This is a genomic window from Paenibacillus sp. PAMC 26794 (genome assembly GCF_000316035.1).
Lineage (GTDB): Bacteria > Bacillota > Bacilli > Paenibacillales > Paenibacillaceae > Paenibacillus.
This window is the reverse complement of sequence record NZ_ANHX01000058.1, coordinates 1-40,870: the sequence shown is the minus strand read 5'-3', so window position 1 is coordinate 40,870 and position 40,870 is coordinate 1. Positions and strand designations below refer to the sequence as shown.

The following is a 40,870-nucleotide window of genomic DNA, read 5'->3' as shown; positions in this document are numbered from 1 at the left end:
AATAACATTTGAAATAAGATTTTGTGCTCCTACAGCAGTTGGAGTTATAGTAACTGTATTAGATGAAACAGTAGGGAAAGATCTTGTAGTTAAATTGTTGGGAACGATTGTTGAACTAACAGATACAACTGTTTTCGTAGGAGCGGGACTTGCAAAAATAGTAGCCGGCCCAGATAAGGCGCCTACAAGCATTGCTGCGGCTAAAGTAGAAGTAATTGTTTTTTTGAATTTCAAGATTGTACCCTCCATTTTATTAAAAATATGGATTATAATCCCTTTATTTCAGTGCTATCCTATTTATAGTACAATAAAAAAACAAATGTCTACACTAAAGACAAAAAAAGTCATTTAAATACAATATAATACATTTTCATTGTTAAGAGTTTGTGTAGTATAGAAATGGCTTTCATTTTTCCCTAACTTTCTTATTTAATTGGAATTGAGCATTGTGCAAAACTCATCTCTATATTGTTGCATAAATATATCTTGTCAGATGACCAATGGATGTGTGAATATGAAAATAACTTACAATAAAACCACTAACCTATAGCATGACAGCACCCTTCGCAAGCCAAAGGAGCGCTTAGGATGAACAAAATTAAGAACGCTTTCACAACGCTACCGATTCATCACAAAACGATTCTCCTCATCGGATTGTTGATGTTAATCAGCTTTACGTTTTATGCATCCGTACTCCGATATGTGTTCAGTATCTATGACCGTCAGATCTATGAGAAATCCTCGCAGGTCCTCAATATGTCTTCAGTAGGCATTGAGAATCAACTACGTGAAGTTTCCAATCTCTCCTTCAAGGTGATGTCAGACGAGCCGCTTCAACAATATTTGCTTCAACTTGAAAAGGCCGAGACGGGATATGAGAGAAATGGTCTGCGCAAGAAAATTACCAACCGATTGGTTGCTTATGCGGGTTCTGAGAAATACGTCTATTCCATGCTATTTATCGATAATGATAATAACGTCATGGCTGCAGGGAACCGGGAAGGGATTTCGGAGTCGAAGCAAAGGGAACTGGTATCGCTGGGAGATCAATATACAGGCTCCAATGTCTGGCACACCAGCGGGGATAAACAAGCCAGGCTTTTATCTGTACGACAGGTGAAATCTTTTACTGGGGGCGCATTTACACTGGATAAGCTCGGAACTCTAATTATCCGAGTGCGTCTGGACCGAATCGTACAGGATCAGATGCAGGAACCCGCAGAGGACTCACAGTTATTGATTTCGGATGGAAAAGAAGTAATCTATCCAACCGAATCTTCGGTAAGTGAAGCTGAGATTGAATCGGAACTGAAGCGTACCCAACCCTATGGAATTGCCATGTTTGAGCAGGGCAGACACTTTGTAGCTCGTGCCAATTCTTCCTACACAGACTGGACGTACCTGTACACCACACCTTTTGACCAGATGTTTAAAAAAATTCAGTTTGTTAAACAGTTAGTCACGGTTATTTTTATCATGATTTTTCTGGCGGCACTCATAATTGGAGCAAAGTTCTCCCGCAGTATTACCCATCCGATTGCGCAGCTGATCAAAAAGATGCGTAATATCGAAAAAGGTGATCTGGATAAGCTGGAGGAGGCAGCCCTTGGCAATGTTCCGATATCTCCACAGAATGAGGTTGGGCTGCTGCATCGGACATTCAAGATGATGCTTCAGCGGATTCGTGAATTAATTGATGAGAATTATGCGAAGCAACTGGTGATTCGTGAGACTGAGCTGAAAGCGCTTCAAGCACAGATTAATCCTCATTTCCTATACAACACGCTTGAATCCATTAACTGGATGGCTAAAGTACAGAAACAACGTCAGATCTCGGAAATGGTTGAGGCGCTTGGATTCCTGCTGCGCAGCTCTGTGAATATGTCCGAGAAGTGGATCACGCTGGAAAGAGAGCTGGACATTGTCCGCAGTTACGTCACAATTCAGCGCACGCGTTTTGAGGAAAGACTGGATTTCGACATGGAAATTGCCCCGGAGGTAGGAACGGCACGGATACCGAAGTTAACATTACAGCCGTTGGTGGAGAACGCCATACATTATGCACTCGAACCAAGCATTGACCCCTGTCGGATTCGAATCCGGGCGAGAGCAGATGGAGATAAGGTGATTATTGAAGTCGAGGACGACGGTCCGGGGATGACACCGGAATTCCTGGAACAACTACACGAAGGACGTATTCAGACAAGAGGACAGGGCATTGGGTTATCTAACATCCAGGAACGAATCAGACTGACCTTCGGCGATGAAGGTGGAATGGTGATGAGCAGCAAGCCCGGATCAGGAACTGTAGTATCGATCAGCATACCTTGGATCAGAGAGGACGATGACGATGTACAAAGTGATGCTTGTAGATGATGAACGTGTCATTCTGGAGGGGATTTCCCAAGTGGTCGATTGGGCCGCGGCAGGTACGGAATTGGTGGATACGGCGAGGAACGGGATCGAAGCATTGGATAAAATTGGGCAGTCGAGACCCGATATTATTATTACGGATATTTCCATGCCGGGTCTGGATGGTCTCGGACTCATAGAGAAGGCATCCGAAGCATACCCGGGAGTACGTTTCATTATGTTATCCGGCTACAAGGAGTTCGAATATGCCCGCAGAGCGATGCAATACGGTGTGAAGCATTATTTGCTCAAACCCTGCAATGAGAATCAGATCCATGATGCGTTAACTGAACTGTTACAGGAACATCAGGATGCCCAGGTGAAGGAGCATGTTGCCGGTGAGATGAAACAGCGATTGCAGCGTGTTCTTCCACATGTGAAGGAGCAATTTCTGCTGGAGTTCATGACCAACCGCACCTATGGGCCGGTTGATCTGGAGTATTATCAGGAGCTGTTTGATCTGGAGCTTGAAGAGAACGCAGTTCGGTTACTGCTGTTCCGAATTGTAGATGAACATGATTACAGTCACTTATTTGCCATCAAAAATATCGCCAGCGATCTGCTCCCACATGTCCTGTTAAGCACAACCATTGAAGGCAAACTCCTCATCCTGCTCGCGGATTCAGTTGATCCGGCCGGACTTAAAGAAAGTATTGAAGAGGTTCGGGCTGCATTCACCAGACTATATAAATTGGAAGTGACCGCTGCGCTGAGTGAAGCAGATCGAATGATTCAGTCCCGGCGGTTGTTTCGTGAGGCATTGCAGTATCTGAACCATCGCTTCTTTATCGGTGAAGGCAAGCTGATTACGAAGAATGATCTGGTACTGGCCGGAGAATGCGACGGATTGCATGTAGAACAGGATGCTGAGCAACTGTGTCAGTTGATCAAATCGGGAAATACCGAAGAAACAGCGGTAGAGGTGGAGCGTCTGTTTGATCTATTATCGCGTCAGCAGCTGGAAATTGAAGTGACTCGCTCTTACGTAGTGCAGCTATACTCGGCGATGGTTCATGTCTGTCCACCTGAGGAGGCAACGGAATTCACCCAGCGTATGGCAGAACTGCCGCATATCGATACGTTATCTGGTTTGAAGTCTTTTGTTGCAAGCAGTGCAGCCCGATTAACTTCCGGTTATTACAAAAATCATATCAGTCGCCAGTCTTCTGCCGTGGAGAAGATGATGGATATCGTGGATCGTCATTATGGAGAGGCGGATCTCTCTCTCAACGGAGTCGCCCATCAGATGTTGTATATGAATCCGGATTACCTAGGCAAGATTTTCAAAAAAGTCACAGGCGAGAATTTCTCCAACTACGTGAATCGCCTGCGCATTGAACGTGCATGTGACCATATTCGCAGAGGCGGGGATGTGAAAGTATTCGAGCTTGCTGAATTGTTCGGATTCGGGGGCAACTCGCAATATTTCAGTCAGGTGTTCAAAAGGTGGACCGGTATGACACCTACGGAATTCCGCAGGATCGGCATATAACAATGGACTACCAATCATGTGTTTCATGTCTGGGGAGGACGAACAGCGCCGAGAGGGTGACTGTTGTCCTCCTCTGTTTTTTGAACCAACAAGACGGTTTTGTGTATTCAACTCTGGTCGTACATTTGCGAAAATGACATTAACAAGTTTGTGAAAGCGTTATCAGAAATAAAAGGATAACTCGTTCACACAACCATATCAACATAAAAGGGGAGATTGGCATGGTGAAAAAGGCAATATTCCTGATGATGGCTGCATTGCTCGTTTTTACAGCGGCATGTAGCTCAGGTGGAGGAACTGAAGGAGCATCTGGAGATGACTCGGTTACCCTGCGGATCGCTTGGTGGGGTTCGGATGCACGGCATGAATATACACAGAAGGTCATCGACCTGTACAAATCGAAAAACCCGAATGTCAAAATCGATGTGGAATATGCTTCATTTGATGACTACTGGAAAAAGCTCGCGCCACAAGCAGCTGCAAATCAGTTGCCTGACATCGTTCAGATGGATATTTCCTACATCAGCCAATATGCACAGAATGGTCAGCTTGAGGATCTAGCACCTTATCTGGGCAACCAGATCAAAGTGGACGATGTGTCCGAGAATGTTATTAGCACAGGTGTAATTAACGGTAAACAATACGGTGTACCTGCCGGTGTTAACGTTCTGGGCTTCCAATATGATCCGGCGTTGCTTAAAAAGGCAGGCGTAGATGCAATCCCTGACAATATGATTTGGGAATCGTACGAAGCACTGGGTAAACAAGCCGCAGATAAAGGTCTGTATTTGGATGGAGGAGTAGCTCCGGATATTTTCTTCCACTACTTCCTGCGTACCAAAGGACTGTCGCTTTACAATGCGGAAGGTACAGGTCTTGGATATGATGATGACCAATTGTTTGTTGAGTTCTTCGGGCTTATGCGCCGCATGATCGAGCAGGGCGCAGCACCTACACCGGATGTAGCCAACCAAACCAAGGGCATTATTGAGGAGTCAGATCTCGTGAAGGAAAAAGGAATTGGCGTATGGCAATGGTCCAACCAGTTCGTAGCCTTGCAACAGGTAGCGAACCGTCCACTCGAGATCGCTCCAATGCCAGGACCGGATATGGAAAAAGGACTATATATGCAACCAAGTATGTACTGGGGTGTAACTTCCAACTCCAAAGTGAAGGAAGAAGCGGCTAAATTCATTGATTTCTGGGTGAATGACGTGGAAGCCAACAAACTGATCAAAGGTGAGCGTGGTGTGCCGATCTCAGGAGCAATCAAAGAAGCTATCGCACCTGAGCTGAGTGACGCAACGAAACAGGTTTTTGAATTCGTAGCAGCAATGGAGCCAAAAGCTTCACCAATGAGTTCTCCGCCACCGGTTGGTTCGCCTGAAGTAATCTCTGCCCTGTCAGATGTGGTTGAAGAGTTGAACTTTGGAAAAATTACACCTGAACAGGCAGCAGAAACATTCCGCAAGAACGCCGAATCTGTACTAGCGAACAATAAATAACAGTTGAATGATAGCTTGCTCGTCCCACTACAGGGATGGTCGGGAAAGGGGCTACTCGCGAATGCGAGGGCCTTTCCCCGTCCAGATAACCCGAAGCCAGGATGAGGGAGCAAGCTGATCCATGAAGGAGGTTCGTTCCATTGAGGCAGTATTCGTCGTTACGTAGAAACTTAACTGGATATGCGTTCATAAGCCCGTTTATTATTGGATTCCTGGGCTTCACACTCATCCCCATGTTTGTGTCCTTATATATGTCTTTCACGAGTTATAACTTATTCACTTCTCCGCGGTGGATTGGGCTTGATAACTACACCAAAATGTTTTTTGATGATCCGAAATATTGGAACTCGGTCAAAGTGACGTTTCTGTATGTATTCATTGGGGTACCGTTAAGGTTGGTCTTTGCCCTCTTCGTAGCGATGGTCCTGAACACTGGCTCTCGTATGATTGGAACGTACCGGACGCTGTATTACCTGCCATCCATTATCGGTGGTAGTGTGGCCGTATCCATTATGTGGCGTAACCTCTTCAGTAATGAGGGTGTTATCAACAGTGCTCTAACGGCAATCGGGATCGGGCCTATAAGCTGGTTTGGTGACCCGAATGCATCCTTGGTTATGCTCATCTCACTGTCTGTGTGGCAGTTTGGTTCGTCCATGCTGATCTTCCTGGCTGGTCTCAAAAATATCCCTACTGAGATGTACGAGGCAGCAGGTGTGGATGGCGCGAACCCTATACGGAAATTTTTCAGCATCACCTTGCCACTACTTAGCCCGATCGTCCTGTTCAATATGATTATGCAGACGATTGGTGCATTCATGACGTTTGTACCTGCCTATATTATCTCCAAAGGCGAAGGTGGTCCAATGGACGGTACGATGCTGTACTCCCTGTATCTGTTCCGTCAGGCGTTTATGTTTAACAACATGGGTTATGCTTCGGCAATGGCCTGGATCATGCTCATCATGATCGGTATACTCACGGTAGCCGTGTTCCTGACATCCAAGTACTGGGTGTTCTACGAATCTGAAGGAGGGAAGTAACGATGGTTTGGAGAAATGTGAAATGGCCCATTTATCACCTGTTCGTTGCAGCTCTTGCCCTCCTGATGCTCTATCCCGTTCTATGGATGCTATTCAGTTCATTCAAGGAAAGTCGTACGATATTCGTCACAGCGGATACCCTGTTTCCTGCGGAGTGGATCTGGAGCAACTATGTGGATGGTTGGAAAGGAACCGCTGGAAGACCGTTTATGGATTACATCACCAACTCACTTGTAATCGTGGTTATTTCCACTATCGGTGCCGTAATATCGTCATCGCTGATCGCTTTTGGTTTTGCCAGACTTAACTTCAAGGGACGCACGTTCTGGTTCTCCTTGATGATGTTAACGCTGATGTTGCCACATGACGTGGTATTGGTTCCTCAATACATTATCTTCACGAAGCTGGGCTGGTTGAATACCATTCTGCCAATCGTTGTCCCTACATTCTTCGGAATGCCATTCTTCATTTTCCTGATGGTACAGTTCATTCGAACGATTCCGAAGGAGCTGGATGAGGCTGCAACCATCGATGGATGTAACAAGTTCAGATTGTATATTCAGATTATTATGCCACTGATCAAGTCTTCTCTGGCGACTGCAGCCATCTTCTCCTTCTACTGGAGATGGGAGGATCTGCTCGGTCCGGTATTGTACTTGAACTCGCCTGATAAATACACCGTGTCGATGGCGCTGAAAATGTTCCTCGATAGCGAATCTGCCTCCAACTGGGGTGCAATGTTCGCCATGTCCATCGTCAGTCTGGTTCCGGTTGTAGCTGTGTTCTTCATATTCCAGAAACAAATTGTTCAAGGGATGAGCACCAGCGGATTAAAAGGATAAGCCAGATTACTGTATCTTCGTATCTTCGCCCGAATGAACGTTTACGAAAGTTAACCAAGGAGGTTATCGCTTTTGAATAAAGCTCAGGGTAGTCAGGCCGTTGCCATGGAGGCAGCGGCACAAGGCCAGGCAGTGTCCGTGACTAGCTGGAAGTTTAACTTTGGACCAGACTCGGGAAGGGCAGATGAGACAGGGGATTATCTGAAAGTAACTGCAACAACCGCATATGAGGAACGCGGAGGATACGGATTCGAGGCAGGATCTCTGGTGTATGAGAAACAACGCATTAGTGACGAGGATGTGTCGGATCCCACGAAACAACATCATAACAATCCGGGGCAGACAACCATGTCTGCCCGATTGCGTTCAGGCTTCTGTATTCCTCTCAAAGCATCGTTTATCGTGGATGTTCCCGACGGAACCTACCAAGTATTACTTGTTGCAGGGGATGAATTGGCTGAGACAGTGACCCGCGTGAAAGCTGGTGAAGGCAGGCTTGTACTGCCAACCATTCGCACACTTCCCGGACAATGCGCAGAGGTTAGATTCTCGGTTGTTGTTCGCGGCGGCAGACTTCGTCTGTCATTTTCCGGTCCTGCACCGAGAATTAATGCGTTAGAGATTACCCTTGCGAATCAGACCATGACCGTATTTCTTGCCGGGGATTCAACCGTAACAGATCAGCCGGAAAGTGGATATCCGTATTGCGGTTGGGGCCAGCTGTTGCCTGCACAGTTCAAACATGATGTGGCAGTAGATAATCACGCCCAGTCAGGCCGAAGTTCCCGCAGTTTTATTAATGAAGGCAGATTAAGCGCCATTCTGGAGCGAATCAAGCCTGAAGATTTTCTGTTTATTCAATTTGGACATAACGATGAGAAGCCGGACCCTGAACGTGGGACCGACCCCTTCACAACATATAAGGAATATTTGAAAAAGTATATCGATGCTGCCCGTGAAGCCAAGGCTCGTCCGGTGCTCGTGACCCCGGTGCATCGTCGCTATTTTGCGGACGATGGCACATTGACCGATACCCATGGCGATTATATCATCGCCGTGCGTGAGCTGGCGGAAGAGGAAGATGTCCCGTTGATCGATCTGGCAGAGCGCAGCCGTCTTCTGTTTGAGCAGGCAGGCGTGGAAGGCAGCAAGGACGACTTTATGTGGGTGCTGCCAGGCGAGTATGTGAACTTCCCCTCAGGCGTGGAGGATAACACGCATTTTCAGGAACGCGGTGCCCGCCGCCTTGCCGAGCAGGTGGCAGAAGCCATCCGTGAGTTGCAATTGCAACCGTTGCAGATGTATCTGCGATAGGTTCATGCCCTTAATAATTAAGCGAGTTAATTAAATAACGAGCCAGCAAAAGTTGCCCAGCGAAGAGCGAAGGCAATAATCTTTTAAATCGGTCCGGCGAGCGTAGCAGCGAAGAAGGGCGGAATCGGGTAGAGGGAGCGAAGCGTCCGCCTTTGGAGCGGGATTTCCCCTGCTGAGGGGGAATTGAATAGAAATCCCGAGCCAACAGCGGCCCACGGCCCGATCCGCCCGCCAAAGCGGCTGCCCAGCGAGTCCACGGGTTTTAAGCGTTGCCCCCGCGAATGAGCCGAAGAAATCCCGAGCCAACAGCGGCCTGTAGCCCGATCCGTCCGCCGAAGCGACTGCCCCGCGAGCCTCCCCATGCTTTTAATCTAATTATTGGAGGATATACTCAATGACATTGGACCCGACCAAACAAGGCACATCAGCCCATAAGAACGATCCGACAGCCACAGGTCACACCTACTGGGTCATTCCGGATGGTTACATTCCCCCGGAGAGCCAGGGCACATTGGAGAGTCATGAGAGCATCTGTGTACTGAACACCAGTGCCACGGATGCGGAGCTGCACATCACGATTTACTTTGAAGACAGAGAACCACTCGAAGGTATGGTCGCTGAAGTGCCAGCGAGAAGGACGAAGCATATTCGCACTGCATCGCTACGATCCGGGGAGCAGTCTATTCCGCCGGGCGTGCCTTATGCGATTACGGTTTCGAGCAACATCCCCGTTATCGTCCAGTACAGTCGTTTGGACACGACCCAGCCTGAATTGGCTTTGATGAGTGTCATGGCGTATCCAATGGGATAACATTGCGACTGGGCATGAAATTCAACCCAAAAAGAAGACCGGTAACCTTTCATTTAATGCAGGTCAAAGGTCTTCTTTTATTTACTGTATTTATATGTGCTCGCATTCAGGATATCCACATGGACCTCAACCTTGCCAAGTTTGAAACGCTCAAGGGGATCAGCCCGTTGGGCGACTTCCTGTTCCCATAAGGGTAAATTGTGGCGATAGAGATATTCCACCAGACCATACGAATCGATCTTGCGTGATTTGGTTTTTTCAAACGTATCGCGAATTTGGGATTCAATCTGTTTTTCAGCTTCTTGTTCCATGGCATGAGGCGTGCGTGGGGCTCCATGGTCTTCGGTGATGGAACTTTTGACCGAGGTAACCAGATCGAATGTGACGCCGTCTCCTTGTTTCCTCGCCTTAATTCTAGTCTTGGGATGACGAAGCATCAGGGTTAGATCAGGAGTCTTCCCGCCATTCCCATTCACGTACAATGGATATTGATGAACGCGCTCATAATTTACGTATCTTGTACCATCTGTGTCTGCTCCCGCAACTCTACCCTGACTTATGCCTTTGGAAATGACATAAAATCCATCCATTCTAACAAGGGGTGGAGTTTTATCGCCGTTGGACCAAGTTTCATTCCTCGTTGAAACCGAGGGTAAAAGAACAACGGAAGCAGGCTCTCGCAGACCATCAAGAAGCTGATGAAGACGAATGGGCTCATAACCGGAATGCTGTTTATACAACCTCATGGGTTCAAACAGTTCGATCGTTTGAGCAGATTGGTTTAGCAAAGCAGAGGGAGAGAGCACTTCCGTGATATTCTGCTCCGTCGCGTAGATCCAGGGTGTATATCTCAGCTGTCCCGAATGCAGCAACGTATTAAATATATCCTCCAGCTTCCCGTCCAGAGCATTTTTCGATAAAACAATAGCTTTAACATGAGTGAAGAGCGTTTGCTGCTGTGAGGTTTCATACAGATCATTAATAGCCATGCTGAGTGTTGTACCCTCGCCCCGTCCAATCCAGATATCCCTTGTTTCCCGGGAAGTTGGCGTTTCCTGTTTTGCGATACTGGAGAAGTCAATTAACTGGGCATACACAATATATTGGTTGTCCACATAGTCTATTCCAATAGCCGTGATGAAGTTAATACTTTGCACCTCTTTGGAATCCCAGCATCCCGTTAGAAGGATTAAACACCCCACAAGTAGGCCACTCATGGATGTCCATCTGGTCATGACCGTTTTCTCCGGCGAGTGGAATCTTGGGTGTGCAGTGCTTCTGGACGCTGGGTTCTTTTCATGGAAGGGGGCATGGATACGGCCTGAGTGAAGTCTCCGGGAATATAGGGAGATACGGGTGACAGATAGGATACGCCATAACACTCCAAGGATACCAGGTGCACCAACAGAGCGAACAGTCCGATCATAAATCCGAATAACCCAAGAATGGAAGAGATGAGTAACATCCCGATACGAATGTGTGCAGTAGCCCCGCTGAGCACGGTATTCACTAGAATATAGCTGGAGATGACTGAGATCGCTACCGTGACTATGATGGTGGGAGACGTAATCCCTGCACGAATAGCCGCATCCCCAATGATAAGCCCGCCGACCACACTGACGGTCTGCCCCAACGCACGTGGTAACCTGCGACCGGCTTCGTTAAATAGTTCGAACATAAAAATCATCAGGAACGCTTCCAGCGTTACCGGCATGGGCAGGCCCATCCGAGTACCGGCAATCGTAGCCAAGAGAGGTAACGGAATCTGTTCCACATTGAAACTGGTCAGGCCGATATAGAAGGCTGGGAAGAAACAGGCAATCAGCAGACCGGAAATACGCAAAATCCGTTCGAAGGTAACGATGAAAAAAGGTGTGCTTTCGTCTTCCGGAGACTTCAACTGATTAAAAAGTGTAGTTGGTGCGATGACCGCCACGGGAGAACCTTCAATGAGAACGGCAAAACGTCCATTTAACAGGGAATCGACGACAAAATCAGGACGTGCGGTATTATCTGTAAGTGGAAAGATACTCCGAATCCCTCCCATGACAGCTCGCTCCATGATTGAGGTGCCCAGAATGCCGTCAATCTCGATCTGATCCAGATTGTGTCTTGCTTCCTTCAGAATGTCTGGATTGATAATATCTTTTACATATAGAAGTCCAATGGCTGTCTGGGTACGACCGCCTTTGACATATTTCTCATAACACATCGAAGATGTTTTCATTCGTTTGCGAATAAGGGCCACGTTGGTAGTGAGTTCTTCGGTGAATCCATCGCGCGGGCCTTTAACTGATGTTTCAATGGCTGATTCTTCTGGACTGCGTCCCGGGATATCAGCAATATCCACACTGCAGGACTGCACACCATTACCGAAAATGATCAGTAGTTGTCCACTAAATATCAACATATTAAGCTTGTTAGTATCTGTGAGGTCATCCAACGGATTCAATGTTAATCCCAATTCTTTGGGATGTGATTCCTCAATGATCAGGGAGTGTTGTTCCAGACGGGGAATAATAAATTGGTTAATTTGTTTACCGTCGACGAGACCGTCGCAATAAAGCAGAATTACGGGCTGATCAGATTCGCCTTTAACAGGAAAGGTCTGAATAACAACATCTGCGCATGGATTAAATTGCTCTTTCAAAGAGGCAAGCAGTGTTTCATGGGACGTGGTGTCAATCGCTTGATGCTCCATGATGTTTCCTCCTCTGATGGCGTGAATGAATAAAGGCAACCGTCGTTGCGATAATCGCAAGTCCGCTCAGATACACGAGATTGAACGGAAATATGTATTCGACCAGAAGCTTTTCGAAGGTCATATCATCCAGAGGATACAACATGGTTAGAATAAAGAAGACACCTAACGAGATACAACTGATAAGCCTTCTGGTAGAGCTCTTAATATTCCATATTTCTACTACAATATACATGGCGAGACTAATCCGAGTGAACGAGCCTGCGAGCCACTGGTAGATGGAAAAAAAGTCAGTTTGGGCGATGTATTTGCCCAAGGAGGCAATTCGCCATTCTTCAAAGGCGGGATATCGCATTTTGGCAGCCTCAAAAGGATCAAATTCCACAATCGCCCCGATGAGTGGGCCGACAGTCAGTCCCACAAGAATGAGTGCGAGCATCAGATACTGCCATACACGTATACGTTTGGTGAGATGAGGCTGGATATACCAGATGAACAGCAGTTCAAACATGCCTGCAAGACTGTAAATCATGCCATTCAACACCGGATGCCAGCCATGTTCTAACACAGGCAGGAGACGGCTGTAATCCTTGTATTGAGTGTTCACAATGGCAACATAGAAGCCCAGCAGTACCACCAGTGGCAGGATCAATCCTGCGGTAAATGCCAGTGAGCGGATGCCTTTATATGCCCCATAGGCACAGAGAGACATGAGGGCAATACTGGTTACCAGAATTGGCGTTTCTGTCAGGTAATTTGTTTTGGCCCAAGTCGTGGTATCGTGCAGGGTGAAATAGATTGCGCTCAGAAAAAAGAGACTGTTCCCAACTCGAAATAACATGCCAATGGGCTTGCCGAGACGGGATGTTAACCATTCATGCAGGGTTTGATGCTGGAGGAAACGAGAGACATAAGCGAGCATTAGCGCAAATATCAGAAATGGTCCGGCTGATAGCAGGACGGAAATCCAAGAATCCCTTTTGGCCGCAGCCAAAAGGGCAGGAATAATCAGAACATGGCTGATCAAGCCAACGGACAACATGATCAACATCATAGCTTGCAAAAAAGAAGGCTGTGTTCGTTTCATGCTGAGGGGTCTCCTTTTCCCAATAGACTGTCCTCAGCAGTGTTAACGTGATTGGAGCGCTTCATACCGTCAGTCGAAATAACGAATACCCATGGCTTCTCTTACCTCTAGCATCGTTTCCCGGGCCGCTTTCCTGGCCTCACGGGTACCCTCGATAAGAATCTCTTTCACCTGATCATCACGCTGTTCATAATAATTCCGTCGTTCGCGAAAAGGAGCAAGCAGATCATTGATGGCTCCACCTGCGATCTGTTTACAATCCTTACATCCAATCCGGCCCTGACTGCAACTGGCATGTATTTCGTCTGCGTTCTCCTTGCGGAAGAGCTGATGATAGGCAAAAACAGGGCAGATATCCGGGTGTCCCGGATCAGAACGATGGATGCGAGCGGGATCAGTCTTGGCCTTGGTCAATCTGGCTTTTACATCCTCAGGACTTGCATTTAATGAGATCGCATTGCCCATGCTTTTGCTCATCTTACCAACGCCATCCAGCCCTCCAAGCCGCTCTCCGGTCAAAATGCGGGGTTCGGGGAGGATAGGAGCGTATAACTCGTTGAACCGGCGAACCAATTTTCTTGCTGTCTCAATGTGAGGAATCTGATCTTCTCCTGCCGGAACAAGGGTGGCTTTACAGAATGCAATATCAGCAGCCTGACTGACCGGATATCCGAGAAATCCGTAGTACAGGTCCGTATATCCACGATCACGTGCTTCGCTCTTGATGGTCGGATTATGCCGGAGTGTATTGACGGTGACAAACATCGAGAAGATCACAGTCAATTCAGCAATTTCCGGAATCATGGATTGAATGAACAGGGTAGCCTTGTTCGGATCAATGCCTACGGCGAGGTAATCAAGCGTGACTTGATGAACACTATCTGCAATCAGGCCAGGTTGATCATAGTGGGTGGTGAGTGCTTGAACATCTGCCAGTAAAATATAGGTTTTATACTCTTCCTGCAATTGTACCCGACTGCGCAGGCTGCCTACGTAATGGCCGAGATGAAGCTGTCCGGTAGTTCGATCTCCTGTCAAAATAATATCCTTGTTTTTGTTCATGGTTTATTCTCCTTTGGTTTTGTAATTTTTCAACGTTGAGCTGTCGCCACCAGCCGTCTTCCACGACCATCACCTCCTTTCAGCCTGCAAAAAAATCAAAAAAGCTTCGTCTTTTATCCCATTCCCCGGTTGGGAACAGAATAAAGGACGAAGCTTGTGCCTCGCGGTGCCACCTTCATTGGCCGCTCTGTTGCGGCCCACTTGAGGGATACGGACGAGGCATCTACCAGGAGCCCGTTTATGAGCTTCCATGCCTATCGATATCCTGTCCATGGATAACGGCTGGACATGCCGCCTCGCCTACTGAAAGTGTGTATTCCTGGTAACGGATACAGACTTTGTTCAACTCGGAACTCTGAAGCCCATTTCCACATATCCGATGCACCGACTCCCACCACCCGCCGGCTCTCTGTAGCATCCTGACATACGTACTTCTCTTCATCATCGTGGATAACACATGTTTACAATTTCCAGAATTATATCACGCCTTGATCCCGTTGACCAGCCTGTGTTTGCGCCCGCTCATATTGGTGCCAAGCACACCGGCGATAATCAACAATGCACCAATATAGTGGTAGCTGCCCACTGGTTCATGCAATATCCATGCACCTCCTACGATGGAGATGAGCGTGGACAGATTGCTGAATACACTCATTTGGGAAGCCTCCAGATGGGTTAGGGCATAGCTCGCGAGCAGGGTGGAGATCATGGTGGAAAGGATCGCCAGATAAGCGAGCGCACCCAGATAGGATGTATCTCCAAGCGGTTTGATGTAGTCCATCATGGAACCGCTGGACGCATGTCGGATCAGGGAAGCGGCGTTAAACACAATACAGCCAACCATCAACGTGACCCATGTTAATTCCATCGGTTTATACTTCTGCGTTAGCGGTCTCGCAAGCACACCATACCCTGCAAAACAGACCGTGGATAGCAGCAATAACGCAATACCCTTCAAATTGCCCGCAGACATGACACTTCCTTGCATCATCAGAATAAAAACAACTCCAGCAACAGACAGAAGCAGGAACAGCTTCTGCATCGTGGATGTACGTTCTTTCAGGAAAACTGAAGCGAGAACGAGTGTGAATACAGGGGCCATAGCCTGAATAATACCCGCTTCCGATGAGTTGGAAGAGACGAGTCCAAAGGCTTGAAAGGCAAAAAATAAGACGGGAGATAACAGCCCAAGTGGAATGATTCGCCACAGATCACGAAGGCTCAGTCGTATTTTGATCCAACCAAAAATGACAGGAATGCTGACAACGATCAGCGACAGCGCGAATCGGTGGGCAAGCACATCAATGGGATGTGCAACAGTGACGGTCATTTTAACAAATAGAAAAGATAGACCTATAATAGCCGCGTATAGTATAGCTGCGATATAAGCGTATCCCCGAGTGTGTGTTGTGTTCATGAATGCTCCTCCAATACAGTAGTCATAGCGCTTTATCTTTTATTATCCTGAAATATGTCAGGTTCGAGGCATGTGCTGGCCTTATTCAATATACTGCCAGGTGCATCGTGCTACAATAGATAAAAGGTTGAACTGTGTCGGTACAGTTGGAGAGGGATGGGTGCAGTGAGAAAATACGAAGTGATTGCCGAAGCATTAAAGCAATGGATTCAGGAACAGATGCAGCAGCAGCATCGTCACCAGTGGGCAGATAAGGGCATTCGACTGCCAGCCGTTCGAGTTGTAGCTGAACAGTATCAATGCAGTGTAAGCACAGCAATTCGTGCATATGAGTTGCTGGAGGAACGTCATTTGGTGTACGCCATACCTCAATCCGGTTATTATGCTGTACAGAATGGGACAGGTGCTCAGGACATGGACTGGCAGGGAGCGTTAGACTTCGCTTCGGCTGCTCCTGATCCGCGGGTCTTCCCTTATGCAGACTTTCGTCACTGTGTGGATCAAGCGATGGAGAAGAAGCAGGCAGAGTTATTCATGTACGGCACGGATCAGGGCTTACCTTCGCTTATTCTGCTGTTGCAGAAGCAGTTTGCGGATTATCAGGTATTTGCGAGAACAGAGCAGTTCTTTATCACATCAGGTGTGCAACAGGCACTGGCTGTACTTGCATTGATGCCTTTTCCCAATGGAAAGAGAAAAGTACTGTTGGAACTACCGACCTATCATAATATGCCCTCGCTACTGAGTGGATTAAATGTGCCGATTGCCGGTGTGAGACGTACCCTGGATGGGCTGGACTGGGCATCGCTTGAACGTCAGTTCGCTGAGGAAGATATCAAGTTTTTCTATGTCATGCCGCGCTTTCACAATCCAATTGGCACATCGTTGACTGTTGCTGACAAGAAGAGACTAATCCGGCTTGCACAGCGGTACGATGTCTATCTGGTGGAGGACGATTATCTGGCTGATCTGGAGGACAATACGAAACAGGACCCATTATGGTCCTATGATACCGAAGGCCGGGTCATCTATCTGAAGAGTTACTCCAAAATTTTGTTTCCAGGTCTGCGCATTGGTGTAGCTGTTCTGCCCTCACCACTAATTCAATCTTTTGGGGCTTACAAAAAAATGCTCGATATCGACACTTCCGTTCTGTCTCAAGCTGCTCTGGAGATCTATGTCCACAGCGGAATGTTTGCTCATCACAGGAAAGTGATTCGTAACCGCTATGCTGCCAGAATGCATACGGTGCATGAGCAGCTGGATACGTATCCAGATTTTGCTCCATTTATGGAGGCTCCTCGAACAGGAGGGGAGCATACGGTATTGCCTTTGGCAGGTGATATGCCGCTTCGTGTTCTGGTGTCCCGGCTTCAAAAGCGCGGAGTCATCGTTGATACGACAGAACGGTATTATCCGGAGGGAACATATCAGGCGCATCAGGATCAGATGCTGCGCTTGAACATCTCCAATGTGCCGAAGCAGCGAATCGAGGAAGGGATACAGAAGATCCGGGAGGAAATTTTGAAACTGCAGATCAGTCAGAGATAAAGACAAGACTATAACAGCAAGGCCATAACAATAAAACGCATATAGTTGTTGGACATAGCATCTATCTAGCCGTTTGTGGCCACTCACCACTACCTGTATATAACAAAAGGCGTCCACACAAGTTGATCACTTGTTGGACGCCTTTTCCATGAGTTGTTATCCATCTGCAATACAGCTTGTACGCTATATGGTAGATGGAAATAATCCGATTTATTCCTGAGCCATCGCCTTGAAGGAAGCTTCTGCGGCTTCCAATGTAGCCTGAACATCCTCGTCTGTATGAGCCGTGGTCAGGAACCAAGCCTCATATTTGGATGGAGCCAGGTTAATGCCACGGTTCAGCATGTGACGGAAGAAGGAAGCGAACAGCTCTCCATCCGTGTCTTGAGCATGATCATAATTCGTAACCGGATGGTCACAGAAATGGGTGGAGAACGCACCGCGGATCCGGTTGATCGTCAGCGCAATTCCATGACGGTCAGCAGAAGCTTGCAGACCTGTCGTCAGGTCGATAGCAAGACGTTCCATCTCTTCGTATACACCCTCGCCTTGCAGGACCTCCAGACATGCGATACCAGCCGAGATGGATGCAGGGTTACCAGCCATCGTTCCTGCCTGATAAGCCGGCCCGAGTGGAGCAACCTGCTCCATAACGTGTTTGCGTCCGCCGTAAGCACCGATTGGCAGGCCGCCACCAATAATTTTACCAAGAGCCGTCAGATCGGGTTCAATCTCCGCATGGTTATCGAGTCCGGCATACGTCTGAGTAGAACCGTAATGGAAACGGAAAGCTGTAATGACCTCGTCATAGATAACCAGTGAGCCGTTGGCGCGTGTCATGGTACAGAGACCTTCCAGGAAGCCAGGTTCCGGCATAACCATACCAAAATTACCCACGATTGGTTCAACCATGACCGCAGCAACATCATCACCCCAGCGCTCCAAAGCATCTTTCAGGGCTTCCAGGTCATTGTAAGGCACAGTAATGACTTCTTGTGCAATACTGGCTGGAACTCCCGCACTGTCAGGAATACCGAGCGTGGACGGACCTGAACCGGCAGCTACAAGCACCAGATCAGAGTGACCATGGTAACATCCGGCGAATTTTACGATCTTGTTGCGTTTGGTGTAGGCACGAGCGACCCGAATCGTGGTCATGACCGCCTCTGTACCGGAGTTAACAAAACGAACTTTATCCATTGAAGGAATGGCTTCCTTCAACATTTTGGCGAGCTTGATCTCAAGCTCTGTTGGGGTACCGTACAGTACACCATTTGCTGCTGCTTCCGTAATGGCCTGCGTAATATGCGGGTGGGCATGTCCTGTAACAATCGGACCGTAAGCGGCCAGATAATCAATATAACGGTTGTCATCGACATCCCAGAAGTGGGCCCCTTGGGCTTTTTTCATAAATACAGGTGCACCGCCACCAACGGCTTTGAACGAGCGTGAAGGGCTGTTAACACCCCCAACAATATGTTCAAGTGCTTCTGCGTATAGGAGTTCAGAACGGGAACGTGATGTATTCATAAGATAACTTCCTTTCGTAACTCAAAATATGATAGAGGTACAAACCACAGAAAGATATGATGATTTTCTCATAATATTATAGCCGGGCACAACGAGAGGGCAGCGTAATGGCTGCCCTCTGCATGTTTAGATTACTGAGCCGGTTGCTCTGACTTCTGATCGTCACCACTGGCTGTTTTATCTTCGGTGCTGGTCGTACTATCATCCGTTGTAGCAGGCGGGTGAATAATATCCTGAATATGCTGCTTCAATTTCTCTTCATTGGTAACCGTCAATACTTGCGCACCGCCTGCTGTACGTTCTTCTTTCAGCAGGTTCATTGGCGGAATCTGCTCACTGCCGTTCATGCTGCTCTGGTATCCGAGTCCACCCAGCTTCCACATGTCGGAGAGTGTCAGATTCGTATCTACGTAAGGATTAACCTGTTCCAGAATGGCAGGCAGTTTGGCAATGGTTGTCGTTGACTGCATTTTCGCTGTTACAGCTTTCAGCAATTCACGCTGACGCTCGGAACGAGCGAAATCCGACATGGCATCATGACGGAAACGAACGTACATGAGCGCTGTCTCACCATCCAGATGCTGATACCCTTTTTTGAGATCAATATCGTATTCGTTATTGTCTGCTTTACTTGTATAGTGCATGTCTTTCTCCACATCAAAATCAACACCGCCAACGGCATCCACCAATTTGATGAATCCCTGGAAATCCGTATACACATAATACTGTACAGGAATGCCGAGCAGGTCGCCGGCAGCTTGCATCGCTGCATTAGGACCATGGGTGATGGCAGTGTTGATCCGCTCCTTGCCATATCCGTTAATATTGACGTAAGTGTCGCGCAAAATGGAGAACAGATTGATTTTTTTGGTAAGCGGGTCGAGCGATACAACCATCATGCTGTCGGAGCGAGGAACTTCACCTTTTTTCAATCCACGTGCATCGACACCCATAACGAGAATATTTACCGTTTCTGTGCCTTCCCATTTGGGTGGGTCAGGCGTATTTACTTTCTCCACATTTTCGATGCCTGCGAATGGTGAATCGTCGCCGTCCTTTGCCAAACCGTCCAACTGATTGAGAATAGAACCGAAATAGTATGCCGCTGCTCCGCCGATAATCAACACGAAGGCGGCAAGAGAAATCCAGATGGTTCTCTTCGTCTTTCTGGTCATGCTAGCTCTCCTTTGTATTTGAGATGAAATAATAAAACGAGTTCGGGTATTGCTGAATTTCGACTGATACCATTATAATTTCTTTTTGGGCTACAAGCAATTTCAACAAAATCCAAGTGAGGTATAATCATGCTGGCGATTGATGTCAAAGATTTGCGCAAGTCGTTTAGCGTCCAGAAAAGCCGAGGTGGGCTGAAGGGCGCGTTCCAGGACCTGTTTGCACGTCAATACCAAGAGGTATTGGCTGTAAATGATATTTCATTTCAGATTCCGCAGGGCGAAATATGCGGATATATTGGGGAGAACGGTGCCGGTAAATCAACAACGATCAAGATGTTGACCGGCATTTTGGTGCCTACCTCTGGGCAAATATCGGTTGGTGGATATGTTCCGTATCAGGAACGTGAGAAGTTTGTACAGAATATTGGTGTTGTTTTTGGTCAGCGCAGTCAATTGTGGTGGGATATTGGCGTTATCGAATCCTTCCATTTATTGCGCAAAGTATATCGTGTCGGAGAGGTCGATTTCCGTAAACGGCTGGATGAACTGGTTGAGCGATTGCAGCTCCAGGACCTGTTAAGCCGTCCGGTGCGGAAGCTCAGTCTTGGTCAGCGTATGCGCTGCGAGTTAGTGGCAGCCTTGTTGCATAATCCAAGTATTGTTTTCCTGGACGAGCCAACTATTGGTTTGGATATTGTGGTGAAGTCGGAAATTCGGGATTTCCTGAAAGACATGAACAAGGAGCATGGAACGACCATTCTGCTCACAACCCACGATTTGCAGGACATTGAGGCACTGTGTTCCCGAGTGATCATGCTTGATGCAGGCAACATCATTTATGATGGAGGTCTGGATCATCTCAAGTCCCAGTGGGGTAAGGAGCGCGAGATCCGCTTCAAGTTCGGTTCAGCTCACAACATCAGTCAGATGCAGGAATGGACTGCTGCGTTGCCTGTACGTTGGACGGTTGAGAATGAATTGTCCGCATCCGTATGGATTCCGCTGGAACTGAATGTTTCGGATGTACTCGGACGTGTCGTTGGAAAAGCCGATATTACCGATATTCAGATTATTGAGATCAACACGGATGAGATTGTGCGCAGTATTTACCAATCCGGTTCCGCCGAGCGTCCCGAGATTGTGGGAGCAGGGAAAGAAGCGGTGGGTGTATCCTGAGATGAATAGTGCATTTATTGATTTTATGCGCATCCGTTTTCTAACGATGCTGGCATACCGGGTGAATTATTACTCCGGCATTTTGATATATACGCTGAATATCGGCGTGTATTACTTTACCTGGCAAGCTATTTACGGTAGCAGTGGTGAACTCGGCGGCTTCACGGCAGCGCAGATGACCACTTACATCGCTGTATCCTGGATGGCACGTGCTTTTTACTTTAACAACCTGGACCGGGAGATTGCCGCAGATATACGGGATGGCTCCATTGCGATTCAATTCATCAGACCGATCAATTACGTTATGGTCAAAATGATGCAGGGTCTTGGCGAAGGTATTTTCCGCTTCCTGCTGCTCATGATTCCGGGAATGCTCATTGCCATTCTGCTGTTTCCGGTTGAATTGCCTACGGCGCCATCGGCGTGGATTGGCTTTCTCGTCATGCTGTTCTTCAGTTTCCTCATTAATTCCCAGATTAATGTGATAACGGGACTGGCGGCATTCTTTGTGGAAAACAATGAAGGCATGATGCGTATGAAACGCGTCGTGGTTGATTTGTTCTCCGGTCTAATTATCCCGATCAGCCTGTATCCAGGCTGGATGTCCGCGGTGATGAAAGTATTGCCTTTTCAGGCCATTACGTATCTGCCCGGTTCCGTGTTCACTGGAAGAGTGGAAGGTACCGCCATCTGGAGTGTACTCGGTATTCAGGTGTTCTGGTTTGCCTTACTGCTGCTTCCGATGGTACTGATCTGGCGTAAGGCGCGCAAGCGTCTGTTCGTGCAAGGGGGATAACAGAATGTACTATATGGGTCTGATATGGGAATATTTGAAGAATTACATGAAAACACGACTCACGTACCGTGCTGATTTCTGGGTGGAGATCCTATCGGATCTGCTGTTCCAGGCAACCAACCTGATCTTTATCTTTGTGGTCTTCCGTCATACGGATAACCTGGGCGGCTGGAGTGAGAGTGAAGTACTCTTTGTTTATGGATATTTTATGGTGCCCTATGGCATCTTCAGTTGTTTTATCAATCTGTGGGGATTCAGCGAGCGGTATATCGTCAAAGGCGAGATGGATCGGATCCTGACACGCCCTGCACATAACCTGTTCCAGATCTTGCTTGAAAATGTGGACCCGCCTGCACTCGTGGGCTCGTTTATCGGCCTGATCATCATGATCTTCAGCGGAGCAGAGATGGGCTTGATGCTGGAATGGTGGCATATCCCTGCATTGATTATTTTGGCTCTCAGCTCAGTCATGATCTATGCCGGCATCTATACCACATTGACTTCGTTGTCTTTTTATTCGGACGCGCCAACAGGTATTCTGCCGTTGATGTATAACATTCAAGGGTATGGACGCTACCCGGTAACGATCTATAACCGTGCCATTCAGGTGCTGTTAACCTGGGTCATTCCGTTTGCCTTCGTGGGCATCTATCCGGCAGCCTTGTTCCTGGAGAGGTCCGAGATGCATCGCATGGCGCTCCTGACACCTGTGATGGGACTGGTGTTTGGTTCTATGGGATTGCTTCTGTGGAATTTTGGCGTGAAGCGGTATCGCGGAGCAGGTTCATAATAACGCCCTATAACAATTCATAGGGGAGATTAGGGAGGAACTGACATGACGTTAAAAGTAGGCGAATTGGCACCGGATTTTGAGCTTCCGTCCAGTACGGGAGAATCGGTAAAGCTTTCGGATTACCGCGGACAGCGGGTACTGCTTTATTTTTACCCTAAGGATATGACTTCGTCCTGTACGCAACAGGCTTGTGATTTTCGGGATCGACATGCTGAATTTGAAGGGCTGAACACGGTCATTCTCGGAATCAGCACCGATCCGATGAAACAACATGACAAGTTTATTGCCAGATATGGACTGCCGTTCACCTTGTTATCGGATGAAGAGCACGTTGTAGCCGAGCAATACGGGGTATGGCAGCTGAAGAAAATGTATGGCAAGGAGTACATGGGTATGGTTCGCTCCACTTTTCTGATTGATGAAGAGGGGAAATTGATCAAGGATTGGTCCAAAGTTCGGGTCAAAGGACATATTGAGGCTGCGCTTGAGGCTGTGAAGACATTTTAATAAATGATTTAGACATGTGTGAATAAATACATCTTAACCGTTCCATCATTAAAGGCTGTGCTTCGCGGAATTTACCGTGAACACAGCCTTTTTAGGTGGGCAATCGTTTATTATTGGTTGAATTGTTCTTGCTCTTGCCCGAACGAAGCCGATGCACGAGCAGAAGGAATAGCGGAATAAGAAAGCTTACCGTGATATCCCAATCCACCCAAGCGGGCATGATCGTATTGGTGTAGAAAATGACATTGGGAGAAATCAGTACAGCTAGAGCGAATAATAACATCGCTGATGGCAGGATGAGAGGCTTGTACGTCTTTAACCGAAATAGTTGAGCTGTTCCAACGACAAAGGAGAACATGTACAGCAGGCTTTTGAAATAGGTAGCAATTAACCAAGCAGTCGCCATAAAGGCCTCAATTCGCTCGAAAAAGTTGCCGATATTAATTTTCTGGGACAGGGTATAGGAAATGTAGATGTCATGCTGGGTCAGAAAGGGTCCAAAAATCATGAGCGAAATGAGCAACAGTGTGGTTAGCAGCAATCCTCCACATAAGGTAGCGAGTAACATATCACGTTTGATATGAGGCCCGGACATTACATATGGAAGAACCATGGTGATCACGATGAGTTCACCAAAGGAAGTAAAGGCTCCCCGAATGATGGAATGAATCAGATGGAGCCAAGGGGTGTTCAAATAAGGCTGCAGATGTGAACTGTTTACTTTGGGCATGAGCCCCAGAAATAACAGAATCATAAAGGCAACAACGATCGGAGTCAGCAGTTCACTGCTACTTCCTATCGTATGCAAGCCATGCATAAGCCCCCAGACCAGAGCGCACATAAGGATAATTATAATGACTCGAATGGGGGTCTGAAGGTAGATCTGTGTGGTCATAAAGTCACCGACTTCACGGATGCATATGGCAGCGCCTATGGCGAAATAAAATAGATATGCAGCCGACAAAACAGACCCCGCCCACCGGCCAAGTATTTTTTGGCAGATTTCAATAAGGGAAAGATCAGGATGCGTCTGATGAAGTTTGTATAGCACCCACATGATGAGTAAGCCGATCGGCTGACCGATAAGAGAACAGATCCATGCATCCTGTTGACCCGAAGCAGTAACCACGGAGGGATAGAGTAGAATCATGTCCCCAACCATGACGAGAAAGGTAAGGACTGCAAATTGCCTAATGGTGATTTTCTCCTTAATTAACATAGACCCCAGGCTCCTTCCCCAAAAAAAGTACTCATTCCTGTGATGAATTGTTTGGAGTAACCGATGATTTTCTGTAAGACTTGAGCAATTGTATCAACAGAAGGCAGCCGGGCAGAATGATCCCCAATGTGGTATCCCAATCTACCCAGTATGGAACAACGGTGATCACAATAAAGGTTATGCTGGGTGAGACCAGATTGGCTAATCCGAACACGAGTATGGACGCAGGGAGTACAAGCATTCGATACTGCTTAAGCTTGAACAGTTCCGCACAACCAACAATAAAGGCGTATAAGTATATCATCGCTTTGAAGTACGTAGAGATCATCCAGGAAGAAGCCATAATCGCTTCTATACGTTCAAAAAAGCTCCCAATACTGATTTTCTGGGACAAAACAAAAGATGCATATATGTTATGTTGCGTAAGAAAGGCACCCAGAACCAGCAGCGATATGGTAACAAGCGTTGCCAATATCAAACTGCCTAAGCCTGCTGCAATAAGCATATCCCGTGTTTGATGAGCCTGCTTGGCGGCATAGGGCAGAATCATCATGATGGGGACGACCTCACCGATGGGATATATAATGCTTACCAGAATGCCCTGCGAGATAGAGACGACGCCTGTATCACTTACTGGCTTCAAATTGCTGGTATCCACCTGAGGAAGCAGACAGACTGCAAGAACGACAATAAACACAATAACAACAGGCATCAGTAGTTCACTACTTCGTCCCATTGTCTCCAATCCATGCCACACTCCCCAGCCGATTACAATGACGAACATCAGAATAATGATGCGAATCGGGGTGTACTGAAAGATTTGTGTGGTCATGAAATCGCCGACTTCTCTCGTATGCGTGGAAGCCCCAATAATGAAAAAGAACAGGTAGAAGCAGGAAAAGAAAGTACCTGGCCAGAACCCTAGAATGCTTCGTGCCATCTGCACCAGATTTTTTTCTGGGTGCATACTACATAGCTTCAGGATCATGGCCATCAGTGCCATCCCCAGAGGAACGCCTATAAAAGCACAAATCCAGGAGTCTTGTTTGGCATAGGACGTGATGACTGAGGGGTAGATCAGCATCATATCCCCGACCACCATCATAAAAGTGAGCGTGGTCAATTGTCTTGTTCCAAGGCGCCCCTGTTCAAGCATAATGGTCCTCTCCTTTTTCTAGGTTCCCGTCAGATGTGCCAAGAATTGATTAACAGGTTCATAGATCCACATGATGATATAGAGCGGACTGGGGAAATCCCAGAGGTTGGCTGCAATCACACTGAACCCTGTGGCTATGACGAGCATTCCGCTGTACACAGCTGTTTCCCTCCATTCCTTGCGGCGGATGAGACCTGGAAGATCAACCAAGCCTACGAGGCCCCCTATGACAATGACAGTAATTGTAATCAACATCCGGTCTCACTCCTTCAAATCCTCCTTGAATGAATCATCCAGTGTACCTACACGTTTGATCTGTACATTGGCTTCATACGTAACATCCAGATTTTCAAAATATTGATCCCAATCCTTCTCAATCTTTTTAAAAAACTTAGGATCGGCATGATACACTTCCTGACCGAATCCAAAAATGTCAATATGGAACTTTCGCCGCACTGAATTCACGGATTTTTCCATCAGGTCTATCAGTCGCTCCTCACTGTCCTTTTCCAACTCTTTGAGCGTTTTCATTGAACCAATTCTGATTCCGCACTCTACTGCACCAATGGAAGACACATTTTTGAGTTTAATGTGGATCACAGGCTGGTCGTTAATGACCTTTGCTTTTCGTTGGGTCTTGGTGCGGAGAGCTTTGAACGTCACATTTCCTCCCTTTCGGCAAGGCATGTGACTGACGGTAGACACCACATTGTCGCGGATATAGTTGTATCCTTTCGATTCATCTTCGGTTAACCAGCCAACCAGTTTGTCCTTTTTGAAGATGCTTAATCCCGTAGAATTCAGTCGAGCAGGAGACTTGATTGTCCCAATATTATCTTTGCTTCCGCTTCTCGCTAAATTGCCAACGACCTCTACACCAGTGATTACAGGCTGTATTCCAGGTGTCAGCATATATTCAACTAATTGGTCGCCGGTTACGGTTGTTGTGGGAGACCAGGTCTTGGCAGACACGTCCAAAGAATTAAATAACTTCTCCGCAGGAATGTTTTCCAATGGGGTAAGTACGTCCAGTACTTTGGAAGCTGTAGTATTTCGTGCAACCATGACGTAATAATCGGGTCTAGCAGTAGGTTCCCTCATTAACGCTTCCATGACATCGTAGATGCCATCTTTGCGTGCATATTCTTCGCCGAATACCAACACACGGATATGCGCCATAAATATACGGCGTGGACTTGTCTCGGTCAGCTTCTGAATCGCTTCAAACAGCGTTGGCGCGGATGCTTCGTACAGCGTGACAGGAGTGCCATTCCCTCCCCCTGACTTGGAGGATACTTCATTCGGGACAACGACCTGAGCACTCACTTTAATCAAATCGCCATCCTTGTCTACACCAAGACCCAGCATAATGCCAAGTTCATTCAGTTCCTGGCGATCCCAGCATCCGGTAAGGAGAGGGAGCAGGAATGCAATGCATACAATTAATCGGAAGCTCTTGTTCATACGTTGTTCTCCTTACCGAATTAACGCTTCATTTTTTTGCTGCCTTGTCTGGTTTTGTTCGGTGTACCCGTAGAGAGTGGACGGGTTTTCATACGGGACCAGGGTACACGAAACAGCGTATCTTTCAGATCTTTCTGAATCAGAGGTGCAAAGGGAGACATATACGGTACGCCAAAAGAACGCAAGCTGCACAGGTGTGTAACCGTGATGAGCAAAACAATTAGAATACCGTAGAAACCAAAAGCTGCCGCGAGTATCATCAATACAAATCGCAGAATTCGGACAGAGATGGACAGTCCATTCTCTGGAATGACATAACTGGATATGGCCGTTATGGATACGATAATAACCATTGCAGCGGAGACAACTCCTGCATCTACGGCTGCTTGGCCAATGACCAGTGTTCCGACAATGGAAACGGCCTGACCGACCGTTTTCGGAATACGTATACCTGCTTCTCGCAAAATTTCATAGGTCAGTTCCATCAGTATGGCTTCAATGAATGCGGGAAAAGGAACGCCTTCACGTTGAGCTGCCAGACTAATGAGCATATTGGTGGGCAACATTTCCTGGTGAAAGGTGGTAATGGCAATATAGAATGATGGAGCTAGTAAAGCGATAAAAAAGGACAGATAACGAATCAAGCGAATCAATGTGCTGATATCGGCCCGTTGATAGTAATCCTCCGGCGATTGGAAGAAATGCACGAACAAGGCAGGAACCAGCAGCACAAAAGGCGTACCGTCCACGATGATGGCTACTCTGCCCTCAAGCAAAGCAGAACAAACCGTATCTGGACGTTCACTATTGTAAACCGTGGGGAATAACGTTCTGGTTTCGTCTTGTACAAGTTCCTCGATGTACCCGCTCTCCAGAATCCCGTCAATATCGATCTCATCGAGCCTGCGCCTTAGTTCCTCTACCACTTCCGGATCAACGGTATGCTTCAGATATAAGACCGCAACCCTTGTTTTGGTGATCCGGCCAATCTCCTTTTCTTCGATCCAGAGATGAGGGTCACGAATCCGTTTGCGAATCAAGGATGTATTTGTACGCAAATTTTCATTAAATCCCTCCATAGGACCTCGAACAACGGTCTGTGAGATGGGTTCACCAACAGCACGATCTTCCCAACCCGCTGCGGCAATTTTTAACCCGCGTGCACAGCCTTCGAGTAGCAGGATGGCCGAACCGGACAGGAGAGCATTAAGCACATCTTCCATGTCATCCACAAATGTTACATTGCTCGCAGCCAGAATGTCATTCTGGAGGTAGCTCAGATGCTCATCATCTGCAGAGAATTCCGGAAGTTCATGTGTCTTTAACAGGGATTCCAGGATGGAATGATTCAGAATCTGCACATCCACTAATCCATCGATGTACAACATAACTGCAGGCCATTTATGTAAACACTGGAGAGGGCGCATCATCAAGTCGTTGCTGTTCCCCATCACTTGCTTGCAGTATTCCATATTTTCGCTTAGATCCGGAGAGATTTGCCTCTGATCTTGACGATCCTGCGTTGAGTTGCTCATACCTTCACCTCCCTATACACCCTATATTTTCAAGTTAGTATGACCTGGATGAATTCGGATTATCACAAAAAAAAAGGAGCCGCGATTATTCGCAACTCCTTGCCTGCTTATTATAGATGGACTTTTGCCCGAATTTACTTTTGTCTTTGTCGAACAGGGGCTGGCTTGGATACGGTGGATCTTGCTGTCCATGCTTTGCGGTAACGATAGAGTACGGCTACGATGAGCAATAGGCCAATTCCTCCCACGATATATGCTGCATATTGATGAGCCAGATGGAATACGGCGTTCCACTGGGGGCCAAATATTTTGCCAATGCCCAGAAACAGTACAACCCAGAACAACGCACCTGAATAGGCGTAGAGAGCGAATTTGCGAAAGGGAACAGCGGCTATGCCTGCGAAATATCCAGTGAAATGTCTTACTCCCGGAATGAAATAACCGATGAAGATTAAGGCATTACCATACTTGGCAAACCACTTTTGCGTTTTATCGAGCTTGTCCTGCTTCAGCAGAAACCATTTTCCGTATCGTGTTATAAAGGGCAGTCCTGCTTTGGCTCCAATAAAATAAGTGATTGTCATGCCAATCGTTGTCCCCAGAAAAGCCAGTATGGTGAGGATTCCGAAGTCGAGATGCCCCTTGTAGGAGAGAAACCCTGCGTAAGCCATCGTTGTTTCACCAGGAAAGGGAAGTGCGATGAATTCAAGCAACAAGCCAAAAAACAATACGCTGTATCCGTAGGACCCAAACAGATGTTGGATCTTCTCAAGCAATTCCAATAGATTTCACTCTCCTGAATACGGGGTGGGAGCAAGAATACTCTCCAAGGTGTTTTAATGTGTTCTGCCTGTTCATTATGCTACCTAATCTGAAGCGAAGAATCAATCAGGCTAGATCGCAAATTGTGAAAAAATATTAAACAAAATCACGTCTTTTTTCAATGTAGCCTCCATATAATTCTAACAAATCTGCTGAAGTCTATCAGCAAATTACTAGAGACGGTGGAGGTCGATTCGTAAATGGTACAGAGACTGGAATTGAGAATCAAGGAAAATGGGGGAAACTCTGCAACAACCATACATATGTTTTTAGCTGGACAGTGGTCTGTCATTCTCATGCGTATTGCGATATTGTTATGTGCATTTGCTGTATATGCAGGCACGGCTTATGCATCTTCTGCTTCCGGCTCAGGTGATCCAATCCCGGAAGATAAGAATACTCAAGACAAGGTAGTTTATCTGAGTTTTGACGACGGACCGGGTAACCATACCCATGAAGTATTGGATATTTTGCGCAAGGAGAAGGTTTTAGCTACATTTTTTGTGCTGGGTGAGCAGGCAGAACGTTATCCCGAGTTAATCCGTGGTCTTGTGGAGGATGGACATGCTTTGGGCAATCATACGTTCAATCATCAATACAAACAGCTGTACAGTGATTTTAAAGTGTTCTGGAAACAGATCAAGCAGACAGAGGAAGTGCTGGAGCGTATAACCGGTTTCCGTCCGAATCTGGTGCGAGCACCAGGCGGTACCTACGGGAATTTTGATAAGAGTTATTTTGATTTGCTGCAATTGGGTGGATACACCGTCATGGACTGGAACGTCGACAGTGGGGATTCCAAGCGTAAAGGTGTTCCGGCCAAAGAGATCCTCAGCAATTCGACCAAAGTACCTGCGGGAGCACGTTCGGTCATTGTCCTGATGCATGACGGTGGTGCACATGCTGAAACGGTAAAAGCACTTCCGGGTATTATCAAATATTATCGTGATCATGGATATCGTTTTGACACCATAAAGAGTACAGATCAACCAGTTCAATTCCGTGTTCATCCAGATGGTAAGTATAAGGCCCGCAAGGCGCCAGGAAAGGCCTGGATCGCAGAACATGTAGAAGCGAACGCGACGTTATGGCTTGCAAGCAAGAAGCTGAAGGTAGAGGTGGGATTGGCTGCGGCTACCTTGCAACCAGGTGAGTTCCGCATGGAGGGACAACGAATCATGGTGCCTTTGCGTACTTTCATGAAAAAATTCGGGGGCAGCACTCGCTGGGACTCTGAAACAAGAACAGCCATAGCAGTATGGAAGGAAAGAACGATTCACGCGGACAGTGTGAGCGGAACACTGACAACAACAGGGGTAATTGAAACGGGAGCAGTACAGAGTCAGGGTGGAACCATCTGGGTTCCGTTACGTGAGTTATTGGAGCAGATGGGGTTGAGGGTGAATTCCTTAACCAGTAATGAAGCAGAGTGGACGGTGAAGGCGGGCACTTCCAGATCCATTTCGGCCATGAACAGCATATTTAAGTATAAAATGATCTGAAGAAAGTCATTCTTGCAGGACTATTCTCTCTACTTCCGGGCAACACTGAATCATAGATTACTATGGTTCAGGAATGCTGATGAACGGAAGGAGATCAGAGAAATGTCTTATATCCGAATGGAACATGAACATGCTGTTGAATTGTTAAACAGGGTCATGAAGCGTGTTGAGAGTGTGATTATTGGCAAAAAAACAGAGATTCGTTATGTCCTTACTGCAATGCTCAGTGGGGGGCATGTACTTCTGGAAGATGTGCCGGGTACCGGGAAAACGATGCTGGTTCGTGCCGTTGCTTCTGCACTGGACTGCTCCATGGGCCGGATTCAATTCACGTCCGATGTCATGCCGGCAGATGTTACGGGCACTTCAATCTATCATCCCCATACAGCTGAATTCAAGTTTCGGCCCGGGCCTGTCATGTCCAACGTTGTCCTGGCTGATGAAATAAATCGCGCTTCACCACGCACTCAGTCTGCCCTGCTGGAGGCAATGGAGGAACGACGTATTACGGTTGATGGCACAACCTATGCCTTGCCACGCCCGTTCTTTCTGCTGGCGACACAGAACCCGTTACAGTTTGAGGGTACGTACCGTCTGCCTGAAGCACAGCTGGATCGATTTATCATGAGAATTGGACTGGGGTATCCCGATCCGGAACAGGAATTGGAATTGTTAACACGCATGCAAGGTAGAGAAGCGCTTGATGAACTTCGCCCTGTCCTGCTTGCTGAAGAGGTCGTAGCTATGCAGCGTGAAGTCAAACAGGTACATGTTGATCCGGTCGTCAAACAGTATCTGGTGGCTGTTGCTGTAGCCTCTCGCAGCCTTCCGGCGGTCAGACTGGGCATCAGTCCGCGTGGAACACTGGCCTGGATGGCTGCGGCGCAGTCATTTGCCTATCTTCAAGGACGCAGTTATGTCATTCCGGATGATGTGAAAGAGGTAGCTGTGCCTGTCCTTTCCCACCGTATTCAATTGAAGGCCCAGAACAGAGCGGAGGTTTGGGGGCAAGCACAAGTCATTGAAGAAGCATTGTCATCGGTCCCGGTACCTGTACAGATGGCATCACAGGGAAGGGGACGGAGGCAATGACTGCGCTGGGACAACGGATTGTGAGTGCTGTCTTGGTAGTGGCTTTTGCTTCCTTGTATCAGTGGCATGGGGGCAAAGCGGCGTTGTTTCTATCCGTTATGGCTTTCTTGATGTTCACAGGAGGTTTGCTTCTCCATTGGTTCAGACCACGGCGTATTCACATCCGTCGGAAAATACATACGAACCGGATTGAGGCGGGCGAGCAGGTACGGGTTCTGGTCGAGCTGGAATTCAATTGCCGTATTCCATTGTTATGGGTCGTTCTGTGTGAGAACACTCCTGCAGGTGTTCATCGCAAATTAATTTTCCCGGGAACACGGCGACAATTTACCTATCAATATGAATGTTCCGGGTTACGTAGAGGAGTCTACAGATGGGATACGGGCAGATTGTATTGGGGTGATATGTTTGGCTGGAATACCCTCTCCGCAGAGACCGCGGGAGGTACCCCCTTGATTGTTGTTCCTCAAGCAACAGCTTGGGGGAAGGGTGATTCGGTAGAATTCGCAGCGATGATTGAAGGGACTCTGTCGGAGCGAAGAAATAGCCAGGGAAACCGTAGCCCTGAGTTCCGTGAATATCAGCAGGGTGACCCACTGGGACGAGTTCATTGGAAAAGTACAGCCAAAACGGGAAAACTTCAGACCTTTCTGCCTGATACCACGGATCTAGCTTCGCTTGGCATCCTTGTGTATGAAGGCGCGTCGGGTTATGACGTAAAACAACGGGAGAACATGGATGCACCTGCTTTTGAACGAGTGGTTCGTGCAGCTGCCCGCTGGATTCATACCGCTGAGCGGGATGACATTCCTTATCATCTGTGGATGGAAGGCGGCGATAAGAGCTATGATGCACAAGATCATTGGCAACATGGGCCGATCCATGCAGATGATGAGAATCATGGACTGGACAAGTTAGCGGGGGCGCAAATATCCAAAACACAATCAGGCTCTGTTTCGCTTCGAACGGAGATGCTGGATGGACTGACGAGTGGGTCGCGAATTGTGGTTCTCACAGGTAAGATGGATCAGGTTCTGGCCGAATGGATCATAACTGCAATCGGGTCGGGTTATCGTGTAGAGGTGCAATTGACTGAAGCAAACCAGGACCAATTAGGATCAACGGATAGATTGATGAATGGATTGGGATATGACAGCTTAAGCTTGGAGCGGCTTCGTCACAGCGGGGTGCCGATCCACGCGGTTACAGACGTTGCGTTATCTTCATTGGGAAAGGTGGAGGTAACGGATGTGGGAGCGTAATGGTAACCAGCAACCCAATTCCACTGCCGACTTAGAGTCAACGGACCGTACGAGAATAGAATCGGCCTATTCTGTATATAAAGCTGTGAACCAGAATTCTGTAACGGATATAAAGGATGAGGGATATGTGAGCGTACCTGTCCTGTACAAAATTGTTATTTCGGCCATTTTACTTATACTGTCTCTGGAGTGGATATATCCGGTTACATCATCAGATCAGCAGGGCAGTGAACGGTTCTTGTCCGTAATGGCGGGATTAACTGGAGCATTGTTGCTCGCGGGGTTAATTCGTACAGGATGGATCACCGGAGTGCTGATCCGATTATTCATTGCACTCGCTGCTTTATGTCTGATGTACGGAGGAAGTGATCCTGTCGGCTGGGCAGCCGCTTATCCGGGAATATTTTCAGAGGATATGGACACTTTTATAAATAACTGGCGATTCCACTCGATTAGTACAGAAACGAGAGGTTTGTTCATGATGTGCGGCTGGAGCATGCTCATGGCTTCTGTGCAATCCCTCGTATTGTTACGTCGTAGCGTTATGCTGTTTGGCAGTGCAACGCTGCTCTATTTACTTCTGCTTGAATCCTTTGCGGGGCTGGATGTGTATGCTTCCGTAATACGGTCTGTCCTATGGACTTTTCTTATTCAGGCTCTGCTTCAACTACTACGTCTCAATGGAGGAGTCACTACTCCGAGTTATCGCGGCAGCCCCTATGGACGTTGGAGTGCCGTAACTATCGTTGCTTCCGCAGGTATGGTGCTTCTCTCAGCGTTACCTGGCCAGTTTGCTTCCATTCCTCAACCGGAACGCATATCTTTGGAGCAGATGGGTGAACGCATAGCTCGCTGGGCAGGTTATACACAGCACAGTAGTATCCCTGCTGCAACGGCAGTCACGGGATATAGCACAGCGGACGCGCCTATGGGAGCACCGTTGGTGCAGGGGAACTCGATCTTTTTTATAGCGAAGAGTCCGAAAGTGACGTATTGGCGAGGGGAGACCCGTTCATATTATAACGGTAGTACTTGGAGTGATCCGGGTCAAAGCTTCGAAACGAACAGTCCATCCGGAATGCTACGCACAGATGGATGGGAGAATCCAACCTATTGGAGTCGCATTCGCCAAACCGTTACGATGCAGCGAGAGTGGAAAGGGCCAAATCCACTCTTTACCGGGGGCATACCGGTCAACGTATCTTTCCAGGATAAAAACAAGGATAATCAGGAAAACATGTTTTCTTTGCTGTCTAATCGCGATTCGGCAACACTGTGGCTCTCGAGCTCAGGGGACGATAAGATGGTTAAAAATTATTCGGCAGACGTCATGGTTCCTGTCTCAACACCTGAACAGTTACGTCTGCTTGGGAAGACGAATAAAGGGAAAGATCCTGCAGTTATTCGGAGGACATATCTTCAATTGCCCACATCACTCCCGGGTCGAGTGCAGACGCTCGCCAAGGAAATCATTCAAGGCAGTGAGACACGGTATGACGCTGTGCAAGCTGTCAAGACTTATCTGGCTGCTCATGCCGAGTATACGTTGGATACCCGTATGCCACCGCGTGGAACAGATTTTGTGGACGATTTTCTATTCGTCACACGGCAGGGATATTGTAATCATTTCTCCACAGCAATGATTGTGTTACTTCGTGCGGAGGGGATCCCTGCACGCTGGGTTAAAGGCTTTGGGCCTGGAATGGCTGACCCGAATTTACGCGGTCAGTACATAATATCCCAAGGAGATGCACATTCCTGGGTAGAGGTATATTTTCCGGGTGCAGGCTGGATGCCGTTTGAGGCTACGCCGGGCTTCGCCATGGCGCAAGGAGTGGGCGAAGATGTGGCAGCGCTCGCTGGGCCGCAGCCTGTTGCGGAGACTCCGCCGTATATGAGCGGCGGATTGGCTAACGCGGGCGCATGGCTGCTCGCCCGCGCACGGGCCATTGCCGCGGAGCCATGGCTCGCGGCAGCCCTTGTGGCAGCGGCCCTGCTGGGGGCCGCTGCTCTGGTCCGCATGCGACGGCTACGCCCCGCGCTGCGGATCAGGCTGCTGCTGGCGTGGCCGCGCAGCAGCTTTCCGGACCGCGAGTGGCTGCTGCGTGCCGCCGCTCCGGTCTGGGCCGCGCTCGCGCGCCGGTACGGCCCGCGGCCGCCGGGTATGACGCTGCGTGAATATGCAGCGTCACCGGCTTTGGCCGCAGGCGCGGACGGCGCGGACATCGCGCGGTTTGCAGCCGACTGGGAACGGCTGCTGTATGGGCCAGACCGTCCGCTGCGCGCGGACAGTCTGAACTTCCTGCGCCGGGCACTTCGTTTGGCCCGGCGGTTGCAGGCGTTGTAACACAAGGATGTTACAACGTTACACCAAAGATGCGAAGCAGCTGCCATACAATCGCTTTCGCTTTCCAATAGAGCATAGCCACTTGTGGGCAGATGAAGATCACCATTGGCTGCGCACTGTTTTTAAACGCAGCATTTGGTTTACGCTGCATGCCATACATAAGACGCCTTTCGCGCTGCGCTGCGAACGAGGCGTCTTTCCATGATCATACACTTGAACCAGCATCTTGCTGCCAAGCTTTTCTATTCGAAATTTCATATTTAGAGGCATTTGGTAATCCTGTTTTGATATGTCGAAAAAAGGAGTTTCGCCTTTCCTTGACGGTATGTTTTGTCGTTGCGTATAATTAGTTTCATTGAATTGAGGGAGGCACGGTTATGAATAAACAGAATGAAATTGTAGTTGTCCTTGACTTCGGGGGTCAATACAATCAGTTAATCGCCAGAAGAATCCGGGATCTTGGCGTATACAGCGAGCTTTTGCCGTATAATACACCGGCGGAAAAGATCGCAGAAATAGCACCAAAAGGAATCGTATTTTCGGGTGGCCCGTCCAGCGTATACGCTGAGAATGCTCCACACGTGGACCCAGGTGTCTATGACCTGGGCGTACCAATCTTTGGTATCTGCTACGGAATGCAGCTTATGGCCCAACAGCTCGAAGGTAAAGTAGAACGTTCCGAGAAGCGAGAGTACGGTAAAGCAGACCTTGAGTTTGCTGCTGGATCTACATTGGCAAAAGGCATTGAAGGCGAACATACGGTATGGATGAGTCACGGTGACCACGTGGTTACACTTCCTCCAGGTTTCAAACTGGATGCAGGCACGGAAAGTGCGCCAATCGCTGCCATGAGCAACGATGAGCGTAAATTGTATGCTGTTCAGTTCCACCCTGAGGTACGTCACTCTGTTCGCGGTAACGACATGATTCGTAACTTCCTGTTCGAAATCTGTGGTTGCGAAGGCAACTGGACGATGGAGACATTCATCGATGACACCATCAAAGACATTCGTGAAAAAGTGGGCGACAGTAAAGTACTGTGTGCGCTTAGCGGCGGTGTAGATTCTTCCGTTGTAGCTGCATTGCTTCACAGAGCCATTGGTGATCAACTGACATGTATGTTTATCGACCACGGTCTGCTGCGCAAAGGCGAAGCAGAAAGTGTAATGGAGACGTTTGTCGGCAAATTCGACATGAAAGTTGTCAAAATTGATGCACAAGAGCGCTTCATGTCCAAACTGGCTGGCGTGGATGATCCAGAACAAAAACGTAAAATCATCGGTAACGAGTTTATTTACGTATTTGACGAAGAGTCCAAGCAGTTCGATGATTTTGCATTCCTGGCACAAGGTACACTCTACACGGACATCGTAGAAAGTGGTACAGCGACTGCACAGACCATCAAATCCCACCACAACGTGGGCGGTCTGCCTGAGGACATGAACTTCAAACTGATTGAGCCACTGAGCACGTTGTTCAAGGATGAAGTACGTAAAGTCGGTACCGAGTGTGGCCTGCCGGACGAAATTGTTCACCGTCAGCCGTTCCCTGGTCCAGGTCTTGCGATCCGTGTTTTAGGTGAGGTTACCGAAGAGAAACTTAAAATTGTTCGTGACTCAGACTACATCCTGCGTGAAGAGATTGCCAAAGCCGGTCTAGACCGCGAAATCTGGCAGTACTTCACAGCCCTGCCGAACATGAAGAGTGTTGGCGTTATGGGTGATGCGCGTACGTATTCCTACACTGTAGGTATCCGTGCTGTAACATCCATCGACGGTATGACTGCGGACTGGGCACGTATCCCTTGGGATGTGCTGGAGAAAATCTCCGTACGGATTGTTAATGAAGTTGATAACGTAAACCGTATCGTCTATGACGTAACATCCAAACCACCTGCAACAATCGAGTGGGAATAGGGTGTGAAATATTCACATTGTTAATAGCTTTAAAACCCTGATACATCAGGGTTTATGGCGTTAGCAGCGTTGACAGCACGTATAGACCTGCAACAATAAAATGCAAAAATAACTCTCTTTTATCTGCGTTGTTTCGCAAATAGAAGGGAGTTTTTTTATTGCGTATATTATGATTAAACTTGTATTAGGACAATGTTTTCTTTATAAATCTCAAAATTAATCCCATTTTAAAGTTGAGTTCATGATCCTTTCAGGTCGGGCCTGTACAATAAGTACATACTAAGAGCTATGGCTACTGAAGGGAGAATTGAATGTATGCGTAAAACCGACTATATGAGCAAATGGAAGATGGGCATTGGAAGTGCGTTTCTGATGGTGATGCTGGCAGGATGCGGTTCAGGTATGCAAGATCTGGCTTCCGGTTCGGGGGACTTTCCATTTGTGAATTTAGAGGCAGCGGATGCTTCTTCCGATCAGTCCAGTAACCAGGAGTTATCCTCTGACACAACAACGAACACAAATCAGGAACAACAAGATATACAGGATACTCCGCAGACAGAGATATAATTAACATAGGACTGATCCGGTAAAAAATAGCTCCGGAACATGTCGCAAATTGCTCCATATACCTAATGAGTATAAGCCTTTGGAATACGAGATATCGTTACTCCTATATCATCATTCACCTGATTGCTAAAACGCATCAGAAACATAAGCTAGCCTGATTAGAGCGCTTCTCGCCCTCTGATCAGGCTAGTTTTTTATGTTATCCGCGGAACTTTCAGTCTGAAAGAATGGACATATCCCATTGAGATCTCATCGAAAAAGGCGTATTCAATTGGGTTGTAAACCGCTGAACTGGTTCAATCTGTTAAATAATACGAACGATATTATATAAGAGTGACATTAATATTCGTTTTTCTCATTGACAAAAACATGCTGCCCTCCTAAAATAGTGATGGGAAACAAACAAATAGCGCATACTTATTCGTATAATCCTGGGGATTGGCCCGGGAGTCTCTACGAGATCACCCTAATGATCTGGCTACGAAGAGGAGAAGGCTAAGCACATGAATTCTACATGATTGCGGGGACATCACGCACATTAGAATTTTTTTTGTTCTTAGTAAAGGCACCATGCCACTCCTTGTCAGCTGAACCCTGGGTGAAGAATCTTCATCAGGGTCTTTTGTCGTTTTTCAATATGGCTTCAACATCTCTAAGGGGGAGTTAGTAATTATGGATCGTTTCTTTAAATTAAAAGAAAACGGAACAAACGTTAGAACGGAGATTGTTGCGGGTCTCACTACGTTTATGACAATGGCTTACATTCTTTTTGTAAATACGTTGTTCTTGGGACAAGCCGGTGCGGGGATGTCGGATAATGCAGTATTCTTTGCAACAGCCGTCGGCGCCGGATTAATGACTATTATTATGGGATTGTTCGTGAATATTCCGATCGCGCTCGCACCAGGTATGGGATTGAATGCGTACTTCATGACTGTCGTTCTAAGCTCGAATGGAGCGATTACTTGGCAAGCAGCTCTCGGAGCGGTATTCCTTTCCGGTATCGTGTTCATTATTTTGACCGTGACGAAGATTCGGCAAATGCTGCTTGTTGCAGTTCCGCAGTCAATCAAAATGGCCATTACGGTTGGTATCGGTCTCTTTATTACCATTATTGGTTTCAAACTTGCTAATCTCGTGGCTGTAACAGTTAATGTTGCACCAGACGCAGATCTGAGTCAGCCGATTCCGGGTAGCAGCTTTAATCTATCGTTGGGTAACTTTATAACGCATCATGATGCATTGCTTGCACTGATTGGTTTGCTCCTTATTGCTATATTGATGGTTATGCGCGTCAAAGGCGCTCTGCTGATCGGGATCGTAGCAACAACGCTGATTGGTATTCCAATGGGCGTTACGAATCTGAGTGGTCTTTCAGGCGCAAGCTGGTTGCCTAACTTCAGTGATCTGGCGGTTGGACAGCTGGATTTGAAAGGTGCCATCAGTCTCGGATTGTTCGAGATCATCTTCATCTTTACCTTCGTTGAATTGTTCGACACGTTTGGTACGATGGTAGGAACTGCAACACGTATGGGGATTATGAAGGATAAGAAAAAAGGCGAGAAAACGATTGGTAAAGCGATGCTCGTCGATGCAGTTGGTGTCAGCGCAGGTGCTGCACTGGGTACAAGTACCATTACGGCTTACGTTGAAAGTGCTTCAGGTGTTGAGGCAGGTGGACGTACAGGACTGACTTCGGTAACGACAGGTTTGTTGTTCATTTTGGCCCTGTTTATCGCACCGCTTGCGCTTGTTGTTCCATCCGCTGCGACGGCTCCGGCATTGATCATCGTGGGTGTGCTTATGATGAGTCAAGTGCGCAGCATTGAGTGGGATGATTTCCTGCAAGCTTTCCCTGCGTTCCTTACCATTGTATTGATGCCTTTTACAGGTGGAATCGCAAACGGGATCTCCGCAGGTATCGTATCTTATGTGATTCTGGTGGTGTTCAGTAACTTGGTTACAGAGCGTAAAGTGAAAATTCACTGGCTTATGTGGATCTTGGCGCTCATTGTAGTCTGCCGATACGTATTTATTGGCGGGGAGTAGGGTTCGTTAGGTGTAACGAAGAATTATCTGAGATACGTTTGTTATCTTATATATGAAAGAAGCGGAAGCCACGGGATTCGAACCCGGAGCTTTCGCTTTTTTTGTATTCTTTTCTTGGAAAAATGAATTTCAAAAATGTTTTCCTTCTATATAGAAGGAATGAGTATAATGTTCTATGATTTGTTGGTTGTTTATCCAATGAAATCATCGGTTAATAAGTTTCTATAACGTGATGAGTCTGTACTGTATACAACATGAGTTTCTCTATAATTGGATTAGGGATCATTTGAAAAACTTTTGCGTATGTAAGTTAATTACTCCGATCATTAAAGTTAGTGCGCAGATGTATCATTAAGCCGGTTATAAGGAGATACTTGTTAAAAGGTCTACAGGGTAATCATTTTATAAGAATTTAGTGTTTATCGAAAAAAGACTTGCGTTCCATAACTGTACATGGTATATTCTATTTCCGGCCAAAAAAACACTAGATACACGGTGCGGCAAGCGAATGAAATAAGCTTCGAAAGAAACTTAAAAAAAGAGCTTGCAAAGTTGGTTCGGACATGATATTATATAAGAGTTGCTGAAGAGAACGACATTCGGTAAAAAAACAAGTTTGATCTTTGAAAACTGAACAACGAGTGAGTAAACATTCTGCTTGCAGAATGAACGCGAAAGTTCGAGACAAGCCTTGGCTTAGATCGACTGGAGCACAAATGAGATTT

Annotated in this window: 34 protein-coding genes, 1 riboswitch and 1 other annotated feature; of the genes, 20 read left to right on the top strand and 14 right to left on the bottom strand. The window is 47.4% G+C overall.

The window, feature by feature from the left end; genetic code table 11:
• The 8 genes from D829_RS33775 to D829_RS0120210 all read left to right on the top strand — a co-directional run.
• The coding region (locus D829_RS33775; protein WP_026081303.1) for a hypothetical protein at positions 1 to 352 on the top strand (352 nt) is incomplete at its 5' end.
• Between the two features lie 236 nt (positions 353 to 588).
• The gene (locus D829_RS0120240) at positions 589 to 2,376 is read left to right on the top strand and encodes a histidine kinase (RefSeq protein WP_017690751.1); all 1,788 of its coding nucleotides are present in this window, start codon (positions 589 to 591) and stop codon (positions 2,374 to 2,376) included.
• Positions 2,351 to 3,904: a response regulator gene (locus D829_RS0120235; RefSeq protein WP_017690750.1), complete on the top strand. Its 1,554-nt coding sequence runs from the start codon at positions 2,351 to 2,353 to the stop codon at positions 3,902 to 3,904. Before D829_RS0120240 ends, D829_RS0120235 begins: the two co-directional genes overlap by 26 nt.
• 221 nt (positions 3,905 to 4,125) lie before the next feature.
• Positions 4,126 to 5,409, top strand: a complete 1,284-nt coding sequence (locus tag D829_RS0120230) for a sugar ABC transporter substrate-binding protein (RefSeq protein ID WP_017690749.1) — start codon at positions 4,126 to 4,128, stop codon at positions 5,407 to 5,409.
• A 140-nt stretch (positions 5,410 to 5,549) separates the two neighbouring features.
• Positions 5,550 to 6,452, top strand: a complete 903-nt coding sequence (locus D829_RS0120225) for a sugar ABC transporter permease (protein ID WP_017690748.1) — start codon at positions 5,550 to 5,552, stop codon at positions 6,450 to 6,452.
• A gap of 2 nt (positions 6,453 to 6,454) precedes the next feature.
• The gene (locus D829_RS0120220; RefSeq protein ID WP_017690747.1) at positions 6,455 to 7,294 is read left to right on the top strand and encodes a carbohydrate ABC transporter permease; all 840 of its coding nucleotides are present in this window, start codon (positions 6,455 to 6,457) and stop codon (positions 7,292 to 7,294) included.
• Positions 7,295 to 7,399: 105 nt separating this feature from the next.
• A complete protein-coding gene (locus D829_RS0120215) occupies positions 7,400 to 8,608 on the top strand; it encodes a rhamnogalacturonan acetylesterase (protein ID WP_051154032.1) in 1,209 nt (402 codons plus the stop codon).
• Between the two features lie 394 nt (positions 8,609 to 9,002).
• Complete coding sequence (locus D829_RS0120210; protein WP_017690745.1) at positions 9,003 to 9,419, top strand: sensory rhodopsin transducer; 417 nt, start codon at positions 9,003 to 9,005, stop codon at positions 9,417 to 9,419.
• A 77-nt stretch (positions 9,420 to 9,496) separates the two neighbouring features.
• Here D829_RS0120210 and D829_RS0120205 read toward each other — a convergent pair whose 3' ends face one another.
• From D829_RS0120205 to D829_RS0120180, 5 genes are all read right to left on the bottom strand, one after another.
• A complete protein-coding gene (locus D829_RS0120205; protein WP_017690744.1) occupies positions 9,497 to 10,654 on the bottom strand; it encodes a Ger(x)C family spore germination protein in 1,158 nt (385 codons plus the stop codon).
• Positions 10,651 to 12,120, bottom strand: coding sequence for a spore germination protein (locus tag D829_RS0120200; RefSeq protein WP_017690743.1), 1,470 nt, complete (start codon positions 12,118 to 12,120; stop codon positions 10,651 to 10,653). Before D829_RS0120200 ends, D829_RS0120205 begins: the two co-directional genes overlap by 4 nt.
• Positions 12,101 to 13,207, bottom strand: a complete 1,107-nt coding sequence (locus D829_RS0120195; RefSeq protein ID WP_017690742.1) for an endospore germination permease — start codon at positions 13,205 to 13,207, stop codon at positions 12,101 to 12,103. The genes D829_RS0120200 and D829_RS0120195 overlap by 20 nt, the downstream gene beginning before the upstream one ends.
• Before the next feature lie 69 nt (positions 13,208 to 13,276).
• Positions 13,277 to 14,269, bottom strand: a complete 993-nt coding sequence (gene trpS / locus D829_RS0120190; protein WP_017690741.1) for a tryptophan--tRNA ligase — start codon at positions 14,267 to 14,269, stop codon at positions 13,277 to 13,279.
• A 140-nt stretch (positions 14,270 to 14,409) separates the two neighbouring features.
• Positions 14,410 to 14,723, bottom strand: a binding site (T-box leader).
• 27 nt (positions 14,724 to 14,750) lie between these two features.
• Complete coding sequence (locus tag D829_RS0120180) at positions 14,751 to 15,686, bottom strand: DMT family transporter (RefSeq protein ID WP_017690739.1); 936 nt, start codon at positions 15,684 to 15,686, stop codon at positions 14,751 to 14,753.
• A 165-nt stretch (positions 15,687 to 15,851) separates the two neighbouring features.
• Here D829_RS0120180 and D829_RS0120175 point away from each other — a divergent pair, with 165 nt between their 5' ends.
• The gene (locus D829_RS0120175) at positions 15,852 to 17,237 is read left to right on the top strand and encodes a PLP-dependent aminotransferase family protein (protein WP_241230800.1); all 1,386 of its coding nucleotides are present in this window, start codon (positions 15,852 to 15,854) and stop codon (positions 17,235 to 17,237) included.
• A gap of 210 nt (positions 17,238 to 17,447) precedes the next feature.
• Here the strand turns inward: D829_RS0120175 and D829_RS0120170 are convergent, their stop codons facing one another.
• The gene (locus tag D829_RS0120170) at positions 17,448 to 18,767 is read right to left on the bottom strand and encodes a glutamate-1-semialdehyde 2,1-aminomutase (RefSeq protein ID WP_017690737.1); all 1,320 of its coding nucleotides are present in this window, start codon (positions 18,765 to 18,767) and stop codon (positions 17,448 to 17,450) included.
• A 131-nt stretch (positions 18,768 to 18,898) separates the two neighbouring features.
• Positions 18,899 to 19,942: an LCP family protein gene (locus D829_RS31610; RefSeq protein ID WP_017690736.1), complete on the bottom strand. Its 1,044-nt coding sequence runs from the start codon at positions 19,940 to 19,942 to the stop codon at positions 18,899 to 18,901.
• Positions 19,943 to 20,071: 129 nt separating this feature from the next.
• Between D829_RS31610 and D829_RS0120160 the strand changes: the two genes are divergently transcribed.
• Genes D829_RS0120160 through bcp form a run of 4 tightly spaced genes read left to right on the top strand, consistent with a single transcriptional unit; the run spans position 20,072 to position 23,214 of the window.
• Complete coding sequence (locus D829_RS0120160) at positions 20,072 to 21,118, top strand: ABC transporter ATP-binding protein (RefSeq protein WP_017690735.1); 1,047 nt, start codon at positions 20,072 to 20,074, stop codon at positions 21,116 to 21,118.
• A gap of 1 nt (position 21,119) precedes the next feature.
• Positions 21,120 to 21,914, top strand: a complete 795-nt coding sequence (locus D829_RS0120155; RefSeq protein WP_026081300.1) for an ABC-2 family transporter protein — start codon at positions 21,120 to 21,122, stop codon at positions 21,912 to 21,914.
• A gap of 4 nt (positions 21,915 to 21,918) precedes the next feature.
• Positions 21,919 to 22,704 carry an ABC-2 family transporter protein gene (locus D829_RS0120150; RefSeq protein ID WP_017690733.1) on the top strand — a complete coding sequence of 262 codons (786 nt, stop codon included), beginning with the start codon at positions 21,919 to 21,921 and terminating at the stop codon, positions 22,702 to 22,704.
• 45 nt (positions 22,705 to 22,749) lie between these two features.
• Complete coding sequence (gene bcp, locus D829_RS0120145; protein ID WP_017690732.1) at positions 22,750 to 23,214, top strand: thioredoxin-dependent thiol peroxidase; 465 nt, start codon at positions 22,750 to 22,752, stop codon at positions 23,212 to 23,214.
• A 91-nt stretch (positions 23,215 to 23,305) separates the two neighbouring features.
• On the opposite strand, the gene D829_RS0120140 is transcribed toward bcp, so the two are convergent.
• From D829_RS0120140 to D829_RS0120115, 6 genes are all read right to left on the bottom strand, one after another.
• A complete protein-coding gene (locus D829_RS0120140; protein WP_017690731.1) occupies positions 23,306 to 24,433 on the bottom strand; it encodes an endospore germination permease in 1,128 nt (375 codons plus the stop codon).
• 31 nt (positions 24,434 to 24,464) lie between these two features.
• Entirely contained in the window at positions 24,465 to 25,589 is a 1,125-nt protein-coding gene (locus D829_RS0120135; RefSeq protein WP_017690730.1) for an endospore germination permease, read from the bottom strand.
• An 18-nt stretch (positions 25,590 to 25,607) separates the two neighbouring features.
• The gene (locus tag D829_RS0120130) at positions 25,608 to 25,844 is read right to left on the bottom strand and encodes a hypothetical protein (RefSeq protein WP_017690729.1); all 237 of its coding nucleotides are present in this window, start codon (positions 25,842 to 25,844) and stop codon (positions 25,608 to 25,610) included.
• A 6-nt stretch (positions 25,845 to 25,850) separates the two neighbouring features.
• Positions 25,851 to 27,053 (bottom strand): Ger(x)C family spore germination protein, encoded by a 1,203-nt coding sequence (locus D829_RS0120125; RefSeq protein ID WP_017690728.1) that lies wholly within the window; start codon positions 27,051 to 27,053, stop codon positions 25,851 to 25,853.
• 20 nt (positions 27,054 to 27,073) lie between these two features.
• Positions 27,074 to 28,588 (bottom strand): spore germination protein, encoded by a 1,515-nt coding sequence (locus tag D829_RS0120120; protein WP_017690727.1) that lies wholly within the window; start codon positions 28,586 to 28,588, stop codon positions 27,074 to 27,076.
• Positions 28,589 to 28,722: 134 nt separating this feature from the next.
• Positions 28,723 to 29,370: a DedA family protein gene (locus tag D829_RS0120115; protein WP_017690726.1), complete on the bottom strand. Its 648-nt coding sequence runs from the start codon at positions 29,368 to 29,370 to the stop codon at positions 28,723 to 28,725.
• A 240-nt stretch (positions 29,371 to 29,610) separates the two neighbouring features.
• Between D829_RS0120115 and D829_RS31605 the strand changes: the two genes are divergently transcribed.
• The 4 genes from D829_RS31605 (at position 29,611) to D829_RS0120095 (ending at position 35,613) form a co-directional block, all read left to right on the top strand.
• Positions 29,611 to 30,912, top strand: coding sequence for a polysaccharide deacetylase (locus tag D829_RS31605; protein ID WP_017690725.1), 1,302 nt, complete (start codon positions 29,611 to 29,613; stop codon positions 30,910 to 30,912).
• Positions 30,913 to 31,014: 102 nt separating this feature from the next.
• Positions 31,015 to 32,004 carry a MoxR family ATPase gene (locus D829_RS0120105; RefSeq protein WP_017690724.1) on the top strand — a complete coding sequence of 330 codons (990 nt, stop codon included), beginning with the start codon at positions 31,015 to 31,017 and terminating at the stop codon, positions 32,002 to 32,004.
• Complete coding sequence (locus D829_RS0120100; protein ID WP_017690723.1) at positions 32,001 to 33,266, top strand: DUF58 domain-containing protein; 1,266 nt, start codon at positions 32,001 to 32,003, stop codon at positions 33,264 to 33,266. The genes D829_RS0120105 and D829_RS0120100 overlap by 4 nt, the downstream gene beginning before the upstream one ends.
• Positions 33,253 to 35,613 carry a transglutaminase-like domain-containing protein gene (locus D829_RS0120095; RefSeq protein ID WP_017690722.1) on the top strand — a complete coding sequence of 787 codons (2,361 nt, stop codon included), beginning with the start codon at positions 33,253 to 33,255 and terminating at the stop codon, positions 35,611 to 35,613. The genes D829_RS0120100 and D829_RS0120095 overlap by 14 nt, the downstream gene beginning before the upstream one ends.
• A gap of 10 nt (positions 35,614 to 35,623) precedes the next feature.
• Here the strand turns inward: D829_RS0120095 and D829_RS33770 are convergent, their stop codons facing one another.
• A complete protein-coding gene (locus D829_RS33770; protein WP_193748491.1) occupies positions 35,624 to 35,764 on the bottom strand; it encodes a hypothetical protein in 141 nt (46 codons plus the stop codon).
• Between the two features lie 226 nt (positions 35,765 to 35,990).
• Here D829_RS33770 and guaA point away from each other — a divergent pair, with 226 nt between their 5' ends.
• The 3 genes from guaA to D829_RS0120075 all read left to right on the top strand — a co-directional run bounded on the left by guaA (position 35,991) and on the right by D829_RS0120075 (position 40,145).
• Positions 35,991 to 37,529, top strand: coding sequence for a glutamine-hydrolyzing GMP synthase (gene guaA, locus D829_RS0120085; protein ID WP_017690720.1), 1,539 nt, complete (start codon positions 35,991 to 35,993; stop codon positions 37,527 to 37,529).
• Positions 37,530 to 37,844: 315 nt separating this feature from the next.
• On the top strand, positions 37,845 to 38,096 hold the full coding sequence (locus D829_RS0120080; RefSeq protein WP_017690719.1) for a hypothetical protein: 252 nt from the start codon (positions 37,845 to 37,847) through the stop codon (positions 38,094 to 38,096).
• Between the two features lie 401 nt (positions 38,097 to 38,497).
• A riboswitch (purine riboswitch) is annotated at positions 38,498 to 38,597 on the top strand.
• 171 nt (positions 38,598 to 38,768) lie between these two features.
• Entirely contained in the window at positions 38,769 to 40,145 is a 1,377-nt protein-coding gene (locus tag D829_RS0120075) for an NCS2 family permease (protein WP_017690718.1), read from the top strand.
• Positions 40,146 to 40,870: the final 725 nt, after the last annotated feature.

What these genes read in the sequence shown, in the direction of transcription:
- D829_RS0120155 (WP_026081300.1), top strand. Translation starts at nt 21,120, where the DNA reads ATGAATAGTGCATTTATTGATTTTATGCGCATCCGTTTTCTAACGATG.
- D829_RS0120105 (WP_017690724.1), top strand. Translation starts at nt 31,015, where the DNA reads ATGTCTTATATCCGAATGGAACATGAACATGCTGTTGAATTGTTAAAC.
- D829_RS0120150 (WP_017690733.1), top strand. Translation starts at nt 21,919, where the DNA reads ATGTACTATATGGGTCTGATATGGGAATATTTGAAGAATTACATGAAA.
- D829_RS0120095 (WP_017690722.1), top strand. Translation starts at nt 33,253, where the DNA reads ATGTGGGAGCGTAATGGTAACCAGCAACCCAATTCCACTGCCGACTTA.
- D829_RS0120135 (WP_017690730.1), bottom strand. Translation starts at nt 25,589, where the DNA reads ATGCTTGAACAGGGGCGCCTTGGAACAAGACAATTGACCACGCTCACT.
- bcp (WP_017690732.1), top strand. Translation starts at nt 22,750, where the DNA reads ATGACGTTAAAAGTAGGCGAATTGGCACCGGATTTTGAGCTTCCGTCC.
- D829_RS0120120 (WP_017690727.1), bottom strand. Translation starts at nt 28,588, where the DNA reads ATGAGCAACTCAACGCAGGATCGTCAAGATCAGAGGCAAATCTCTCCG.
- D829_RS0120180 (WP_017690739.1), bottom strand. Translation starts at nt 15,686, where the DNA reads ATGAACACAACACACACTCGGGGATACGCTTATATCGCAGCTATACTA.
- D829_RS0120125 (WP_017690728.1), bottom strand. Translation starts at nt 27,053, where the DNA reads ATGAACAAGAGCTTCCGATTAATTGTATGCATTGCATTCCTGCTCCCT.
- trpS (WP_017690741.1), bottom strand. Translation starts at nt 14,269, where the DNA reads ATGAACAAAAACAAGGATATTATTTTGACAGGAGATCGAACTACCGGA.
- D829_RS0120235 (WP_017690750.1), top strand. Translation starts at nt 2,351, where the DNA reads ATGTACAAAGTGATGCTTGTAGATGATGAACGTGTCATTCTGGAGGGG.
- D829_RS0120100 (WP_017690723.1), top strand. Translation starts at nt 32,001, where the DNA reads ATGACTGCGCTGGGACAACGGATTGTGAGTGCTGTCTTGGTAGTGGCT.
- D829_RS0120215 (WP_051154032.1), top strand. Translation starts at nt 7,400, where the DNA reads ATGGAGGCAGCGGCACAAGGCCAGGCAGTGTCCGTGACTAGCTGGAAG.
- D829_RS0120230 (WP_017690749.1), top strand. Translation starts at nt 4,126, where the DNA reads ATGGTGAAAAAGGCAATATTCCTGATGATGGCTGCATTGCTCGTTTTT.
- D829_RS0120220 (WP_017690747.1), top strand. Translation starts at nt 6,455, where the DNA reads ATGGTTTGGAGAAATGTGAAATGGCCCATTTATCACCTGTTCGTTGCA.
- D829_RS0120205 (WP_017690744.1), bottom strand. Translation starts at nt 10,654, where the DNA reads ATGACCAGATGGACATCCATGAGTGGCCTACTTGTGGGGTGTTTAATC.
- D829_RS0120140 (WP_017690731.1), bottom strand. Translation starts at nt 24,433, where the DNA reads ATGTTAATTAAGGAGAAAATCACCATTAGGCAATTTGCAGTCCTTACC.
- D829_RS31605 (WP_017690725.1), top strand. Translation starts at nt 29,611, where the DNA reads ATGGTACAGAGACTGGAATTGAGAATCAAGGAAAATGGGGGAAACTCT.
- D829_RS0120240 (WP_017690751.1), top strand. Translation starts at nt 589, where the DNA reads ATGAACAAAATTAAGAACGCTTTCACAACGCTACCGATTCATCACAAA.
- D829_RS0120160 (WP_017690735.1), top strand. Translation starts at nt 20,072, where the DNA reads ATGCTGGCGATTGATGTCAAAGATTTGCGCAAGTCGTTTAGCGTCCAG.
- D829_RS0120170 (WP_017690737.1), bottom strand. Translation starts at nt 18,767, where the DNA reads ATGAATACATCACGTTCCCGTTCTGAACTCCTATACGCAGAAGCACTT.
- D829_RS0120130 (WP_017690729.1), bottom strand. Translation starts at nt 25,844, where the DNA reads ATGTTGATTACAATTACTGTCATTGTCATAGGGGGCCTCGTAGGCTTG.
- D829_RS0120210 (WP_017690745.1), top strand. Translation starts at nt 9,003, where the DNA reads ATGACATTGGACCCGACCAAACAAGGCACATCAGCCCATAAGAACGAT.
- D829_RS0120075 (WP_017690718.1), top strand. Translation starts at nt 38,769, where the DNA reads ATGGATCGTTTCTTTAAATTAAAAGAAAACGGAACAAACGTTAGAACG.
- D829_RS0120200 (WP_017690743.1), bottom strand. Translation starts at nt 12,120, where the DNA reads ATGGAGCATCAAGCGATTGACACCACGTCCCATGAAACACTGCTTGCC.
- D829_RS0120195 (WP_017690742.1), bottom strand. Translation starts at nt 13,207, where the DNA reads ATGAAACGAACACAGCCTTCTTTTTTGCAAGCTATGATGTTGATCATG.
- guaA (WP_017690720.1), top strand. Translation starts at nt 35,991, where the DNA reads ATGAATAAACAGAATGAAATTGTAGTTGTCCTTGACTTCGGGGGTCAA.
- D829_RS0120080 (WP_017690719.1), top strand. Translation starts at nt 37,845, where the DNA reads ATGCGTAAAACCGACTATATGAGCAAATGGAAGATGGGCATTGGAAGT.
- D829_RS31610 (WP_017690736.1), bottom strand. Translation starts at nt 19,942, where the DNA reads ATGACCAGAAAGACGAAGAGAACCATCTGGATTTCTCTTGCCGCCTTC.
- D829_RS33770 (WP_193748491.1), bottom strand. Translation starts at nt 35,764, where the DNA reads ATGCAGCGTAAACCAAATGCTGCGTTTAAAAACAGTGCGCAGCCAATG.